Source organism: Sphaerisporangium sp. NPDC004334, from assembly GCF_053602655.1.
This window is the reverse complement of sequence record NZ_JBSGDZ010000005.1, coordinates 343,602-386,642: the sequence shown is the minus strand read 5'-3', so window position 1 is coordinate 386,642 and position 43,041 is coordinate 343,602. Positions and strand designations below refer to the sequence as shown.

General features: G+C 72.8%; 19 protein-coding genes (1 of these 19 cut by a window edge). 4 read left to right on the top strand and 15 right to left on the bottom strand.

Annotated features, from left to right (window positions below; genetic code table 11):
- The 3 genes from ACWEN6_RS08635 to ACWEN6_RS08625 form a co-directional block, all read right to left on the bottom strand.
- Window positions 1-2,074: type I polyketide synthase (locus ACWEN6_RS08635; protein ID WP_452569630.1), on the bottom strand; the 2,074-nt coding region annotated here is incomplete at its 3' end.
- 16 nt (window positions 2,075-2,090) lie between these two features.
- Window positions 2,091-14,150 (bottom strand): SDR family NAD(P)-dependent oxidoreductase, encoded by a 12,060-nt coding sequence (locus ACWEN6_RS08630; RefSeq protein ID WP_452569629.1) that lies wholly within the window; start codon window positions 14,148-14,150, stop codon window positions 2,091-2,093.
- 154 nt (window positions 14,151-14,304) lie between these two features.
- Complete coding sequence (locus ACWEN6_RS08625) at window positions 14,305-15,858, bottom strand: AMP-binding protein (RefSeq protein ID WP_452569628.1); 1,554 nt, start codon at window positions 15,856-15,858, stop codon at window positions 14,305-14,307.
- Window positions 15,859-15,899: 41 nt separating this feature from the next.
- On the opposite strand from ACWEN6_RS08625, the gene ACWEN6_RS08620 reads away from it, so the two are divergent.
- Entirely contained in the window at window positions 15,900-16,145 is a 246-nt protein-coding gene (locus tag ACWEN6_RS08620) for an acyl carrier protein (RefSeq protein ID WP_354920240.1), read from the top strand.
- A gap of 10 nt (window positions 16,146-16,155) precedes the next feature.
- On the opposite strand, the gene ACWEN6_RS08615 is transcribed toward ACWEN6_RS08620, so the two are convergent.
- From ACWEN6_RS08615 to ACWEN6_RS08585, 7 genes are all read right to left on the bottom strand, one after another.
- Window positions 16,156-17,160, bottom strand: a complete 1,005-nt coding sequence (locus ACWEN6_RS08615) for an ACP S-malonyltransferase (RefSeq protein WP_452569627.1) — start codon at window positions 17,158-17,160, stop codon at window positions 16,156-16,158.
- 118 nt (window positions 17,161-17,278) lie between these two features.
- The gene (locus tag ACWEN6_RS08610) at window positions 17,279-18,529 is read right to left on the bottom strand and encodes a methylaspartate mutase (RefSeq protein ID WP_452569626.1); all 1,251 of its coding nucleotides are present in this window, start codon (window positions 18,527-18,529) and stop codon (window positions 17,279-17,281) included.
- 7 nt (window positions 18,530-18,536) lie between these two features.
- Window positions 18,537-19,031, bottom strand: a complete 495-nt coding sequence (locus ACWEN6_RS08605) for a cobalamin B12-binding domain-containing protein (RefSeq protein WP_452569625.1) — start codon at window positions 19,029-19,031, stop codon at window positions 18,537-18,539.
- 1 nt (window position 19,032) lies between these two features.
- Window positions 19,033-19,977, bottom strand: coding sequence for a proline iminopeptidase-family hydrolase (locus tag ACWEN6_RS08600; protein ID WP_452569624.1), 945 nt, complete (start codon window positions 19,975-19,977; stop codon window positions 19,033-19,035).
- Between the two features lie 14 nt (window positions 19,978-19,991).
- Window positions 19,992-21,305, bottom strand: coding sequence for an activator-dependent family glycosyltransferase (locus ACWEN6_RS08595; RefSeq protein WP_452569623.1), 1,314 nt, complete (start codon window positions 21,303-21,305; stop codon window positions 19,992-19,994).
- A complete protein-coding gene (locus ACWEN6_RS08590) occupies window positions 21,305-22,516 on the bottom strand; it encodes a cytochrome P450 family protein (protein ID WP_452569622.1) in 1,212 nt (403 codons plus the stop codon). Before ACWEN6_RS08590 ends, ACWEN6_RS08595 begins: the two co-directional genes overlap by 1 nt.
- 184 nt (window positions 22,517-22,700) lie before the next feature.
- On the bottom strand, window positions 22,701-24,293 hold the full coding sequence (locus tag ACWEN6_RS08585; RefSeq protein WP_452569621.1) for an MFS transporter: 1,593 nt from the start codon (window positions 24,291-24,293) through the stop codon (window positions 22,701-22,703).
- 58 nt (window positions 24,294-24,351) lie between these two features.
- Here ACWEN6_RS08585 and ACWEN6_RS08580 point away from each other — a divergent pair, with 58 nt between their 5' ends.
- Both ACWEN6_RS08580 and ACWEN6_RS08575 read left to right on the top strand, forming a co-directional pair.
- The gene (locus tag ACWEN6_RS08580) at window positions 24,352-24,990 is read left to right on the top strand and encodes a TetR/AcrR family transcriptional regulator (protein WP_452569620.1); all 639 of its coding nucleotides are present in this window, start codon (window positions 24,352-24,354) and stop codon (window positions 24,988-24,990) included.
- 19 nt (window positions 24,991-25,009) lie between these two features.
- Complete coding sequence (locus tag ACWEN6_RS08575; protein ID WP_452569619.1) at window positions 25,010-25,339, top strand: hypothetical protein; 330 nt, start codon at window positions 25,010-25,012, stop codon at window positions 25,337-25,339.
- A gap of 53 nt (window positions 25,340-25,392) precedes the next feature.
- Here the strand turns inward: ACWEN6_RS08575 and ACWEN6_RS08570 are convergent, their stop codons facing one another.
- The 5 genes from ACWEN6_RS08570 to ACWEN6_RS08550 form a co-directional block, all read right to left on the bottom strand.
- On the bottom strand, window positions 25,393-28,173 hold the full coding sequence (locus tag ACWEN6_RS08570; protein ID WP_452569618.1) for an ATP-binding protein: 2,781 nt from the start codon (window positions 28,171-28,173) through the stop codon (window positions 25,393-25,395).
- 2,056 nt (window positions 28,174-30,229) lie between these two features.
- Entirely contained in the window at window positions 30,230-31,942 is a 1,713-nt protein-coding gene (locus ACWEN6_RS08565; protein ID WP_452569617.1) for a cellulose binding domain-containing protein, read from the bottom strand.
- A 568-nt stretch (window positions 31,943-32,510) separates the two neighbouring features.
- On the bottom strand, window positions 32,511-33,704 hold the full coding sequence (locus ACWEN6_RS08560) for an adenylate/guanylate cyclase domain-containing protein (RefSeq protein ID WP_452569638.1): 1,194 nt from the start codon (window positions 33,702-33,704) through the stop codon (window positions 32,511-32,513).
- Between the two features lie 278 nt (window positions 33,705-33,982).
- Window positions 33,983-37,519, bottom strand: a complete 3,537-nt coding sequence (locus ACWEN6_RS08555) for a S8 family serine peptidase (protein ID WP_452569616.1) — start codon at window positions 37,517-37,519, stop codon at window positions 33,983-33,985.
- 7 nt (window positions 37,520-37,526) lie between these two features.
- Window positions 37,527-40,169 (bottom strand): M4 family metallopeptidase, encoded by a 2,643-nt coding sequence (locus ACWEN6_RS08550; protein ID WP_452569615.1) that lies wholly within the window; start codon window positions 40,167-40,169, stop codon window positions 37,527-37,529.
- Between the two features lie 353 nt (window positions 40,170-40,522).
- On the opposite strand from ACWEN6_RS08550, the gene ACWEN6_RS08545 reads away from it, so the two are divergent.
- Window positions 40,523-43,041, top strand: the 5' portion of a protein-coding gene (locus ACWEN6_RS08545) for a choice-of-anchor L domain-containing protein (protein WP_452569614.1). 331 nt of this gene lie beyond the right edge of the window; only the first 2,519 of its 2,850 coding nucleotides appear in the window; its start codon is at window positions 40,523-40,525; the stop codon falls past the right edge of the window.

Genomic DNA, 43,041 nt, shown 5'->3' with positions numbered 1-43,041 from the left:
CCCCAAGCGACTCCAACAACCGGAACAACGCCGTCTCCACCGCGAACAACCCGGCCTGAGCGAACACCGTCTGATCCAGCACCCCACCAGCAACAGACTCGCCGGTCTCACCGGTCCGGCCGAGGATGATCTCGCGTAGGTCCAGCCCATCGGCCAGGCCGGTCACCACCCCGGCAGCGTCGATGGCGGTGAGCTCGGCCTCCAGCAACGCACACGCCTCATCCAAAGCGCGGGCGAACACCGGGAAAGCCGCATACAACTCCCGGCCCATCCCGACTCGCTGAGCACCCTGACCGGAGAACACCACCGCCACCCGGCCCGGCCGCACCCGACCCACCACCGAGGACGGCTCCAACTCCCCGGCTGCCAGCGCCCGCAGCCGGGCCAGCAGACCCTCGCGGTCCGCCGCCGCGACCGGCACCACCACTCGATGCTCCAGGCCGGCCCTTCGAGTCAACCCGACGGCCACATCGAGCACATCGGCCTCGTCGTGCTCGGTCATGAACCCGGCCAGCCGACCGGCCTGCGCGCGCAACGCCGCCTCGCTCTTGGCCGACACCACCACAGGCACCACAGGCACCGACGACGCCGGCGCGGCTGTGCCTTCCGTTCCAGCCGGAACGAGCGACCTCTCCCCGGCCAACGATCCTTCGACGGCGGGAGCAGCGGTGCCGAGGGCCGGCGGCTCCTCGACAGGCGGCTCTTCCAGGATCACGTGCGCGTTGGTGCCGCTGAAGCCGAACGACGACACCCCCGCCCGGCGCGGCCGGCCCTCGACCCGCGGCCATCGCCGGGCCTCGGTCAGCAACTCCACCGCCCCACCGGACCAGTCCACCTTCGACGACGGCGCCTCCACATGCAACGTCCTGGGCAACAACCCGTGCCGCATCGCCAGGACCATCTTGATCACACCGGCCACCCCGGCCGCCGCCTGAGTATGCCCAAGGTTGGACTTCACCGACCCCAGCCACAACGGCGACCGCCGTCCCCGGCCATAGGCGGCCAGCAACGCCTGCGCCTCGATCGGATCACCCAACGCCGTCCCCGTACCGTGCGCTTCGACCACATCCACATCCGCGGCCATCAACCCGGCGGCCGCCAGCGCCTGCAAGATCACCCGCTCCTGAGAGGGACCGTTGGGGGCGGTCAACCCGTTGGAAGCGCCGTCCTGGTTCACCGCGCTGCCACGCACCACCGCCAGCACCCGATGCCCACGACGACGAGCCTCCGACAGCCGCTCCACCACCAGCACGCCGACGCCCTCGCCCCAGGCGGTGCCGTCCGCGGCGTCGGCGAACGCCTTCACCCGTGCGTCCGGGGCCAGGCCCCGCTGCCGGGCGAACTCGGTGAACGTCTCCGGCGTGGCCATCACCGTGACCCCACCGACCAGCGCCAGATCACACTCCCCCGTACGCAGCGCCTGCGCCGCCAGGTGCAACGCCACCAGCGACGACGAACACGCCGTGTCCACCGACACCGCCGGCCCCTCCAGGCCGAACGCGTACGCCACCCGCCCGGACACCACACTGCCGTGCGATCCGGTGCTGAGCAGGCCCTCGGCCTCGGGCACATCCCGGCCGTAGCCGATCGCGTAGTCCGGGGCCATCACTCCGACATAGACCCCGGTGCGGCTGCGCCGCAGGCCGGACGGGTCGACGCCGGCGTGCTCCAGCGCCTCCCAGGAGGTCTCCAGGATGAGCCGTTGCTGCGGGTCGGTGGCGGTGGCCTCGCGCGGGCTCATCCCGAAGAAGTCGGCGTCGAACCGGCCGGAGCCTTCCAGGAACCCGCCGCGGTTCACGTAGCTGGTTCCGGGGCGGATCAGCTCCGGGTCGTACAGCGCGTCCAGATCCCAGCCCCGGTCGGTGGGGAAGCCGGAGATGCCTTCCCGCTCCGCGGCCACCAGGGTCCACAGCTCCTCCGGGGTGGTCACCCCGCCCGGGTACCGGCAGGCCATGCCGACGATCGCTATCGGTTCCCGGGCCCGCTCCGTCACATCGCGGAGCTGCCGCCGGGTTTCCTGGAGATCCGCGGTGGCCCTGCGAAGGTAGTCACGCAGCCGGTCGTCGCCAGACATGAGTCATCTCCCCCGTTCAGGGCGTCCCGTCCGGGCCGCCCAGTTCGCTGTCCAGCACCGCGAACAGTTCCTCGTCGGTCGCCGCGGCGAGATCCCGCAGCCGGTCGTGTGAAGCTCCGTTGCCGTCGGCACGGTGGTGCGCCTCCCGCCAGCGGCGGGCCAGCGCCTCCAGACGGGCCGCCACCGCCTCCACATCGGCCTGCCCGGACGGAGCCTCGGCGAGCGGCTCGGCCATCGTGGCCTCCAGTCGTTCGAGTTCGTCGAGTACGGCGCGTGCCGGGTCGGCGTGCTCCGGGTCGAGTTCCTCGAGGAGGAACTGCACCAGTGCCTCCGGGTTGGGGTGGTCGAAGACCAGCGTCGCGGGCAGGCGCACCCCGGCGGCGTCGGCCAGCCGATTCCGCAGTTCCACCGCGGTCAGCGAGTCGAAGCCCAGCTCGGCGAAGGCCCGCTCCGCCGCGATCGCGTCGACCCCGGCGTGCCCGAGCACCGCGGCCACGTGCGAGCGGACCAGGTCGAGGAGGATGCGGCGCTGTTCGGCCGGGAGCAGCCCCGTCAGCCTTTCGGTCAGCGACTCCTCGGTCGCGGGCGTGTCGGCCGCTGCCCGCCGCCGTGCCGGCGCGGCCACCAGGCCACGCAGCATCGGCGGCACCGGGTGGCCGGACAGCGCGTCCGCGTCCAGGTCCGCGGCGAGCACCACCGGCGCGTCCCCGGAGATGGCGGCGTCGAAGCGGCGCAGTCCGGTCTCGGTGTCGAGTTCGCGCAGCCCGGTCGCGGCCAGCCGCGCCGAGTCACCGGTGCCCACGTGGGCGGTCATCGCGCTGCGTTCCGCCCACAGCCCCCAGGCCAGCGAGTGCCCGGGCAGGCCGAGATGGCGCCGATGCTGGGCGAGCGCGTCCAGGAAGGCGTTACCGGCGGCATAGTTGCCCTGCCCTGGCGAGCCGAGCAGCCCGGCGGCCGAGGAGAACATGACGAACAGGGCGAGATCGTCCCCTCGGGTCAGGTCGTGGAGGTGCCAGGCGCTGTCGGCCTTGGGACGCAGCACGGCGGCGAGCCGGTCAGGGGTGAGCGAGGCGATCGTGGCGTCGTCGAGGACGCCGGCCGCGTGCACCACCCCGGTCAGCGGATGCGCCGCCGGGATGCCGTCGAGCAGCGCGGCGAGGGCGTCTCGGTCGGCCACGTCGCAGGACTCGACCCGTGTCGAGGCGCCCAGCTCGGCCAGCTCGTCGCGGAGCTCGGCGGCGCCGGGTGCGTCGGCGCCGCGGCGGGTGACCAGCAGCAGGTGCCGCGCGCCGTGCCGGGTCACCAGGTGGCGGGCGACGTGCCCGGCGAGGACGCCGGTGCCGCCGGTGATCAGGACGGTGCCGTCCGGGTCGAGCTCCCGTGGCACGGTCAGCGCGAGCTTGCCGACATGGCGTGCCTGCTGGAGGTGTCGGAAGGCGTCCTTGGCGCGCCGGGCGTCCCAGATGGTGACGGGGGCCGGTCGCAGCACGTCGTGTCGGTACAGCCGCAGCACCTCGGCGAGGATCTCCTGGACACGCTCCGGGGTGCCCGCCGGGTGCTCGGTGCGCGACTGGGCCACCATGTCGTAGGCCCGGTAGACGACCCCCGGGTGGGTGTCGGCCACCTCTTCCGCCCGCCGGATGTCGGTCTTGCCCATCTCCAGGAAGTGGCCGCCGCGGGGCAGCAGCTCCAGCGAGGCGTCGACGAACTCCCTGGCCAGCGAGTTGAGCACCACGTCCATCCCCGCGCCGCCGGTGGCGGCCAGGAACTTCTCCCGGAAGCCGAGGTCTCTGGAGGAGGCGAGGTGGGCCTCGTCCAGGCCGAGCGCGCGCAGCACGGGCCACTTGGCGGGCGACGCGGTCGCGTAGACCTCCGCGCCCAGGTGCCGGGCGAGCTGGATCGCGGCGATGCCGACTCCGCCCGCGCCCGCGTGCACCAGCACCCGATCCCCCGGGCCCACGCCGGCCAGGTCGACCAGGCCGTAGTAGGCGGTGAGATTGACGATCGGCAGCACCGCGGCCGCGGCGAACGACCAGTCGTCCGTGATCGGGACGAGCAGCCGCCGGTCGGTGATGGCCACGGTGCCGGCGCCGCCGTCGACCAGGCCGGTCACCCGGTCGCCCGGCCGCAGGTCGGTGACGGCGGAACCGACCTCCAGCACCACCCCGGCGGCCTCGCCGATCAGGCCGTCGTCCTCCTCGGTGATCATGTCGAGGGCGACCACCAGATCGTGGAAGTTGATCCCGGCGACGCGGGGCGCCAGCCGTACCTCGGTGGGCGCCAGCGGGCGGGTCGCCTCAGGCGCCGGCAGCAGCGCGAGGTTGGACAGCGTGCCCTTGCCGGTGGTGGCCAGCCGCCACGGCCCGGCAGGGGGGACGAGCGCGTCGGCGTCCCGCGCCAGCCGCGGCGCGTGAACCGTGCCGGCGCGCAGGGCCAGCTCCGGTTCGCCGGCATCGATCGCCGCCCGCACCGCCGCCCATGGCGGGTCCTGCTCGTCGGTGTCGAGCAGGACGAACCGGTCGGGATGTTCCGCCTGCGCGGCACGCACCAGGCCGGCGGCCGCCGCGTATGCCGGATCGGCGTCCTCTCCTGGGAGGACCGCCGCCGCGCGCCGCACCACCACGGCCAGTCGGGCGCCGTCCGCCCGGTCGCCGGACAGCCATCCGCGCAGCGCGGCCAGGGTGGCCCCGGTGGCCGCGTGAGCGGCGGCGGCCGGGTCCTCGCCACCGTCGCGGGGGACGTGGAACACCTCGAGGCCCGGAATCGCGGCCCCGGCGGACTCCTGCCCGTGCGGGGCGGCGAGGTGCGCCGTCGCCGCACCGTTGGCCGATCCCGCGCCGTTGGCCGACCCGGCACCGCTGGCCGACCCGGCACCGTTGGCCGACCCGGCACCGCTGGCGAGCGGCTCGGCCATCGGGGCCGGGACCGCCGGCGGGGCCACCGGGGGCAGCGGCGTCCAGGTGAGCCGCGGTGGCAGAACGTTCGCCGCCGCCGCGTGAGCCAGCTCCCCGTCGGTCACCGGGCGCACCACCACGGCCTCCACCGAGGCCATCGGGATCCCTCCGGGGTCGGCCAGCTCGATGGCGAAGCGGTCCGTCGTCCCCGGGCCCGATCCGTTCCGTCCGCGGTCGAGCTCGTCGGCACCGGGCCGGTCGACGACGCCGCGCAGCCGTACCCGTGCCGCGGTGGCGCCCGTGGAACGCAGCCGGACGCCGCGCCAGGTGAACGGCAGCTTGGGTGCGCCGGAGGCGCCGGAGGCGTCGCCGTCGAGGAGTCCCGCGGTGTGCAGCGCGGCGTCCAGCAGCGCCGGGTGGATCCCGAACCGGTCCGCCTCGCCGGCGACCGGCTCGGCCAGAGCGACCTCGGCGAAGATCTCGTCGCCGCGGCGCCAGGCACAGCGCAGTCCGCGGAACGCCGGCCCGTAGCCGTACCCGCCGGCGGCCAGGGTCTCGTACAGCTCCCCGATGTCCAGCTGCCGCGCGTCCGCCGGCGGCCAGGCCGCGCCGGGCGGCTGCGTGGCGGGCGGCTCCGCGTCGGCGGCCATCGCCAGGGTGCCGGTGGCGTGCCGGGTCCACGCGGGGGTCGCCGCGGCGCCGGCCGTGTCCGCCGACGCCGGCGCGGCGGACACCGAGATCTGCCGGTGGCCGTCCTCGGCGGTGCCCACCACCACGCGCACCCGGGTCGCGCCGTCGTCGGGCAGCACCAAGGGGCGTTCCAGGATCAGCTCTTCCAGCATGTCGCAGCCGGCCCTGTCGGCGGCGTGCAACGCCATCTCCACCAGCGCGGCGCCGGGCACCACGATCCGGCCGGCGACCCGGTGGTCGGCGAGCCACGGCTGACCCGCGATGGACAGCCGGCCGAAGAAGACCAGCCCGTCACCGTCCGGCTCGTCCAGCACCGCGGCGAGCAGCGGATGGTCGGCGGAGTCCAGGCCGGCGGCGCTCAGCCCGGCCGGTCCGCCCGGGGTGGCGGGCTTCCAGTACCTGTCGTGCTGGAAGGGGTAGGCGGGCAGTTCCACGCGCCGCCGCGCGAGCGGCAGGACCTTCGGCCAGTCCACCGGCACTCCGCGCAGCCACGCCTCGGCCAGCGCCGTGGTGAACCGGCCGCCCTCGTCGCGGCGCAGCGTGCCCAGCGCGGCCACGTCCACGCCGTCCGCGGCGGCGGTCTCCTCGATCGCCGGAGTGAGCATCGGATGTGGGCTCATCTCCAGGAACAGCCGGCGGCCCCGGGCCAGCAGCGCCCGGGTGGTCTCCGCGAACCGCACGGTCCGCCGCAGGTTCGTGTACCAGTACTCGGCGTCGAGCCCGGCGGTGTCCACCTCGGCCGCGGTCACGGTGGAGTAGAAGGGCACCCGGGCGGTCCGCGGGCGCAGCGCCGCGAGTTCGCGCAGCAGCGGTTCGCGCAGCACTTCCACCTGCGTGCCGTGCGAGGCGTAGTCCACGGCCAGCCGCTTGACGCGGGTGCCGTCCGCTCGCAGCCGGGCCTCCAGCGCGTCCAGCGCCGCGGCGTCACCGGCCAGCACCACCGAGCCGGGCCCGTTCACCACGGCCACCGACACCGCGTCGCCGTACCCGGCGAGCACCTCGGTCATCCGTTCGGCGGGCAGCGCCACCGACATCATGCCGCCGCTTCGGCCGGACAGGCGCTCGGCGACCGCGCGGGCGCGCGTCACCACGACCCGCGCCCCGTCGGCCAGGGACAGCGCCCCGGCCACGCAGGCGGCGGCGATCTCTCCCTGCGAGTGGCCGACCACCGCGGCCGGCTCGACCCCGGCCGCGCGCCAGGTCTCCGCCAACGCCACCATGACCGCCCAGAGAACCGGCTGGACCACGTCGACCCGGTCGAGCATCCGGGCGTCGCGCAGCGCCTCGCGCACCCGCCAGTCCACCAGCGCCTCGATCTCCGCGGCGCAGCGCTCCAGGGCCGCGGCGAACGCGGGCGAGGAGTCCAGCAGCTCGATCGCCATGCCGGGCCACTGACCGCCCTGCCCGGGGAAGACGAACACCGGCTGGTCGGCGCCGTCGTGCACGAGACCTCGGACGAGCTCGGCGGCCTGTTCGCCGGCGGCCAGCGCGCGCAGCCCGGCCACCGCGGCATCCCGGGTCTCGCCCAGTACGGCCGCGCGCCGCGGCAGGCCGGCCCTCCTGGTCAGTTCCGCGGCCACATCCAGCAGCTCGGCTTCGTCGTGCTCGGTCATGAACCCGGCCAATCGGCCGGCCTGTGCCCGCAGTGCTCCCTCGCTCTTGGCCGACACCAGCATCGGAAGCACCGCAAGCGCGGCGGTGTCCTCACCGGCCACGATCTCCGCCGACGGCACGACCGTGCCGGCGGGGACGTCCGACGGCTCCTCAGCGGGCGGCTCTTCCAGGATGACGTGGGCGTTGGTGCCGGAGATGCCGAACGAGGACACCCCCGCCCGGCGCGGCCGATCCGCAACGCGCGGCCAGGGCTGAGGTTCGGTCAGCAGCTCCACCGCCCCGCCCGACCAGTCCACCTTCGATGAGGGCGCGTCCACGTGCAGCGTCTTGGGCAACAACCCGTGCCGCATCGCCAGGATCATCTTGATCACACCGGCCACCCCGGCCGCCGCCTGGGTATGCCCGAGATTGGACTTCACCGACCCCAGCCACAACGGCGAACGCCGACCCTGACCGTAGGCCGCCAGCAACGCCTGCGCCTCGATCGGATCACCCAACGCCGTCCCCGTACCATGCGCCTCCACCACATCCACATCACCGGGCACCAACCCGGCAGCCCCCAACGCTTGAGCGATCACCCGCTCCTGCGAAGGACCATTCGGCGCCGTCAACCCATTGGAAGCACCGTCCTGGTTCACCGCCGAGCCACGCAGCACCGCCAGCACCCGATGCCCACGACGGCGAGCGTCCGACAACCGCTCCACCACCAAAACCCCGACACCCTCACCCCAGCCCACCCCATCGGCCGCCTCGGCGAACGCCTTGCACCGGCCATCGGCGGCCAGACCCCGCTGCCGCGAGAACTCCACGAACGCCCCCGGAGTGGCCATCACCGTCACCCCACCGGCCAGCGCCAGATCACACTCCCCGCTACGCAGCGCCTGCGCCGCCAGGTGCAACGCCACCAACGAGGACGAGCAGGCGGTGTCCACGGAGAGCGCGGGGCCGCGCAGGCCAAGGGTGTAGGAGACGCGCCCGGAGACCGTGGCGCCACCGGCGCCGGCCGGCACGTAGTCGTGGTACATCACCCCGGCGAACACCCCGGCGCTGGTCTCCCGCAGCGACGTCGGGTCGATCCCGGCCCGCTCCAGCGCGTCCCAGGACACCTCCAGGAACTGCCGCTCCTGCGGATCCATCTCCGCCGCCTCACGCGGACTGATCCCGAAGAAGTCCGGGTCGAAGTCGGCGGCGCCGTGAAGGAAGGCGGCCTCCCTCGCGTACGAGGTCCCCTCGTGCCCGGGCTCCGGGTGGAACAGCGACCCGAGGTCCCAGCCCCGGTCGGCGGGGAACTCGCCCACCGCGTCCCCGCCCTCGGTCACCAGCCGCCAGAGGTCCTCCGGGGAGTCCACGCCGCCCGGGTACCGGCAGGCGAGGCCCACGATCGCGATGGGGTCGGCCTCGGTGGAGGGCGCCGTCCGGGCCGCGGGCGCCGGCTCGGGCTTCGCTCCGGACCGGTCCGCCAGGAAGGCCGCCAGCGCGGTCACCGTCGGGTGGTCGAAGACCAGCGTCGCCGGGAGCGCCACGCCGACCCGCCGGCCCAGCCGGTTCCGCAGTTCCACTCCGGACAGCGAGTCGAAGCCCAGCTCCTGGAAGGCCCGGTCCACCGGCACCGACTCGGCCGCGCCGTACCCCAGCACGCCGGCGGCCTCCGCGCGGACCACGCCCAGCAGCAGCTCCCGCCGCTCCGCCGGGGCCAGTCGGTCCAGCCGGTCGGTGAGCGAGCCCGGTCCGGCCGCGGCGGCACGGGCCGACCGGCGGCCGGCCAGCGCGCGCAGCACCGCGGGCGGCTCGGTGTCCCGGCCGCGCAGCGCGGCGAGATCCAGCCGGCAGGCCACAGGCGCGGGGTGCCCCGCGGCCAGCGCCGCGTCGAACAGGTCCAGCCCCTCCGCGGCGGTGAGCGGTCGCATTCCTGAGGCGGCCAGACGGGCGGTCTGACGGCCGTCCAGCCGGCCGGCCATGCCGCGTTCCGTCTCCCACGCCCCCCAGGCCACCGACATCGCCGGGAGCCCGGCGACGGCCCGCCGTACGGCGAGCGCGTCCAGCGCGGCGTTGGCCGCCGCGTAGTTGCCCTGTCCGGCGGCGTCCATCAGCCCGGTCGTCGAGGAGAACAGCACGAACGCCCGCAGGTCGCGGTCGCGGGTCAGCTCGTGCAGGTGCCATGCGCCGTCCACCTTGGGCCGCAGCACCGCCGTCACCCGCTCCTCGTCGAGCGCCGGGATGGTGCCGTCGGCCAGTACTCCGGCCGCGTGCACCACGGCGGCGAGGGGACGCTGGGGCGGGACCTGGTCCAGGAGCGCGGCGAGCGCGGCGCGGTCGGCCACGTCGCAGGCGGCCACCGTCACCTCGGCGCCCAGCCCGGTCAGCTCCTCGCGCAGCTCGGCCGCGCCAGGTGCGTCGAGGCCGCGGCGACCGGTCAGCAGCAGGTGCCGCACCCCGTGCTCGGTGACCAGGTGCCGGGCCAGCAGGGCGCCCAGGCCGCCGGTCCCTCCGGTGATCAGCGTGGTGCCCTCGGCCGGCCATGCCACACCGGCGTGATCCTCGGTTCGCGCGTCGGGGCGGCCGGCGTCCGGCGCCGCTCCGCCGGCGGGGTTCCCGGCGTCGAGGCGGGTCAGCCGGGGCACCCAGAGCCGGCCGGCGCGAACGGCGGCCTCGGGCTCTCCGGCGCGCGACGCGGCCGCGGCGGCCTCGTCGATCACAGCGCGGTCCGGGTCCAGCGCGGGGTCCAGGTCGACCAGGACGATCCGTCCCTGGCTCTCCTCCCTGGCGGCCCGGGCCAGCCCCCAGACCGCCGCCTGCGCCACGTCCGGCGCCGCGCCGCCGATCGCGACCGCGCCTCTGGTCGCGATCACAAGGGTGTCATCGGCGGAGGGCTCGGCGGCCAGCCAGCGCCGCACGCGCTCCAACGTGGCCACCACGCCGTGCCGTACCCGCTCCGGCGGGGATGCGGCCGAGGTGTCATCCCCGGCCGCGGTGTCATCAAGGGTGGCGATGTCATCCCAGGCGGCCACGCGCACCTCGGCCGCCGCGATGGCGTCCCGCGCGGCCGGCCCCTGCGCCGCGCCGTCGTCCGGCGCGGCGTCGTCCTGCGCGGCCAGCGGCCGCCACTCCACCGCGTAGAGCGGGCGGGTCGCCGCCCCGCCGCCGGCCGGGAGGCCGTCGGCGAGCGGGCGGGACTCGAGCGATGTCACCGTGGCCAGAGGCCGGCCCGTCGCGTCGGCCAGGTCCAGCCGTACCGCTCCCGCTCCGGCGGTGTCGTCGGGGCGCAGCCGTACCCGTGCCGCGGCGGCGCCGGTGGCGTGCAGCTCGACCCCGCGCCAGGCGAACGGAACCACCGGCCGCCCGTGCTCGTGCCCGGCCTCGTCGGCCGGTCGGCCCCCGGTCGTCTCCGCGTCCACTTCGGGCAGCAGGCCCACCCGCAGCGCGGCGTCCAGCAGCGCGGGGTGCGCGCCGTATCCGGTGGGATCCACGCCCTCCGGCAGCGCGATCTCGGCGTAGAACTCCTCGCCGCGTCGCCAGGCGGCGCGCAGCGCGCGGAACGCCGGGCCGTACTCATAGCCGCGCTCGGCCAGCCGGTCGTCGAACCCGTCGACGTCCACGGGTCGCGCGTCCGGGGGCGGCCACGCGGTGAGTCCGGCGCCGTCGGCCGTGGCGGGCGCCAGGGTGCCCTGGGCGTGCCGGACCCAGCCTTCTCCGGTCGTCGAGTGGATCTCCACGGCGCGGCGGCCCCGATCGTCCGGCGCCCCCACGGCGACCTGGACGGCCATGCCCCCCGCGTCGCCTTCCCCGGTCACCGCGGCGGGGATGACCAGCGGGGACGTAAGGACGAGCTCGTCGAGCCGACCGCAGTCCACCTCGTCGCCGGCGCGGATCGCCAGCTCCACGAAGCCGGTCCCGGGAAAGATCACGGTGCCGTTCATCGTGTGGTCGGCCAGCCAGGGCTGGGTACGCGGGGACAGCTGCCCGGTGAGGGTGACGGCGCCGTCCGGGTGGGTCACCGCGGCGGCGAGCAGCGGGTGCTCGACAGGCGCCTGGCCGGCCGCCGACACGTCCCCCGCCCGGTGCGCCTCCAGCCAGAACCGGCGCCGCTGGAACGGGTAGGTGGGCAGGCCGACGGGACGGGGCGGGGTCTCACGGTCGGCGAACCAGGCGGCCCAGTCCACGCTCACGCCACCGGCCCAGGCCGCGCCGAGTGCGGCGCCGAAGTGCGCCACCTCGTCGCGGTCGCGGCGCAGCAGCGGCACCACCGGGTCCGCGTGGCCGCCCTCGGCCAGAATCTCCTCGACCATGGGGGCGAGCTGGGCGTCCGGCCCCACCTCCAGGAAGCGGGTGACTCCGCGTCGCCGCATGACCTGGACACCGTCGGCGAACCGCACCGGCCGGCGCACGTGCTCGACCCAGTAGCCGGGCTCGGTGACCTCTTCGCCGGCCAGGTCACCCGACAGGTTGGACACCAGCGGCAGCTCCGGGCGACGCAGCGTCAGCCCGGCCACCACCTGCTCGAACTCGGCCAGCATCGGTTCCATCAACGGCGAATGGAACGCATGCGACACCCGCAACGGCCGGGTCCGGTGCCCGTTCTTGCGCGCCCACTCCACGACCTGATCCACCTGGTCGGCAGCGCCGGAGACCACCACCGAACCCGGCCCGTTGACCGCGGCCACGGCCACCTGGCCGTAATCGGCCAGCACCGGGACGATCTCCTGTTCGCCGCAGCCGATCGCCGCCATCGCACCGCCGGACGGCAACCCCTGCATCAACCGGCCACGAGCGGCCACCAACCGGCACGCGTCCGCCAAGTCCAGAACCCCGGCCACATGCGCCGCGGTGATCTCCCCCAGCGAATGCCCGGCCACATAGTCGGGCCGCACCCCGAACGATTCCAGCAGCCGGTACAACGCCGTCTCCACCGCGAACAGCCCGGCCTGGGCGAACACCGTCTGGTTCAGGGCGGCGGCCGTCTCGTCGGCCTGGGATGCGGGTGCCAGCACCTCACGCAGGCCGAGCTTGGGTGACCCGCCGGACACGCCGGCCAGCTCGGCCGCCAAAAGGTCGGCCGCCTCGTCGAAGGCCCGCGCGAAGACCCCGAAGCGCGCGTACAGGCCGCGGCCCATGCCGAGCCGTTGCGCGCCCTGTCCGGAGAACACCAGGCCCAGCCGCCCGGTACGGGCGGCCTCGACGGCCACATCCGGCGGCGGTTCACCCGCGGCCAGGCCGCGCAGCGCGGCGAGCAGGCCGTCCCGGTCGCCGGCCACCAGCGCGGCCCGATGCGCCAGCGCCGCCCGCCGGGTCAACGCCCACGCCACGTCCGCCATCTCGGCGTCGGCGCCCTCGGCGAGGAAACCGGCCAGCCGGTCGGCCTGCGCGCGCAACGCCGCCTCGGACTTGGCCGACACCACCACCGGCATCACCGGGGACTGCGCGGGAGGGGCGGCCGTGCGGTCAGGGGATGAGGACTCCGCCGGGACGGCCTCGTCCGGCGCCTCCTCCAGGATGATGTGGGCGTTGGTGCCGCTGACCCCGAACGCGGAGACACCGGCGCGGCGCGGGTGGCCGTCCCGCGTCCATGGCCGGGACTCGGTCAGCAGCTCCACGGCGCCGGCGGACCAGTCCACTTCCCCGCTCGGCGCATCCACGTGCAGCGTCTTCGGGAGCGTGCCGTGCCGCATCGCCAGCACCATCTTGATGACCCCGGCGGCGCCGGACGCCGCCTGGGCGTGGCCGATGTTCGACTTCACCGACCCCAGCCACAGCGGTGATCGGCGGTCCTGGCCATAGGAGGCCAACAGCGCCTGCGCCTCGATCGGATCGCCCAGCCCGGTCCCGGATCCGTGCCCCTCCACGACGTCGACGTCCGATCGCGACAGCCCCGCCGCGGCCAGCGCGGCGGCGATCACCCGCTCCTGGGACGGACCGTTCGGCGCGGTCAGGCCGCTGCTGGCGCCGTCCTGGTTCACGGCGGAACCGCGGATCACGGCCAGCACGGGGTGCCCGTGCCGCTGCGCGTCGGAGAGCCGTTCCAGCAGCAGCAGGCCGACCCCTTCTCCCCAGCCGACCCCGTCCGCGGCCGCGGCGAACGACTTGCAGCGGCCGTCCGGGGAGAGAACGCCCTGCCGGCCGGAGTCGACGAACAGCTCCGTGGTGGACAGCACGGTGGCGCCGCCGGCCAGCGCCAGCTCGCACTCGCCGCCGCGCAGCGCCTGCGCCGCCAGGTGCAGCGCCACCAGCGACGACGAACAGGCGGTGTCCACGGTGACCGCGGGCCCCTCGAAGCCGTACAGGTAGGAGATACGCCCGGACGCCACGCTGCGGTGGCTGCCGTGCGCGATGAATCCCTGCACGCCGCGGGGGATCCGGTCGCTACGCGAGCCGTAGTCGCCGTACATCACTCCGACGAACACCCCGGTACGGCTGCCGCGCAGCGCCGTCGGGTCGATCCCCGCGCGCTCCACCGCCTCCCAGGTGGTCTCCAGCAGCAGCCGCTGCTGCGGGTCCATGGCGGTGGCCTCGTTGGGGCCGATGCCGAAGAACTCCGGCTCGAAGTCGGCCACATCGCGCAGGAAGCCGCCCTCGCGGGCATAGGTCTTGCCTGGTTTGCCGCGCTCCGGGTCGTAGATCGCCTCGATGTCCCAGCCGCGGTCGGCGGGCATGGGCGTGACCGCGTCCACCTCGTCGGTGACCAACCGCCACAGGTCCTCGGGTGCGGTCACCCCTCCGGGGTACCGGCAGGCCATGCCGACGATCGCGATCGGCGCCCCGCCGTCCGGGCCGACGCCCAGCTCGCGCAGGCGATCCTCGGCGACGCGCAACCGCCGCCGGGATTCCCGCAGATCCGCCGTCGCTCTTTTCAGGTAATTGACAAGCTTCTCTTCGTTGTCCATTACCAACCTAGGATTAATAGGAGCGTTGAGCTCGCCAGGCTTGATGGTTCAGGAATAGTAGAAGCGTTCGCTCGCCGGGCTTGATGGTTCCCACCCATTCGGCGCCGCCACCAAACTACGAAACGTTCGGAGTCCGACTAACCCCTAGCGCCCCCTAAGACCAATTGTTGTCGGCCCGTATCAGTTCGCCGGCGCGCGCGGTGAGCGCCTTTCTGTCCACCTTGCGGTTGGCGTTGAGGGGAAGTTCGTCGAGGTGGTGATATCGCTTGGGCACCATGCCGTGCGGCAGCGTGCGGCGCAGCCGGTTGGCCAGCTCGACCGGTGGACGCGCCTCGCCGGTGTAGAACACCACGAGCTCCATGCCGGCCGCGCCGTCGACCCCTACCGCGGCCGCCTCGGCCACCCCGTCGCCGGCGGCCAGCAGCGCGTGCTCGATCTCCGCCAGTTCCACCCGCCAGCCCTGCACCTGCACCTGGGCGTCCCGCCGGCCCAGGTAGCACAGCTCGTCCCCGGGGAGCCGCCGCACCCGGTCGCCGGTGCGGTACCAGGTGTGCCCCTCGTGCTCCAGGAAGCGGCCCGCGCCGTCCTGCGGATCCAGGTACCCGGGGGTGAGCTGCGGCCCGGTGACGCACAGCTCCCCCTCCGCCTCCTCGGTCGGCCGGCCGTCCTCGGTGGCGAGCAGGATCCGGTGTCCGGGGTGCACGGCGCCGATCGGCACGACGCCGTTGGCCGCGACCTTCGCGGAGCGTTCCGGCGACCAGCGGTGACCCGTGATGGTCACGGTCAGCTCGGTCGGCCCGTACAGGTTCTCCACCGTGGAGAACGGCGCCGCGCGGGTCCAGTCCTCGACGTCCTGGCAGCGCAGCGCCTCTCCGGCGAAGAAGCTCCACCGCAGGCCCGGCAGCGTGTCCGGCCGCAGGGCGCCGAGCCGGCGGGCCAGGCTGATGCCGCTGGGCGTGGAGAACCACACGGTCACCCGGTGACGCTCCAGGAAGGCGGGCAGGTCGGCGTGGCCGCGCGGGGGCACCGGCACCGCCGCGGCCCCCGCGCCCCAGGCGCAGAACAGGTCGAAGATGGCGCAGTCGAAGGTCAGGTCGAAGGTCTGCGAGAAGGCGTCGTCGGGGCCGAAGTCGTAGCGTCCGTCCAGCACGCCGAAGTAGTGGTGCAGGTTGCCGTGGGTGAGCACCACGCCCTTGGGCCGGCCGGTCGAGCCGGAGGTGAACAGGATGTAGGCGCGAGCCTCGGGCGGCACCGCGCGCGGTTCGGCCGGCGCGTGCGCGGCCGCCACGGGAATCCCCCCTTCGCCGCCCCCCTGGGGCAGCAACGCGGCCCCGCGGTAACCGCGTTCCCGCAGCTCGGGCAGCAGGCCGGCCCCGCGCGCATCGGCGATCACGGCGGTGACGCCGGCCGCCGCGGCCATGCGCGCCGTCCGGTCGGGCGGGAAGCCGACGTGCAGCGGCACCACCGTCGCCCCGGCGTACAGCGCCGCGAGCACCCCGGCGTAGGCCGTGGTCCCCTTCTCGGCGAGTACCCCTATCGGGCCCGTGACGCCGCTGTGGAGCAGTGACCCGGCCCAGGTGAGGGCGAGCTCGTGCAACTCCTCGAAGGTGACCGTGCGGTCGCCGAGGCGAAGCGCCGCACCGCGCGGCGCGGCGGCCAGTCCGCTTAGAAATCGCCCGTGGAGGTTCCGGTGAATATCTCCGCCCATTTCTTTCCCCCAGCGCGAGTTATTGAGGCATAATTAAAGCCATGTGGGACAAACAGTTTGAGGCGCTGCTGCGGCCCCGCCTTCCCTTGCTGTCTTCCGGCGATGTGCTCACCGCGGACACCGACCTCCGGGAATTCGGTTTGGATTCCATGGGCGCGGTGGAACTGTTGAGCGCACTGGAAGCCGACTACGCCGTACAGTTCGACGAGGAGGCGCTCGTCCTGGACACCTTCACCACTCCGGGGGCCTTGTGGGCGGCGCTCAGCGCGGCCCGTCCGACCCTCTGAGGCCGCCGGGTCACCCCGCCGCCGAGCCACGCTCCGCACCGGCTTCTCCGCCGCGCGACGAGCGGGGCTCGGCATCGCGAGCCCCTGCGGCGAGGAGCGGCCGCTTCGGCCCGACCGGCACCACCTCGAAATTACGTGTGGTGGCCGGCACCCGGCCGAACAGGGCGTCCGGCCCGGCCACGCAGACCGTGCGCACTCCCTGGGCGCGCAACGCCTCGACCGTCCCCGGCCAGTGCATCTGCCGGACGAAGCCGTCCAGGAGCAGGTTCCGCACCTGCTGCCCGGTGGTCAGCAACGACCCGTCGTGGTCGGAGATCACCGGCAGCCGCGGCTCGGCGAACTCCAGCTCGTCGAGAACCTCCTTCTCCGCGCGTTCCCGTAGCCGGGCGAAGGACGGGGAGTGCATCGGCGGCCGCATCGTGTACAGCGACAGCCCGCCGGCGGCGCGGATCGCCTTCTCCAGCTTCGGCAGATCGTCCGCCGAGAGCGTGACCATGAAGAAGTCCCTGTCCACGCGGCAGGCCACGTCCGCGACGCGGCCCCGCGCGGTCAGCTCGCCCAGCAGTTCCTCGGCCACCGCTGGATCCACCCGGACGAACGAGTGGGTGACCAGGCTCCGGTGTTCCCGGCTGAAGTAGTCCGCCACGCACCGGGCCAGCCGGGCGGTCACCCACACCGCGTCGGCGAAGCCCAGCGAGCCCACATAGGCGGCGGCCACCTTGCCCCCGAAGCTCGGCCCGGTGCACAGCCCCGGGCGGGCGGGCAGCGCCTCACGCTCAGCCCACTCGGCCAGAGCCAGGCAGGTGACCAGGAAGGCCACCTGGGCGTACTCGGAGTAGTCGCCGTCCGCGCGGCGGAACCGGTCCAGCACCGGGTAACCGAGCGCCTCGTCGGCCTCGGCGAACAGCCGCCACGCCAGCGGCACCTCGGTGGCGAGCCGCTGGATGTCGGCGTATCCGGTCGGCCCCATTCCTGGAAAGACCATCGCGATCTCGTGGCTCAATGCGTTATCCACCAGGGCACGCTAACCGCGGCCGCCCGGACAGACCCACCCCTAGTACCCCTCATCGTGATCCGACCGGCCCCACCATCCGCGCTCATCCCGGCGATCGTGTGCTCCAATGCGCCGGCGCTCACTCATGGCCGTCGTGCCTGCGCTGGACGTAGTGGAGCGCGTCCAGCAGTTCGGCCGAGCCCACCGGGCGGGAGCGGCGCCGCGCCACCAGCCCATCCAGCGGCAGCGCGCCGACGTCCGCCCAGCGCAGCGCCCCGTCGCCGTCGATGTGGCTGCGCGCCGCGCCCCGGTTGTCCGGGTGCACGCAGTAGGGGATGTCCAGGTAACCCAGCTTGAACGCGCGCAACAGCGCCCGGCCCACGTCCGGGTGCAGCTCCAGCGTGGCCTCGACCAGCCGCCGCGCCTCGGCGTACACCTGCGAGTCGGTACGGCTCGGCGGCGGCACGGCCGGCCGCGCGGCGCGCGCCACCGTGCCGGCCAGCTCCAGCGCGGCCACGTTCTCCTCGATCGTGGGGATGCGCTGGGACTCCGCCTCGGTCTTGACGATGAGCCGCTCCGCTCCGGTGCGCACGGCCAGCTCGGCGGCGGCGGTCAGCAGCGACGCGGCGCCACGCGGAGTCTCGGGGTAGACCCCCATGTACGCGTAGACGACCACGTGCCGGCGCACGCCGGCGAGGAACTCCTCGGCCAGCGCGCGCAACGCGAGCACCGCCTCGATGTCCTGCTCCAGGCTGGTCTGCTGGGCGTAGCTCAGCGAGATGTCACGCAGACCGTGGGCCTGGAAGAACAGCCCCTCCAGGACGCTGATCGCGACGAGCTGGCCGGGCGGGCAGAGCTGGCCCAGCAGGCAGCCGCCGAAGGTCTCCAGGTGCGGTTCCCGCCCCGCCGCCCGCCCACGGGTGGCCAGCAGCTCGCAGCCGCGGGCCCAGTGGTCGACCGCCTGGTTCAGCGGGATCCGGCTGTAGGGCAGGCAGTAGGAGACCGGGCCGCCCTCGGTGGCGTCCAGGCCGACGTCCAGCAACGCCTCGAAGATCCTCCCGGGGTTGGCCGAACCGTGCCGCACCTGCACCGGGAAGGTGGTGTCCCGCACCCCGCGCAGCAACTCCTGGTTGGTCGCGAGGCCATGGCTGACCAGGGGGTACCCGTTGAGCGCGGCGCCGGAGACCAGCGCCGCGGCCGCCGAGTGCAAGTCGCCCACCCGGGTGTAGCTGTCCACGGTGATCGTCCCGGCGGTGGCCGCCCGGGCGCGTTTCGTGGCGAGCAGCCCGGCGCGCATGGTCGCCACGTCGCCGAACCCCATCCGGGGCTGCACCACCAGCTCGCCGCTCGCGGCGGTGTCGGCCACGAAATCGCCGAATCCCGCGGCCATCGCGCGCTCAGCCGAACTGGAGCGGCGCCCGCGCCGCAGCGTCGTCCGCCGACCAGGCCACCGCGGCGGCCAGCGTCCTGAACTCATCGAGGTCCTCCGGACCGCGATCGAAGACCCGGTCACACCCGGCCGCGGCGAGCTCGCCGGCGAGGCCTTCCTCCCGCCGCCCGGTCACCCCGAGGCGGCCGCCGATCACGATCGGGACGTCGGCCAGCTCCGGCCGGGCGCGCAGCTTGGGCACGACCCGCAGGCCCTCCCGGTACCCGTGCCCGTTGACGGTGCTGATCACCACGAGGTCGGGGCGCTGGTCCACGCACTCGGTGACCAGCAGATCGTCCGGGACGCACGGGCCGAGGTTCACCACCTCCAGCCCCTCCTCCTCGCAGACCAGCTGCAGGTAGACCAGGTTCCAGGTGTGGGAGTCGGATGCAACTCCGGTCACCAGGGCGCGCGGGCGGCCCTTGCGCGGGCTCGGGTTCGGGTCGGGCAGTGTACGGGTCACGTCAACTCCCTGTCGCGGCGTCGCTTGCGCGGGTCCCCGGATGGGTCCCGTCAACAGTGGCGAGGTAGGCCAGCAGCACTTCCCGGAACCGGTCGGGTTCCTCCAGGTGCGGGAGGTGGCTGGAGTTCTCGAGGATCTCCCAGCGGGAGTCCGGGATGAGGTCGTCGAACGGGCGGACGCACTCCGGGGTCGCCTCATCGTGCCGCCCCGAGATGACCAGGGTCGGCACCTCGATGGACGGCAGCAGGTCCTCGACCGACCAGTCGCGCAGCGTGCCGACGACGTGGAACTCGGTCGGCCCGTTCATCGTGTAGTAGACGGTCGGGTTGTTGTGCATCTCCATGAAGGACGCCCGGTAGTCCGGCGGCCACGGGTTCACCAGGCACACGTACCGGTCGAAGAAGACGCGCATGGCATCGAAGTACGCACGGCTGTCGGTGGTGCCCGCGGCCTCGTGCCGGGCCAGCGTCTCCTGCACCTCGCGCGGGAGCGTGGCGCGCAGCCGTACCATCTCCGCCCGCCAGGTGGGCATCGAGGCCGGCGAGTTCGCGATGACCAGCCCGCGCAGGCCGCGCGGGCGGGTCGCGGCGTGCGTGGCTCCCAGCATGCCGCCCCAGGAGTGGCCGAAGAGCAGGTAGCCGTCGGCCACGCCGAGCCGCTCGAGCAGGTTGTCCAGCTCGTCGAGGAACAGCCGCACGGTCCAGAAGTCCGCGCCCTTGTCCGGCAGGTGCGTGGAGCCGCCGTTGCCCAGCTGGTCGTAGTGGATCACCGGCCGGCCGGCGTCGCTGAGCGCGCACAGCAGCAGCAGGTAGTCGTGCGTGCTGCCGGGCCCGCCGTGCAGCACCACCAGCGGCACGCGCCCGCCGGACAGGTCACCGCTCACCCGGTACCAGGTGCGGTACTCCCCGAACGGCACGGTGCCCTTCGCCGTCGGCCGTCGGCTCATCTGCCCCAACCCGGTCACCGCAGGGCGCGCTCGGCCACGCCGAGGTCCCGTATCGCACCGGCGTCATCGCCCGACTCGCCCGCGCGATCCGTCGCGACCAGGCGTTCCAGCCGGGGGACGAGCTCCGCCGGGGTGGGCTCGGTGAGCATCTCCCGGCGCAGCCGGTCGGCGGCGGCCCGCGGGCCGGGCTCGTGCACCAGCGCCGCCACCGCGTCCCGGAAGCCGCGTGCGTCGAGCTTCGGCGGCGGGATGTAGGCCCCGGCGCCGTAGTCGGCCAGCCGCTTGGCCTTCACCGGGGTGTCCCAGGTGTTCGCGATCATCAGCTGGGGCACCCCGTTGAGCAGCGCGGCGCTCAACGTGCCGGCCCCGCCGTGGTGCACCACCGCCGCGCAGGTCGGCATCAGCAGGTTCATCGGCACGAAGTCGACGATGCGCACGTTGTCCGGCACCTGTCCGAGGCGGGCGCGCTGCTCGGCGTCGAGCGTGGCCACCACCTCCACGTCCAGCTCGGCCGCCGCCCTCACCAGCTCGGCGGGGCCGAGCGTCCAGTCGTGCAGGAAGTCGCCGCCGGTCCCGCCCAGGGTGAAGCAGACGCGGGGGCGGCGGGGAGGCTCGGCCAGCCAGTCCGGCATCACGGAGCGGCCGTTGTACGGCAGCGTCCGCATGCCCACCACCGGTACCCCGACCGGCAGCCGCAGGCTCTGCGGCATCGTGGTGTCGATCGTGAGCCGCCCCGTGGTCACCTCCTCGGTGAACGGGCGGCCGTACCGCGCCAGGGTCAGCGTCAGCCACTCGCCCACCGGGTCCTCCCAGTGCGCCCGCGGCTGCCGGGCACGCAGGTCAAGGAAGGTGCGGCGAGCGCTGCCCAGCACGTCGAGGCCCCACAGCGCCCGGGCGTGCACCGCCCCGCTCGCCTCCGCGGCGACCGCGCCGGCCAGCGTGAACGGCTCCCAGACCACCAGGTCCGGGCGCCATCGCCGGGCGAAGTCGACCAGCTCGTCCACCATCGCGGTGTTGTTGATGGCGGCCAGCAGCAGCGGCGCGATCACCATGTCGAAGTCCAGAGCCTGTTCCCAGGTGACCGGCTCGTCGCGGTCCTCGTGCACCTGGGGCGGGCCCATCGCCGCGGCCGGCCGCTCCCGCACCTCCTCCAGCTCCGGATCGGTGCCGACGGGGACCGCGGTCAGCCCCGAGGCGGTGATCGCGTCGGTCAGCGAGGGCTGGCTGGCCACCCGGACCTCGTGTCCGGCGGCGGCCAGCGCCCAGCCGAGCGGCACCAGGCAGTTGTAGTGCGAGGCGAGGGCGAACGAGGTCAGCAGGACACGCATCAGGTCTCTCCAAGCCCGAGCACGGGCAGCTCGACGGGGCCGCGCACCACGGGGGCGCGACGCCGGTACACCGGCGCGCCGGACGGCCGCAGGTTCGGCCGCGCCTCGGCGAGAATCCGCAGCGCCACCTCGGCCTGCGCACGCACCAACGGGGCGACCGGGAGGTGGTGGAGCCCGCCGGCGAAGGCGAGCGGCTCCGGCTCGGCCTGGCGATCAAGACGGTAGTCGTCCGGCTCCGGGTGCCGGGCCCCGTCCCGGCCCGCGGCCGCGGTGATCATCACCAGGTGGCTGCCCGCCGCCAGATCCGTCCCGGCCGGTGCGACGGGGGCCGCGGCCACCCGGATCTCCACCTGCACCGGCGGGTCGTACCGCAGCGTCTCCGCCACGGCCGCCGGGGCCAGGTTCGGATCCCGGCACAGTGCCTGCCACCACCCGGGCTCGGCCAGCAGCGCGTGGACCGCGTTGCCCACCAGGTGCGCGGTGGCCGGGGCGGCGGCGGTGGACAGCAGCACCCGCACGGCCCGGTCGGCCGTGTCCGTCCCGTCAGGAGCCCCGGGTGCCCCGCCGAACAGCTCGTCGAGTCCGGCCACGGCCTTCTCTGTCCGGCGGACCAGGGCCAGCGGCTGGGCGGCGAGCAGGGTGTCCGGCAGCACCGCGGCGCCCGCGCAGCACTCCGCGTACCGTGGCAGCGCGGCGGCGGGAACCCCGAGCAACGCGCCGGTGGCGGCGGTCGCCACCGGCCAGGCGTAGTCGGCCATGAGATCGCCGCCGGTGACCCGGTCGAGGCGGGCCAGGCACTCCCGCTCGACGGTCTTGCGATGGGCGGCCAGCGCCTCCGGGTCGACCAGAGGCTCCCAGTGGGCGCGCAGCCGCAGGTGCTCGTCTGCCTCGGCGCCCGGCGTGCCGTACCCGTAGAAGGGCAGCGGCTGCTCGGCGGCCGGCGAGCCGTCCGGGCCCGACATCCGCCACCGCGGGTCCGCCAGGACCTCGGTGATCACCTCCGGGTCCGCGGTCACCCAGCTTCCGGTCCCGCTGTGGTAGATCGGGCCGCGCTCACGGATCGCGGCGTAGAGAGGGTAGGGATCGTCGGCGCCGCGCAGGACCATGGCGTAAGGGTCGCCCAGGCTGCCCAGCACGCGCTGCATGGCGCGGGCGTTGAGCAAGCGCAGTCCCAACTCGTAATCGGCTGCCGGGTTGGCGCCTTCGGGCATGGTGCCTCCACCTAGCCGGCGATCGGATCGACGCTCGCCACGGTAGAGGCGGACGTTCCCCCTAGATCAACCTGGCTCAACCCCTAATGGGCCTCTCCCCGGCCCGATGAACCACGTGTGGAAAGGGGCCGGGGCGGCCGGCGGAGAAGCCCGCGCACCTGCACCTGAGCGCCCCTCACCCGCCTCAGTGCGCCTCAGGCACCCCGGGCACGCCCGGCACCCCCGGCACCTCTGGCTCCGCGGGCTCCGCGGGCTCCGCGGGCTTGACGCCGGCGCGGCGCAGCGCGAACAGCGCGATGACGGCCAGCGCCATCATGAGCGCCGCGGACACGTAGAGCGGCACCTGCATGCCCAGGGTGAACGCGGCCCGAGCCGCCGCGGCGAGCCGGGCGCCCAGTTCGCCGGGCAGGTCGGCGGCGATCGCGAGCGCCGCCGAAAGGGTCTCGGACGCCGCCGCGCTCTGCGCTTGCGGCACCCCCTGCGGCATCGTGTCCAGCAGGGTCCGGCTGTAGACGACGGTACTGACCAGACCCATGAGCGCGATGCCCATCGCGGTCCCGAGCTCCAGACCGGTCTCCGACAGCGCGGAGGCACGCGCGGACCGCTCCGGCGGCACGCTGCCGAGCACGATGTCCACCGCCACCGTGGCCACGATCCCGGTGCCCGCGCCCACCAGGATCATCCCCGGCACCAGCACCGCCAGCCCGGAGTCCACCCGGATTTGCGACATGACCAGCAGGCCGACGGCCATGAGAAGGGGGCCGGCGGCGAAGATCGGACCGGGCCGGACCCGCTGCGCGAGGGAGCCGGCGACCACCGCGGCGACGATCACCCCGGCCCCGGCGGGCATCTGCCACAGCGCCGCGGGCAGCGGGCTCAGCATCAGCACCTGCTGCAAGTACGGTGAGGCGAGATAGGTGCCGCCGGTGAGAGCGAACATGACCAGCGCGTAGCCGCCCACCGCGGTCGCGAAGACCGGCCGCCGGAAGAGGCTGATATCGATCAGCGGCTCGGCCAGCCGGCGCTGCTGGCGCACGAACGCCAGGCCGAAGCCGGCGCCCGCGATGAGTGCGACGACCGACCAGATCGACGGTCCCTCCAGGGTCAGTTGCTTCAGTCCGTAGATCAGTGGCAGCACCGCGGCCAGCGACAACAGCGCACCGAGCAGGTCGAAGCGGCCCTTGCGGGGGTCCTGGGACTCCGGCAGCAGCATCCGCCCGGCGACCAGCAGCAGCAGCATGAACGGCACGTTGATCAGGAAGACCGAGCCCCACCAGAAGTGCTCCAGCAGGAAACCGCCCAGCGGCGGCCCCAGCACCACGCCTCCCGACGAGCCGGCGGTCCAGACGCCCACCGCCATCTTCCGTTGCCCGGGATCCTGGAACAGCGTGCGGATGAGCGCCAGCGTGGACGGCATGAGCGTGGCGGCGCCGATGCCCAGAAGCACCCGCGCGGCGATCAGCAGTTCGGGCGAGGTGGCGTACGCCGCGGCGGCCGAGCCGACGCCGAAGACCACCGCGCCGCCCAGGAGCACCCGCCGCCGGCCGATGCGGTCGCCCAATGCGCCCATCGGCATCAGCAGCCCAGCCAGCACGAACGTGTAGATGTCCATGATCCACAGCAGTTCGGCGCCGCCGGGCCGGAGCGCTTCGGTGATCCAGGGGACGGCGAGGAACAGGATGGTGATCGAGTTGGACAGCAAGATCACAGGAAGAGTGAGGACAGCGAGGCCGAGCCACTCGCGAGGTCCCGCGGTGGGGGGGGTCATCTGCGCCATGCCCGGAATTATACAAGCGTCTAGGACGGACGTATGGATAGATGCTAGGATCGCCGTCATGGGACATCGAGAGCAGCTCCTTGAGGGCGCGAAGCGGTGCATCGTGGAGCGTGGTTACGCGCACACCACCGCCCGGCACATCAGCGCCGCCTCAGGGGCCAACCTCGCCTCCATCGGCTACCACTTCGGCTCCAAGGAGGCGCTGCTCCGCGAGGCCCTCATCGAGATGACCCAAGAGTGGACCGACCTGTGGCAGATCACCGTGTCCACCGACGCGGCCGACCCTTTGGAGAGCTTCGAGAAGACCTGGATACAGATCGTCGACAGCTTCAAGGAGAACCGTCCGCTGCTGGCCGCCAGCTTCGAGGCGCTCACGTGCGCCGAGCACGCGCCGGACCTGCGAGAGAAGCTCGGCCTCGCGCTCGCGTCGGCCGCCGCCCCGGAGGGACTGGCCAAGCTGCTCGGCACGGACGTGTCGCTCGACGACGAGTCCGCACGCGCGGTGGGCCGGCTCTACCTCACCCTGCTCCAAGGGCTGATGGCGCAATGGCTGATCAGCCCTGATCTGGTGTCCGTGACCGACCTGACCGACGGGCTGCGCGTGCTTCTCCGCCAGCCCCCGATCCATCGGCGCGGGAGTCATCCGCGCCCGGTACGCGAGGCACTCGGCACCGCATCTTCGGCGAACAACAGTTGAGCTGATTCGGGGGACTTCTGTGTTCCACAAGCCACTATCGTCCGTCACCGCGCCGTTCACCCTCGTCGACAACTCGGATATCCCGGACCACTGGACCGGCCGCGACCTGCTGACCTCGGTCATCCTCTGGAACGGGCTGGATCCGGTGCTGGCCGCGCAGCGCGCGGAAGAACTGCTCGGCCCCTGGGACCTGGCCGAGGCGGAGATCACTCCGGTGCGTGACTACTCCCCGGCCATGGTCAGAAAGATCACCCTGCTGGTCACCCTTCTGCCGGAACTGCGGCCGCTGGCGTTCGACACGCTGCTGAGCGACGCCGGCCACCCCTCGAGGTACTGGATGAGCGCCTGATCAGCGCTCCGTTCCCCGTGTCGTCCGCCTCGGCCGGCACGCGCCGCGACGCGTCACACGGGATACGTCTGTTTCGACGCGTCCCGTACGCCCAGCGACAGCTCGGTCGGCAGGTCCGCGCGCCGCTTCACGTTGAGCTTGCGATACACCCGGGTGAGGTGCTGCTCCACCGTGCTGACCGTGATGAACAGGCGATCGCTGATCTCCCTGTTGGTGTAGCCGTACGCGGCCAGCGCGGCGACGCGCCGCTCGGCGTCGCTGAGCGCCGCCGCCTCTCCCAGGTCTTCGCCGCTGTCCTCCTCGCGCGGCTGCATCCGCGCGGACAGCGGGCCGGCCTCGCACGCCTTGGCGATCTGCTTGGCCCGCCGGGCCATCAACCGCGCCCGGGTGATGTCGCCGAGCTCCTGGTAGGCGTCGCTGAGATCCGCGTACGCCCAGCCGAGCTCCAGCAGGTCGCCGGACCGTTGCAGCAGCGACATCGCCTCCTGCAGCCTCGCCGGCCGCTGCCGCAGCTCGGTGACCGACGCCAGCAGCCGCAACGCCCGTCCGTGCACCCGCGGGTGGGTGCCGCCGGGTATGGACAACTGCTCGGTGATCTTCTGCCGCGCCTCCTCGACCGCGCCTATCTGCAGGTACGTCCGGGCGATCGCGCAACGCCAGTCCACGAGCGCGGGAATGTCGAGATCCCACTCACGCAGTAGCTCACCGCACTCGTGGAAGTCGCTCAACGCCGCCCGCGTGCGATTCGTGGCGAGGTAGTAGTCCCCTCTGGCCTGCAGGTAGAGCGGCCACAGCGTGGTCCGCGGCAGATCGCCGGGAACCCCCTGCTTGATGATCTCCGCCGCCTCGTCCGGATCTCCCATGGCGACGGTGGCCCGCAGCAGCACCATCAGCGGCAACCCGAGGATCACCCCCCAGCCCGTCCGCGACATCCCGCTCAAAGCCTGCCGCGCGTACCGCCGGGCCTCACCCAGCTCACCGTGCTGCACGGCCAGCCACGACCGGATCCCGGCGATGGCGGCCGTCCATCGCGGGAACCCGCGCGCCGCCCCCTCGGCGCCGAGCGACTCGCACCACCGCACCGCCTCCTGGTAACGCCCCGTGTGGGCCAGGGTGAACAGCGCGCCGAAGACCGCCTCCAGCTCCTCCTCGGCCAGGTTGCAGCTTTCCAGCAACTCCTGGGCGGCGCCGACGATGTCCTCCTCGACCTTGCCCAGCAGCAGGTTGCTCAGCGAGAATTCCCGGCCGTCCGCGCCGTCCTCCCTCGTCGGCCCGTCCGCCTCGCCCCCGGCGAAGATGGTGGGGAAGATCAACCGCACCCACTCCCGGGTGAAAGAGAGCCGGGAGTGCCCCCGGGACGGGGTGCCGTACGAGGGCGCCGTCCAGTCGTAGACGCCGGCCGCGCGGCGGGTCCGGCCGTGCCACAGCAGATACCTGCTGAGGGCGCGCACGTCCGCGGCGGCGAGCTGCCCGCGCCCGAACGCGTCCTCCAGCGGGGCCAGGAAGCGCAGCGCCGCGGCGGGCCGATGGCACCAGTTCACCCGGGCCAGCTCGGTCAGCATCGCGGCCCTCGTCGCCTCGTCGTCACAGATGAGCCGGGCCAGCTCCAGACAACTGATCGCCCGGTCCTGGTCGTCATGCACGAGCGCCGCCTGGGCGGCCTCGCGCAGCACCGCCACCATCCACGGCTCCCCTTCGGCCGGAGTGGCCGGACTGGAGGCCAGCAGGTGGTCGGCGATGTCCCCCGGCTCGGCGCCGAGCTGGTACATGATCCGCGCCGCCCGCATGTGCATGACGGACTGCCGGTCCGGGCTCAGATCCCGGAGGATGGCCTTGCGCATCGTCGGATGCCGGAACTGGCATCCCCGCAGCAGCCCCGCCCCGTCCAGCGCCTCCAGCGCGGGGAGCACATAGGCGGGCTTCACGCCGAGCAGTTGCGACACCGAACCGGTACTGGCCGAGCGCCCGAGCAGGGCGACGCCGCGGGCCGCGTCCAGGATCCGCGGATCCCATCGGTGCAGGCAGGACAGGACCGCTTGGTTCAGATGGCGGCCGACGCCCGGCTGGGAGCCCTCCGGCGACCAGCCGGCCTGCGTCACGTCCCAGTAGTCCTGCACCATGGCGTGCAGGAGGAGGGGGTTGCCACCGCTCAGCCGGTGGTACTCGGGGGCCAGCCGGGCGGCGGGCTCGGTGCCCAGCGTGTCCCGGAGGAGTTCCTCCACCCCCATCGGCGACAACCCGGCGATTCGCGCTTGTACGCAATTGGGTTGCCGGGTGAGCTCGGCGCTGAACAGGGAGTCCGCCGAGCGGCGCTGCGACAGCGAGGTCACGGCCACCAGCAGCGGAGCGTTCGCCATGCGCCGCTGGATGTAGAGCAGGGCCTGCAGGCTCGGGCCGTCCGCGTTGTGCACGTCGTCCACGGACAACAGGATCGGCTGTCGTTTGGCGAGCACCGCGAGGACCCCGCACAGCCGCGCCGCGACATGCGTGAGATTCTGCCCGAGCGCCACCGGGTGGGGTACCCCGGTGATCCCGGTGATCAGTTCCGGGACGAGCGTCTGCTCCACCTCGTCGGCGAGCTCCTGAGGCAGCTCGGCGGAGCGGAACAACTGTCCGAGAGTCCCCAAGGGGAACATTCGTTCCGCCCGCGATCCGGCGCTCTTCATCAGGAGGAACCCGGCCGCGCCGGCCTCGTTGGCGCAGGCCTGCAGTAACGCACTCTTACCCGTGGCGCCGGAACCGGTTATCAACATGGCTCCGCCGGTCCCGCCCAACGCCTTGCCTACAAGGCTGCGGAAGTTCGCCAGCGCCTCTGCACGTTCGATGAGCTGCATGGCCCATGCCTCCAGCCGGCCACCCTAGGCGTCGTCTCGATCAGTTACTTTCTCTTTCCAGCGGATCTCAGCGGTCCCCTCGGCGTCCTTCGTCCGAGAGAAGGGTCTGCGGGGCAGGGTGACACGCGGGCGGCGCGAAAGTATTCGGCCGCCCCGGTTCCGACGTCGGCCGCCCCGGTTCCGACGTCGTGCGCCCCGGTTCCGACGTCGGGCGCCCCGGTTCACACATCGGGACGCTTGTGCGCGGCATGGCCGTCGCGGAGGATGCATGGCGGGCCGTCGCGGGTCTTCCGCCGTTCCGGCGGCGACTCCGACCGGCCGCCGCGAGCTTGGTCTCGGCTATGAGGCATGTCGCCGACGCCACGGTCCCCTCGTCGGCGCACCGCCCCCACCCGGTTATGTCACGACGGTGTGGGGCAAACCTCGATCCCCGCCGACACGATCCGCCCGTGCCTCGCCGAGGGTGCGACACATTGCGCGCCCAGGTCATACGCCCCGATTCCTTGCCGTCTCTTCCCCGCACGTGCGTGCCCCCGCAATCCTCATCCTCACAGCATGTCATGCTGAAGGAAAGGCATAGAGTGCGATATTCCCCGGAGTATCACAGATCCACTGTCAGCCACCCTGTCAGGAATCAGTCAGATAACATGATGCCGTCTGTCAGGGCGGAGTCAGCAGCGGCGGATGATCCTCGGGGCGGCGGGGGACTCGTGACTATACGTATTGATGACATCGCCAATTGTCGACGAACCGGACAACATGACGGCAGTATATGTTGATAGATCACTTCGCGACCCCTAACGGCCCCCCTATTTCCACGGCCCCGGCATGTTGCAAATATGTCTCATAGCGGGCGATTTGCGTTCAGAGGTGGAACAGGGTGGGCAAGCGGCGAGGGTCGTTGCGGCAGTGCCGTCGGGCGTGGGCCATGTCGAGGCGCCGAACGTGGCGGAGAGCGCCGATCGCCAGGTCTCCGCAGGTGGGTTCTCCTGCGGCGACCGGCCGGTCCGGGCCTGACCGGTGTCCTCGCGAAAGGTGACATCGCGGAGGGGGTTCAACCCTGGAGGTGTGGACACCGGCCGCCATGCGGGCGAGCAGCACCGTAGCGGGTCCCCGGTGACCGGTCGCGGAGCCGTCACGGTGCACGGCGTCCGGAAAGCCGCCGGCGGTCCTGCGGTCGGCCGGGCTCCCGCCGAGAGCCGGGGAGAGCGGGCCGAAGAAGTCTGCGGGTGCATCGAGAAGCCGCTCTCTGTTCGCACCTTTTACCGCATATAAGGATAAATCACCCACGCACGCCCTCGATGGTCGCGGAACGAGGTGAGCTCGCTGTTCGCTACACCCGAAGGCGCTCGGCGCACCTTCCCGGTCGCGGCCTCGGCCACCGGCCGCATGAGCCGCCACCGGCGCCCCGCGGCGCTCGGCCGATGCGGATGGTCTCGAAGTCGCGGAACTCGCGGATGTCGTGAGCGACGAGCCGCCGCCGAGCGGGACCGCGCCGCCCGTGTCCGGAACATACGGGGAGCGCTCTCCAAGAAGACCGGACACAAAGTGGAACACGCGCTCGCCGCCCGCGAACCCTTTCAACGGCCGCGACCGGAAGACCCATATCAGCGCTCACCGGAACCATTAAGTGCGGTCAGGAAATCCAACGGGCATTGTTAATGGCAGGCCGATACCCACCGAATTGGCCGCCGAGCATTTTCATCCCGCGATGAAACAGAGCGCCGGTCACGGTGTGATCGCACCCAGGCCACCTGAGGCAGGCCGAACAGGGGAAACGGCTCGGTCATCGTCGACAGGTCGTTCACCGGCCGAAGTCACCGTTGTCGATGACGGTAGAAAGAGCGACGGGATATGGGCACACGTCATGAGAATGCGCGGAGCGCGAATGCACGTGTCACGGGCAGCCGTCGCATATCGAGGAGGTTCCACCCGTGCGTTCAGAAGATGAGCACGAGGTGATGCACCCTGCCGACTTGTGCGGCCCCTCCCTCGTCTGAGGGGCCGCACCCGTCCCTTCGCCGGTCGGGCGTCGGGGCATGGGTTCACCCGCCGGTCAGACCACGGTGCAGGGGACGCCGTTGAGGGTGAAGGCGGTCGGCTCGGCGGTGTTTCCCGTGTGGGTGGCCTGGAAGCCGATCTCGACGGTGGCACCGGGGGCGAGCGTGCCGTTGAAGTCGACGTTGCGCGCGCTCACCTGGCCGCTGGAGGGCGAGTAGGTGGCGTTCCAGCCTGAGGTGATCGCCTGGCCGGAGGGCAGGGTGAAGACCAGAGTCCAGCCGTTGATCGTCGAGGCCGTGGTGTTGGTGATGCTGATGCTGGCGGTGAAGCCGTTGTTCCAGCTGTTCATGGTGTAGGCGACCCGGGGTCCGGTCCCGCCGCCGGTGGGCGTCGGGGTGGGCGTCGGGGTGGGCGTGACGGTGGGCGTGGGCGTCGGGGTGGGGGTGGGCGAGGGGCCGCCGCCGGCGATGCTGGTCACGAAGGTCGTCATGCTCCGGGCGGGAAGCGTGACGGTGAGGGAGCCGTTGGACATGCTGGTCGCCGCCTGGGAGGCGACGTTCCTGTTCGCGTCGGTCACCCAGGAGGAGACGCTGCCGGATGCGGTGGTGTTGGACAGGGTGAACTGCTGACTCACCGCGGAGGTGTTCTTGTTGAGGGCGACGATGACGACCGTGTCGCCGTTCCGGTACGCCGAGACGTAGACGTTCGACGCCGGGTTCGCCGTCGCGTCGATCCGCACATATCCGGGGCGGACGAACCTGGCGAACTGCGCCATCATGGCTCCGCGCTTGCTGATCTGGCCGTCCTCCCGCATGGGGCCGTAGCTGCGCCGGATGGTCCACCAGACGTAGGTCTGGAACTCGGCGTCCACCATGGCGTGGTGGATGTGCTCCCCCACGTCGAGCGCCTGGGGCCACAGGTCCCCCGAATCACTGCTGTTGGGGTAGTAGACCTCGGTCATCCAGAGTTCTTTGCCGGCGCCCTTCTGCTTGAACAGGGGGTAGGGGAAGTTGGAGTAGGAGGTGCCGTAGAGGTGGGCCCCGATGATGTCCACGTTGGCGAGCGCCGTGGCGTCGTTGAGGATCGGGTCCGACATGCTCTTGATGTACTGGAAGGACTCGGGCGCGATGACCCTGGTGCCGATCGAGCCGGCGTTCTCCCGCAGGAACCGCACGATCTCGGCGCTGGTCCACCACGTCCAGTCCTGCGCGTAGTCGGGCTCGTTCTGCACCGATATGGCGTACAGGTTCACCCCGTTGTTCCGCATGTACGTGGTGAAGTCGTTCAGGTGCTTGGCGTAGGCGGCGTACGAACCGGACTTCAGGCGCTTGGCGTTGGTCTGGCTGCCGCGAGTGAAGGTCTCGGTCATGCTGGCGGGAGGGTTCCACGGCGAGGCGAAGACGGTCGCCCCGAGCTCGACGGCGCGCTTCGCCGTCGCCAGGTCACGGCTCCAGTCCGACTGGTTCTCGTTGACGGGGATCCGCAGCACGGAGAAACCCAGCTTGCCATCGCCGTTGCCGAACGCCGTGTCCCGCTGGGCGGCCGTCAGGTCGCCGATCCACGCCGCGTGGGCCATGCCGCCGAAGCCGCGGATCGTCTGCCGCTGCGCCGCCGGGCTGATGACCGCCGTGGCGGCCGCGGCCTCCGTGGCCCCCACGATCGACGCCGTGGCCGCGATGACCGGCACGGCTCCGATCGTCGTCAGGATGCTCCTCCGGCTCAGCACCTTCCGCTCGCCGCTCATGGGCTCGTTCTGATCCTGCGTCATGTCTTCTCCTTTGTGCTGTAGGCGCCGATCAGCGCCTTCTCGGTCCCGTTGGCCCGGTCGGCGCCGGTCTCCGGCGTCGCCACCGGGCTGGACCTTGATCGTGTTATCGATCACTTTTTCGACCGTGATCTACTTCGGTTCAATTGTTAGCGTTAACATTTCCTCGCATGGACCGGCACGCGTGTGCGACGGGGATGCGGACCGCTCAGATGGTCGCGCGGGAGTGACACTCCAGCGGAGTGTGGTTCCGCCCTCGACGGAAGGTCAAGCACGAGGCGGGCCCGCGAGCATTCGAACTGTGTGTATGTCGCGCCGAGCCGTGAAAGTTACAGCTCAGCAATCCGCGACCTCGCACGGGCGGGATTCCGGCGCTCGCGTCGGCGGCCCTCGGCGGCCTGGCCGTGCGCCGCGCCCTCCACCGCCCCGGCTGACGGGCCGGTTCGGTCAGAGCCGGCGAGAGACCCGGACCGGTGATCGCGGTCGCGGATCATCCCACGCGGCCGGGGCGGGCCGGCGACCGGCCCGCGGGGACGCCGCCGCCTGCGGCCACGGCGGCGCGCCTGTGCGGTCAGCCTTCGTAGCAGGCCATGCTCACCCCGGAGACGGTGTGCCGGACCGGGGTGTACGCCTTCCCCAAGGAGACGTGCTCGCCCATGGCCTCGCTCAGGTAGATCCGTCCCGGCGTGCCGAGGTCCTGGGCCATCTTGGAGGCCACGTTCACCGGAGCGCCGGCGACGTCCCAGCCGCCGGAGGGGGTCTCACCGGCCAGCACCGGCCCGGTGTCCACGCCGATGCGGCAGGAGATGCCGTGGTCGGCGAGGCCCGCGCGCATGCGCTCGGCGAAGCGGACCGCGGGCGCCGGATCGTCGAAGAGGTAGATGGCCAGCGGGCCGCTGACCTTGACCTCCATGGCGCCCGGGCGGGGGATGAGGCGCAGGCCCGTCCTGCTCATCACGCTGGAGAGCGCCAGCCCGTTCAGCAGTGCCAACTCGGGGGTCGCGGCGGGGACGGCGTCGCGCTCGACCAGCACCACCGTGCGCCGCCGCAGGTGCAGGGCGGCGAGCCGCGCGGCCAGGCCGGCGTCATGGGGGCGGCCGTCCAGCCGCAGCAGGTCGGCGTAGAAGGCCGAGGAGTAGGGGATCGGGTAGGTGCCGGCCTCCGGCGGGCGCTCGGCGGGCGGCCGCGGGCCGTCCAGCAGAAGGTGCACGGCGCCGAGGCCGTCCGCCTCGTGGCCGCGGCGCAGGGCGAAGCCGTGGCCGTCCGGGAGCCGGTCGACCACCGCCTGCGTCACGGCGATCTCACCGCCCTCGACGTGGTTCTCGGCGAGGTCCTCGATGAGGTCGGCGTCGGGGCCGTACAGCCCGCCGGCCAGGTCGTAGAAGTCGCCGAGGTGCACTCCGACGCCGACCCGGACGCGGCAGTGGCGCTCGATCTCGTCGCGCGCCCGCAGCAACGCCGACAGCAGGACCCGCGCATCGGTCGAGGCGGGGTGGAACATCTGGGCGTTGTCGGCGGCCCACACGCCCACCGCCCGGCCGCCGGCGGCGGCGCCGTGGCGGTGCAGGACGCGCTTGGGCCGGTCGATGAGCGCCAGCACCTCCAGCAGGCCGAGCCGCCCGCTGACCTTGGTCAGCCCGGAGGTGTCGGACACCACGCTGTAGCCGCGGACCGTGTGGCCGCTGAGCAGGCGGCGCGCGTCCGCCGCGCCGCGGCCGGTGGCGAGCCACCGCTCGACCAGCGTCAGCGGCAGCGCCGGCCACATCACGCGCGAGATCGAAACCGCCCGGAGCGAGCCGGCCGGTGGGGGGTTCGGAGGTCACCCGGACATGGTAGACAACTCATGGTAATTGCCCGAACCCGCTGAGCGACTGTGGTCGGCGAGGTCCAGGTCCAGGTCGCGGACCCGAGCCCGGGCCGGGACCTCGGCCGTCAAGACCGCTGCGGAGCCCCGGGTCCGGTGCCGGGCCGGGGACCTCGGCCGTCCGGGCTGCCGGCGGCCCGAGGTCCCCCGGTCCGGCGGCGGCCGGGGGACCTCGGACGTCAGGGCTGCTGGGGCGCGGGGCGGATGGCGAAGGCGACGGCCGGGTCCAGCGGTCCCCTGATGAGGAGCAGGTCGGGGCCGTAGACGTTGCCGACCTGGGTGCGTCCGTCGCCGACGCGGACGCGCGGGTCGTCGGGCAGGTCGCCGTACTGGAACAGCATCCGTCCGTCGGGGTACAGCACCACCTCGAAGGTGACGCGCAGGCCGGTGCCCCTCAGCTCGACGTCGCGCCATTCGGTGACGAAGCGCTGGTCGGCGCCCTGCCCCAGCGTCGCCGTGCGCACCGAGGACCGCTCGTCGTAGTGCAGGTCATCGTTGAGCGGCGCGGCCCAGGACCACTTGGTGGACAGCGGATCGATGAACAGCAGCGTGCCGAGCGACGCGACGCCCACGGCCGCGTAGGTCTTGCCCGAGAGCGGGAAGGCGAACGGCAGCGGCACCATGACGCTGGTGTAGTCGTCCACGCCGATCGGGTCGACGCCGGGGAGGTAGGCCTTCGGGGTGCGCGCGCACGCGAAGCCGGAGTGCTCGATCGGCATGCCGACGGTCAGGTCGGCCTGGAGGTCACCGCCCACCGTGATGCGTTTCTGGATGACGATGTCGCAGGCCTGCCGGTACACCTGGATGAACTGCGGGCCGCCCATGACGCCGGTCAGCCGGTAGGCGCCCTGCGCGTCGGTCGTCGCCGGCGGCACCCGGTAGTCCTGCACGCCGACCAGGACGCCGGCCAGCGGCGCGCCCGTGCCGTCGCGCACGTGGCCGGTGACGGTGTTGTCCATCGGGTACACGGTGATGTCGAGGCCGATCACCTGTCCCTCGGTCGTGACGGTGATCTCGCTTCTGGAGTACTCCCAGTCCGGGGTGGAGATGACGACGATGTAGGAGCCCTGCGGCACGTACAGCCGGTAGAGGCCGGAGGCGTCCGAGACCGTGTCGGTGATGACGTCGCCGCCGACCGGGTCGACCAGCTCGACGGGGACGTCGGCGAGCCTGGCGCCCTGGTGGTCCTTGACGAAGCCCTGCACCACGCCGAGCCCGTAGAAGCGGATGCCCATGCCGGGGCGCAGGATCGGCTGGTCCACCGAGTAGTCGAAGCCGAGCAGGCCGGTGCCGTTCTCCAGTCCGACGCTGGCGGAGCCGCCCCGTGGCATCAACCCGGACGTCAGCGACTTGTACTGGAAGAGCACCTGGCCGTTCTCGTGCAGTTCGGCGGAGAAGGTGAGCCGCGCCGACGGCTGGGCCACCAGGGTGACGTTGCGCCATTCGACGAGGAACCGGCGGTTGGGCGCGGTGCCGAGTGTGGCGGTGAGCACGCTCGCGGAGGAGTCCACCATCAGGTCGTCCCAGAAGGCGTAGACGGCGGCGTTCGGCAGGCCCGGGCTGGGGATGGGGCCGTTCTGCGCCAGGTTGGTGTTGCGCGCGAAGTTGATGAACCCGTTGGTCGAGACCCAGGCCTTGGTGTAGGGCTTGCCGTACAGCGGGAAGGTGAACGGCAGCGTGACGGCGGCTCCCGCGTCATCGCCGGTGAGCGCGAGCGGCGTGGTCCCGTTCACCCAGGTGAGGGACGGCACCACGTCGCACTTGTTGCCGTAGGAGTCCTTGCGCAGCGGCGTGTCGATGGGCACGAACTCGTCGCCGTCGACCTGCACCGTGAGCGTGGTGGAGCCGCCGCAGCGGGCTCCCTTGACGTTGATCCGCCAGGTGCCGATCGGGACGCCGATCATGGCGAAGGTGCCGTCGGACTCGGTGGTCACCGGCGGGTAGGGGGTGTTCTCGATGGAGACCACGGCGCCGGGCAGCGGCTCCCCGCCGGTCTGGCGGACCTCGCCGTAGATGTCGTACCGGCGGACGGCGGACAGCGTGAGGTCGCGGACGGCGGTGCCGGTGGCCGGCACGGTCGCGGCGCCCGAGGCGGGGGCGAAGCCGAACGCCGTGGCGGTGACCGTGTAGGAGCCGGGCGGGAGCGACAGGGTGTAGACGCCGTCGGCGGCGCCGGTGAAGGTCCGCTTGGCGCCGGAGGCGGCGACGGTCACCGTCGGGTTCGGCACGGGGTCGCCCCCGGCGTCGCGCACGGTGCCGGTCAAGGTGCCCGCTTGGCCGCGCGGGGCGAAGACGGCCGCGGCGAATACGTCCAGCCGGCCCTGCCCCCACACCCGGTTGTCGTCGCTCGCGCCGCCGCAGGAGTAGTCCACGACGTCCACGGCGGTCTGGTCCAGCAGCCGCCGGGTCGCGGCGACGTCGCCGCGCAGGGCGGGCGCGGCCGACCACAGCAGCGCGACGGCGCCCGCCACGTGCGGTGTGGCCATGGAGGTGCCGCTGAGGACCTCGTAGCCTCCGCCGGGGATCGAGGAGCGCACGGCGACCCCGGGGGCGCTGATGTTCGGCTTGATCCCCGGCGTCTCGGCGTCGCCGCGGCTGGAGAAGTCGGCGATCTTCAGGTCCGCGCCGTACGCGCCGACGGCGTAGGCGTTGTCGTACCCGCCGGGCGAGCCGACCGTGCCGCAGGCGGGGCCCTCGTTGCCCGCGGCGAACAGCGGGAAGATGCCCGAGTCGACCCAGGCGTCGACGATGCCCTGGTAGAACGGGTCGCCCGGGGAGCCGCCCCACGAGTTGCTCACGAGGTTCGGAGCCAGGTCGGGGCGCGGGTTGGCCCCGTTGAGGTCGGTCGGGGCGAGCATCCACTGGCCGGCGGCGAGCAGGTCGTCGTCGTAGCAGGTGGAGGAGGCGCAGCCCTTGGCGCTGATCCAGGTGGCGCCGGGCGCCACGCCGATGCCGCCGTCGCCGACGATGGTGCCCATCGTGTGGGTGCCGTGGCCGTTGTTGTCGCACGGCTTCAGCGACGGGACGCCGCACACGAGCGTCGGGTCGTACCAGTTGTAGTTGTGGTCGTAGGTGCCGTCGGCCTTGCGTCCGCGGTAGTGGGAGGCCAGGGCGGGGTGGTCGAACTGGACGCCGGAGTCGATGGTCGCGACCACGACCCCCTGGCCCCTCGCACCCAGATCCGACCAGACGCGCGGGGCGCCGATCTGGTCGACGCCCCACTCGACGCCCGCCGCCGCCCGCGCGACGGCCTTGGCCGTGCGGTCGGGCTCGGGAATGGTGACCGAGCCGGCGGGGCGCACTCTGGCGACGTCGGACCGCGCGGCGAGCCGGTCGACCAGCTCGCGGCTCGCGCCGCGCACCAGCACGGCGTTGACCAGCCAGTACGGGGTGAACAGCGCCTTCTCGGCGTGCAGGAACGCGCGCAGGCCGCTCTGGCTTCGCTCGGCCGTCGCGGTGAGCGCCCGGTAGCCCTGCGCCGCCCTGGCCGCGTGGGTGCGCTGCGCGCGGGCGGCGGACAGGTCGGCCTTCTCCTTGAGCACGACGAAGACGTCGGCGCGCTTGTTCCGGGCGAGCTTCTCCGCGACCGCGCGGTCGAGCCGGGCGGGCGAGGCCGCCGCCGCGGGCGAGGGCCCGGCGGCTGGGGCCGCCGCCGCGGCGGGCGCGGCGGCCAGCAGCAGGACCGGGACGAGTAAGGCCGTGAGCAGGCGGCGCATGGGCTTCCTATTCGAAGATCGTGTCGAGCTGGGCGAGCACCTGGTTGGCGGTCTTGCCGACCAGGGCCTGGCTGTCCACCAAGGAGCGGTCGGCGCGCAGGACCGCGGCCAGCTCGCCCCCGTTCCCCGAGGCGATGTCGGCCTGGATGTAGGCGTCGACGAGGGCGTTGATCTCGTTGATCAGCGTCTGGGTGATGATCACCCGGTCGCCGTCGCGGGTGCCGACGGTGCGGAAGGCGGGCTCCATGGACTGCATGAGGTGGGCGGTCCGCTGCCGCAGGCCGTCGTCGGCGGTCAGCAGTTCCATGGCCCGGCTGTTGGTGCGCGCGTACAGGTGGGCGTAGTGCAGGACCGAGCCCGACTCGGCGTTCTCGAACAGGTCGCGGGTGCGCAGCAGCGCGGCCACGGTGGCGTCGGTCGTCGAGCCGCCCGGGTCCATGCCCTTCAGGCCGACGCCGGTCAGCGACTCGTCGGCGAAGCACATGCACACCTGGCGGGGCGACTCGTAGACGCCGTCGATGCCCACCGCGCCGAACGCCCGCCAGGTCTCCTGGCTCTCCGGCGAGTTCTTGCCGTACAGGTCGTAGGCCGCCTGGACGGCGCCGACGCGGGTGTCGGTGAACCGGGACCGCGGGCCGAGGTAGACGGTCAGGTCGCGGTAGGCGATCTCCGCGGCCTTGGTGACGCCGATGCGGGTGGCCAGGATGTACCAGGCGTGGCTGGGGATCAGGCTGTTGAAGTGCACCCAGCCGCTGTCGGCGCAGCCCAGCCAGTACTCGCTGTAGTGTGCGGGGTGCGGTATGCCGTCATAGGTGATGTTGTGCGGGTTGGCCAGGTCGCGGATGACGCCGAGAGAGCTGCCCTCTCCGGCCTTCCACGAGGTGCTGCCCGTGACCTTGGCCTCGGTGAAGGCGGCGAACACGTCGGAGAAGCTCTCGTGCAGCGAGCCGCCCTGGAAGAGCTGGAACAGGTTGGCGGTGGAGAAGGTGACGCCGTGCTGCCACTCGTGGGAGACGATGGTCAGCGTCGCCGTGCCCTGCCCGAAGGCCGTCATGCCGCTTTCGGGCATGAAGAAGGCGTTCTTCTCGGGCGTGCCGTCGGCGCTGGAGGAGTACCGCGCGCCCGCGTCCATGCGGGCGCCCTCGCCGTCCCAGCTGTCGCGGCCGAAGGTGGACATCATGTAGTCGTAGAAGCGGCCGCTGTGGTCGTAGATGGCGTTGACGTCGGGCTCGGAGACGGGGCCCTGGCCCTCGACCCTGGCCGGGTCGTCGTCGGTCTCGTCGCTGTTGCGCAGGTCCCATACGCGGCGCTGCTTGAACTCAAGCCGGCCCGGCTCGAAGGTGACGACGCGTCCGGTGCTGAGCGCGTCCACGTAGTAGACCGTCGAGCGGCCGTCCGCCGCGGCGAGCCACACCCGCCAGACGAGCGTCACCGGCACCGGGCGCCCGGGGTCGGGGTCGCCGGGCAGCAGGTAGAGCACCGGCGGCTCGACGGTCCTGCCGTCCGGCATGGCGCGGGTGGCGGCGACGACGGCGGCGTCCGCGCCGAGGGTGGGCCGGGTGGCGACCGGGGCGAGGTCGGGGATGAGGCCGTTGGTCAGCCCGCGCACCGTGGTGCCCTTGGCGTCGCGGTGCACGCCGACCCTGGCCCCGTACACCGGGACGCCGTCGATCTGCTGCTGGAACCAGTCGTGCCGCTGGCCGAGCGGGTCCTTGGCGCGGGCGGGCATCGGCCGTAGCTGCGCCACCGGGTCCTTGACGGCGAACAGTGCGGCGTTGGACCGCAGCCAGCTCGTGACATCCTTGCCGACCGGGCTGTCCAGGCTCGCCATCGTGGGGACGCCGAGCCACGGCTCCCTGGCCATGTTGACGCTGCCGGCGGTCATGTCGCGGGACGCCTTCTGGCGCGCGGTGTCCAGGCCCACCCGGGCCAGCGCCTGGGAGACGCCGGGGCGGTAGTAGCCGACGGGGGCGGGTTCGGGGGGCGCGGCGGCGATGCCGAGCGGCAGCGTGGCGGACTGCTCGGCGGCGGGCGCGGCGGCGGCCGATCCGGACAGGGCGAGCTGGGCGGCCAGCAGGCCCGCGCCGGCCCCGGCCAGCAGCCTCACCCGGCGCGGAGCGACGAGCGCGCGCAGGGCCTGACCGGCCAGGCCGCCGGCGAGACACCAGGCGAGGCCCAGGCCGAAGGCGTACGGCGCGGGCGTGGACACCGAGGCGAGCTCGCCGGGCGCGAGGGCGGCGACGAGCGCGGCGACCGCGGTCAGGACCGCCGCGTACGCGGCGGAGGCGGCCAGCAGCCGGGCACGGCCGCGGGTGAGCACGCCCGCCAGCACGCCGGCGGCCAGTGGCCCGAGCGCCACCAGCACCAGCGGGGAGCCCTGCAGCAGGAACTGGACCGGCCAGATCCGGCCGCCGGTGGACAGCGTGGCCGACCACCAGTCGACCGGGCCGCCGGTCGCGGCCGCCGCGGTGGTGGTGACGCCGTTCGCGCTCCCGGACAGGAAGCCGCCGACCAGCCCTTCGGCGCCGGTGGTGAGCAGTGCGAGCACCGCCCAGGTGACGGCCGTACTGAGAGCCGCCGCGGCGGCGCCGATCCATGACGCCCGCGCCGCGGCGCGGACCGCGGGACGTGCCTTTCTCGCCGAACGCATGACAGGCCTCCACACGTGAGCCGTGCGCCATCGACAACGGGGGTCCGCCGGCATGCGGGCGCGCGTCGGCCACGGATGGCGTGCGCGGGATCCCTCTGCGGAGGCGGGCGGAGATGCGGGGGGTCGATAAGGGGGAGATAAGGAAATACCTTGATCAACCGGAGTATCAGGCCACGGATACCGGTCCGTCAATCGCGACTTTTCGGTCTTGACCGGTGATCGGTCGATGTATATGTTGAGCCCAATTTTGATCATCGGCGTCGTTCCGAAACCTCGTCGTGGCCGGCCGGGCTCGCCGCGCCCACACCCCCTCACCAGCCCGTTCCCCCGGGCCTGACTCCGCCTGGAGGCACGTGGTGCGTCGCAGGTCGTTGTTCGTCATGCTCGCCGCCGTGGTGGCGTGCACCGGTCTGGCGATCCCCGCGTTCGCCGATCCCGCTCCACCGTCGCCGCCCGCACCGGAGCGGCACACGATCTCCGTCGGCGCGCCCGCCGACGCCAAGACCACCCGCGACCGGGCCGCCAAGGCCCGCACGGCCGCCAAGCGGCGCGCGGCGAAGCGGGACGGCGCCACCGCGCTGGACGTCGCGGCGGGCAGCGTCACGCCGGTCGGCACCGGCGCCGACGCCGCGGCCGCGCTGGCCGGCGCGCTCGTCGCCGACGGCAGTCTCGAAGGGGCCAGATACGTCACGACGCCGCCCACGTCCGGCACCAACGGCGTCGGCCACGGCATCGGCGGCGTGTCCGGCGAGGGCGCCCTGCTGACCACCGGCGACGCCACGCTGGCGCCCGAGCCGAACGACTTCCTGTCCTCCGGCCGCGACTCCGGCGGCGGCAAGGTGCGCGGCGAGAGCGCCTACGACGTCACCGTCCTGCAGGTCGACCTGGACGTCCCCGCGTGGGCGAGCTGCCTGACCTTCGAGATGAAGTTCTTCAGCGAGGAGTTCCCCGAGTTCGTGCGCAGCGCCTACAACGACGGGTTCGTGGCCGAGCTGGACAGGTCGACCTGGACGACCGACGACTCGACCATCCTGGCGCCGGACAACTTCGCCTTCGACCCCTCGGGCAACGTCATCTCCACCAACACGACGGGCCTGCTGGCGATGAGCGCCGCGGCGGCGTCCGGGACGACCTACGACGGCGCCACTCCCCTGATGAAGGCCGGCACCCCGGTCACCGGCGGCGCGCACAAGATCTACCTGTCGGTGTTCGACCAGCACGACGCGGTGTACGACTCGGCGGTGCTGCTGCGCGGCCTTTCGTACACCCAGGACACCGGCGCCGAGTGCGGGACGGGGGCCAAGCCGGTCACCAAGCCGGTCATCTTCGTGCCCGGCATCATGGGCACCAAGCTCGTGGACGAGTCGGGCACCGAGTGGTGGCCGGGCGGCACCAAGCTGCTGAACCCGACCGACTCCCACCTCGACAACATCATGCTGAACGACGACGGCCTGACCGACGCCAAGGGCAACGGCGTGTACGGCTCCGAGGTGATCATGAAGATCCTCGGGCTGAAGTCCATCTACCAGGACACCGTCACGCTGCTGAAGGACGCCGGGTACGTGCTGGGCGACATCGAGGCGCCCCAGCCGGGCGAGAACCTGTTCCTGTCCCCCGTCGACTGGCGCAAGTCGGCCACCGTCAACAAGAACCAGCTCCTGGACCGCATCGAGCGCATCAGGGACGCCACCGGGTCGGACCGGGTGAACATCATCGCCCACTCACAGGGCGGCCTGGTCGTCAACGCGGCGATGAGGGACGCGCGGTCGGCCGGCAAGGTCAACCGCATCTCCACCATCGCCACGCCCTACCTCGGCGCGGCCAAGGCGCTGGGCGTCCTGCACTACAAGACGCCCTGCGTCATCGACTTCGTCGGCGGCCGGTGCCTGCTGAACCGCAACGAGGCCGCGAAGATCACCCGCAACTTCCCCGGCTTCCTGGAGCTGCTGCCCTCCGACGCCTACCACCGGGTCGTCGAGCCGCCGGTCAACCGCGTCCCCGGCGGGCCGCTCACCCCCGACCAGGTGCGCAACCTGCTCAGCGACAAGAACCTGACGCTGATCGACCGCGCGCGGGCCTGGCACCAGCAGGCCGACGAATGGAGGCCCGCCGACGCGCGGGTCGGCCTGACCCGCCTGATCGGCGACGGGGTGACCACCGTCGTCAGCTTCGACGAGTTCGCCGAGGAGCACTGCGACGAGAAGTTCGGCTGGTGGCGCACGTGCGCACCGGGCACCGGCGTGCTGGTCAACTGGAGCGACCACGGGGACGGCACCGTCCCGCTCGGGTCGGCGCGCCTGACCCCCGAACTGCGCGGCGACTCGGTGGTCCTGGAGCCGTACTCCGGCATCGGGCACGCCGACCTGCCCAACAAGTCGCAGGTCATCGCCAGCGCCGTCTACGCCATCCAGGGCGAGGGCCCGACGGCCGGGCGCCTGGCCGCGCTGCGCACCGCCGACGACGCCCAGCAGCTCGCCGGCGCCGGCGGGCTGACCGGCACGGAGGTGATGGTCAGAGGCCCGGTGAACCTGCTGCTCACCGACTCGGCAGGCCGCCGCACCGGCTTCGCCGACCCCTCGACCGAGATCGAGATGGAGGACATCCCGGGCAGCTCGTACGCCGCCGGCACCGGGCCGTACAAGCAGATCTCGGCGTTCCTCACCCAGGGCAAGGCCGCCGGCGAGATCACCACCACGGCCAACGGGTATGTGTACATCCGGCTGCGGACCTGGGTCAACGGCGTCGTCACCTCGACCATCGCCTACGAGCCCATCCTGACCGACCCCAACAACCGCATCACCTTCGCCGGCGCGGGCGTGACGGTGCCGGCCACCAGGGTCGCCGTCCTGCCCTGCGACATCTGCCCGGCGCA

Coding starts and splice junctions, on each gene's coding strand:
- ACWEN6_RS08580 (WP_452569620.1), top strand. CDS start 24,352: ATGGGACATCGAGAGCAGCTCCTTGAGGGCGCGAAGCGGTGCATCGTG.
- ACWEN6_RS08600 (WP_452569624.1), bottom strand. CDS start 19,977: ATGAGCCGACGGCCGACGGCGAAGGGCACCGTGCCGTTCGGGGAGTAC.
- ACWEN6_RS08630 (WP_452569629.1), bottom strand. CDS start 14,150: ATGGACAACGAAGAGAAGCTTGTCAATTACCTGAAAAGAGCGACGGCG.
- ACWEN6_RS08560 (WP_452569638.1), bottom strand. CDS start 33,704: ATGTGGCCGGCGCTGCCGCTGACGCTGGTCGAGCGGTGGCTCGCCACC.
- ACWEN6_RS08555 (WP_452569616.1), bottom strand. CDS start 37,519: ATGCGCCGCCTGCTCACGGCCTTACTCGTCCCGGTCCTGCTGCTGGCC.
- ACWEN6_RS08595 (WP_452569623.1), bottom strand. CDS start 21,305: ATGCGTGTCCTGCTGACCTCGTTCGCCCTCGCCTCGCACTACAACTGC.
- ACWEN6_RS08610 (WP_452569626.1), bottom strand. CDS start 18,529: ATGGCCGCGGGATTCGGCGATTTCGTGGCCGACACCGCCGCGAGCGGC.
- ACWEN6_RS08550 (WP_452569615.1), bottom strand. CDS start 40,169: ATGCGTTCGGCGAGAAAGGCACGTCCCGCGGTCCGCGCCGCGGCGCGG.
- ACWEN6_RS08620 (WP_354920240.1), top strand. CDS start 15,900: ATGTGGGACAAACAGTTTGAGGCGCTGCTGCGGCCCCGCCTTCCCTTG.
- ACWEN6_RS08590 (WP_452569622.1), bottom strand. CDS start 22,516: ATGCCCGAAGGCGCCAACCCGGCAGCCGATTACGAGTTGGGACTGCGC.
- ACWEN6_RS08585 (WP_452569621.1), bottom strand. CDS start 24,293: ATGGCGCAGATGACCCCCCCCACCGCGGGACCTCGCGAGTGGCTCGGC.
- ACWEN6_RS08625 (WP_452569628.1), bottom strand. CDS start 15,858: ATGGGCGGAGATATTCACCGGAACCTCCACGGGCGATTTCTAAGCGGA.
- ACWEN6_RS08570 (WP_452569618.1), bottom strand. CDS start 28,173: ATGCAGCTCATCGAACGTGCAGAGGCGCTGGCGAACTTCCGCAGCCTT.
- ACWEN6_RS08565 (WP_452569617.1), bottom strand. CDS start 31,942: ATGACGCAGGATCAGAACGAGCCCATGAGCGGCGAGCGGAAGGTGCTG.